The following is a 57,671-nucleotide window of genomic DNA, read 5'->3' as shown; positions in this document are numbered from 1 at the left end:
GGCAATCGTTGGAAGGAGGTTTTGGTAAATGACGGACCTGACCGATCTTCCGATTCTATCGATTATTCTCGTAACCCCGCTTATCGGGCTTCTGGTTGTTCTTCTGCTGCCGAAGCATCGTAACAGGTGGCTGCAGGTGGCAGCTATCGTTGCCACGCTGATTCCGCTTCTCTTGTCCCTATGGCTGTATGCCGATTACGACAAGCATCAGGGCGGCAACACCTTTGAGGAAACGGCTACCTGGGTAGAGGTCCCTTTAAACAAAGAGACGCAAGCCTCGAATGGGGTAACGAACTATACGCTGTCGTTCCAGTATGATGTTGGTATCGACGGTTTGTCCTTGCCTCTTGTTATTCTTACGACGCTGATTACGGCGATGGCGGCTTTTGCTTCCGTTCATGTGAAAAAGCGATGGAAGGCGTTCTACGCCTGGTTTCTGCTCCTGGAGACAGGCGTGCTTGGGGTATTTATGGCGCGGGATTTATTCCTGTTCTTTATTTTCTTCGAAATAACGCTTATCGCGATGTACTTCCTGATCGGGATCTGGGGTTACTTCAACCGGGAGCGGGCCGCTAATCAGTTCGTTATCTATAACGGCCTTGGATCGGCTATCATGCTTATTGCTTTTATTCTTCTCGTTAATACAGCCGGCTTCCATATCGATCAGGATACGTCATCCTTTATTTACAGCGGCAGCTATGCGGATATCCTCCGCAATCTATCCGATCCCTCCGCATGGGTGAACCTTGCTCCGGATCAGACGGGCGGGCTGAACCCGTTTCATATGTCGGAAACGATGCACACGGTTATTTTCCTCCTGCTGGTGGTGGCGTTTGGGATCAAGCTTCCGATTCTGCCGTTCCACACCTGGATGCTGAAGGTCCACAATGAGGCGCATCCGGCAATCGTCATGATTCACTCCGGCGTACTGCTCAAGATGGGCGCATACGGTCTAATCCGGTTCGGTATCGTATTATTCCCCGAGCAGGCGAAGGATTGGGCGGTTGTATTGGCATCACTTGGTCTGGCCAATCTCTTGTACGGGGCGCTTATTGCTTTCCGGCAGACGGATCTCAAGCTGGTGCTCGCTTATTCCTCGATCAGCCATATGGGGATTGTTCTGCTGGGGCTTGCGGCTTTTAACGGGATTGGCTTGCAGGGGGCTGTATTCCAGCTTGTCTCGCATGGTCTGATCTCGGCGCTCCTCTTCCTGATTGTCGGGAGCTTATATGAGAGGACGAAGACCACAACCTTATCCGAGCTTGGCGGGCTGGCGCGATCGATGCCGTTTATCTCGGGTATTCTGCTAGCCGCAGGTCTTGCATCCTTAGGTCTGCCGGGTCTATCGGGCTTTGTAGGCGAGTTCCTGTCGCTGCTTGGTTTGTTCGACAGCCAGCCATGGATTGCCGGCTTCTCGGTTATCGGCGTTATTCTGACCGCCGTATATATCCTGAGGGCTGTACTCAAAACAACTTTTGGCCCTATTGAAGAACGGTATCTCGGAGTTAAGGACGCCAGGCTGGTTGAAGCCCTGCCGATGATTGTGCTGCTGGCGTTTATCCTGCTGCTGGGCTGTTACCCGTCCGTGCTGACGGATACGTTCCAGTACAGCGTTGAAGGCCTGTTCAAGCCGTTATTTTCGTTAAGGATGGGGGGATAAGCGATGACCGAATTTGTACCGCTGACATGGCATGATACGCTTTATCTCGCCCCGGAGCTTATCCTTGCCGCCATGTTCCTGATCCTTATCGTAACGGACTTGATTCTTCCAGGGCGGACGAACCGCGCGATTATCGGCTGGTTGTCTTTAGCGGGTTTGCTGCTGTCGCTTGCAGCCGTCATCTGGCGGATGATTGATATGAATCCGTCCGGCGTATCGGCGGCGGAGGCGGCGGAAGCCGGTAAGGCTATCTCGCTCCTTGGCGCCAGCTATCGGGTGGATGATTACGGTAATTTGTTGAAAATAATATTTTTGATCGGTACGTCATTGGTCGTATTGCTGGGACTTGGCTCCACGCAAAAGGATGACGCGGTAACGGACAAAGCCGAATTCTATTATTTGCTGCTTCCGGCAGCGGCTGGAGCTATGATTATGGCCTCCTCCGGCAACCTCGTGACCTTGTATATCGGACTTGAGCTGCTCAGTATTACGACTTATGTGCTGGTCGGCTTACGGAAGCGCTCGTCACTATCGGCCGAGGCGGCCTTCAAATACGTGGTTACGGGCGGAATCGCATCAGCGTTTGTCCTGTTCGGGATGTCTTATCTGTACGGCGTGACCGGATCGGTAAGCCTGGCGGATTTCCCGACAGCGCTGCCGCAGGCGTTCACGGATTATAAGGCTTTGGTTTATGTAGGGTTCTTCTTCCTGATCGCGGGCTTCGGAATCAAAATCGCAGCTGCGCCGTTCCATATCTGGGCAGCGGATGTTTATCAAGGAGCGCCAACGCCCGTTTCCGCTTTCCTTGCGGTTATTGCGAAGGGAGCAGCACTGGCCGCGGTATTCCGCTTCTTGTACAGCAGCGCGTTTTTCCTCACCGGCGGTCCGGGGAAGCAAGCGGGTGATGATGTCTTCTTCGCCCTGTTGGTCATTGCCGCTGCCGCGATGATAGCCGGTACGGTCTCGGCTCTGCGGCAAAAGCAGGTGAAACGGCTGCTTGCCTTATCCGGCGTAGCGAATGCCGGGTATCTGCTCGTTCCGATTGCGATCTCGGTGACGATCATCCATAGCAACAATTTCTCGGAATTTGTATTCTATCTGGTTGCTTACCTGCTCATGAACGTAGGGGCATTTGCCGTTGTAACGGTCATTGCGAGGGCCGCGGGACATGAAGAGCTGAAGGGCTTCTCCGGTCTCTATTACCGGGCGCCGTGGACAGCGGCAGCTATGCTGATCTTTATATTATCGTTCTCGGGATTGCCGGTTACGGCCGGATTTTTCGGCAAGCTGTTTATCCTGCTCGGAGCGGCAAGCGTAAAAGCTTACTGGCTGGTGGCCATTATGGTAGTCAGCACCGTTATTTCCTACTACTTCTACTTCGGTATTATCCGGCAGATGTTTATGCGGTCGAATGGCGAGGAAGAGGATCGCATTCATGTGCCGGCTGTAACGGGGACTGTCATCTGGATCTGCGCGGCCGCAACGGTTGCCCTTGGCGTATTGCCGGGTCCGCTTATGAAATGGATTGACGCGGTGTTTACGATTCAGGCGGATTTGTTCGTGAGGTAGATGGGGAGAGCCCGGCGGCAGGGTGCCGCTGGGCTTTTTTTGTTGAGAAGGGGAGCGAACTGGATTCGGCGTAGATATGAAAAACATAGGGTGGCTGGCGATGATTCCTCTTGTAGAAAGCGGGAAAGGGAAAGGACGGGACGATAAGACCCTGCCAGGGTCTTATCAAGCTGGTTTGGGGCTGGAATAGGCAGGATAAGACCCTAGCAGGGTCTTATTGCCTTGGAAGTGGATTAATCTAGCTCCATAAGCAGCTTGTTCGCATGGAATAAGACCCTGCGGATCCTTTATCGGGTTAGCTGGCTGGCTGCCGGATTGGAGTGCATAAAACCCTGGCAGGGTCTTATGCACTATGAGGAGAAAGCACGAATGAGTCTAAGTAGGGTGATTTGAGGTGGTATGCGGCGGAAATGCGGGTGAGGCGTAAGTTAAGGTCCCTAAAGGGCTTTAATAGACAAGGCGTAGCTAGTTTGTGTGCGGTTAAGGTCCCTGAGGGACCTTAAGTAGAGTGGCCCTGGTGGGAATGCGGAGGAAATGCGGGTGGAGGCGTAAGTTAAGGTCCTTAAGGGGCCTTAATAGACAAGGCGTAGCTAGTTTGTGTGCGGTTAAGGTCCCTGAGGGACCTTAAGTAGAGTGGCCCTGGTGGGAATGCGGAGGAAATGCGGGTGGAGGCGTAAGTTAAGGTCCTTAAGGGGCCTTAATAGACAAGGCGTAGCTAGTTTGTGTGCGGTTAAGGTCCCTGAGGGCCCTTAAGTAGAGTGGCCGAGGTGGGAATGCGGCGGAAATACGGGTAGAGGCGGAAGTTAAGGTGCCTAAAGGGCTTTAATAGACAAGGCGTAGCTAGTTTGTGTGCGGTTAAGGTTCCTGAGGGACCTTAAGTAGAGTGGCCGTGGTGGGGATGCGGCGGAAATGCGGGTGGAGGCGTGAGTTAAGGTGCCTAAAGGGCTTTGATAGACAAGGCGTAGCTAGTTTGTGTGCGGTTAAGTCCCTGAGGGCCCTTAAGTAGAGTGGCCGAGGTGGGGATGCGGAATATGGGGAATGACGGAAGTGCAGGGGAGATACGAAACTTCGAGGGAGCAAAATGATGGTTATACCAGTCTCTTTACAGGTAATTATCTTTTGCTAGAGACAGGAGATCGGGGTCTGGAAATCGAATGGTAATAAGAGATAAATAGAGACTATTATACAGTCATAGAGAAACGTGTGGCAAGAGCATACGTATAATTTGAGACGGAGACAAATATACCGATAAAGGCAGAAACAGATGAGAAGAGATGCTCTCGGCAGCGTATTGAAAAGAACCCTCCCCGCGCTTCTCCTCGCGGGGATTCTCGCCTGCGGGGCGGCTATGCCCGCCGCCCCTGCAGGCTTAGCCCCGGCTGGGGCCGCTGCGGCGGGCAAAGCCGCCGCCGGCGCCCCCGCCGGGGCAAAAGAGGAGCCGCAAGGCTGGCTCCTCAAATGGCGCGAACCCGCGCAGGCGCATGAGCTGCGCGGGACGCGTGTGCTCCGCCGCCAGAGCAGCGAGGCGGCGGAGGTCTGGCTCGTCCAGCCTGCGGACAGCGGGGCGGACGCCAGTGCTTGGGCCGCCCGGCTGCAACGCGAGCCGGGCGTGGAATACGTGCACCCGAATGAGCGGGTGCATATCCTCGCAGCGGAGCAGACCGCGGCGGATGATCCTGAAATCGGCAAGCAGACCTACCTGAAGCAGATTGGCGCGCTGGAAGCTTGGAAGACCGTGCGGACGCAGACCGATCTGACCATTGCGATTGTGGATACGGGGATTGATCTTGATCACCCGGATTTGAAGCGGAATCTGGTTCCCGGCACCAACTTTGTGCAGCCGAACAAACCGCCGGATGACGATAACGGACACGGAACCGCGGTGGCTGGCGTTATTGCGGCTGCGGGCAATAACGGTTTAGGGGTAAGCGGCATTCTATGGGAAGCCAAGCTGATGCCAATTAAAGCGCTTGACTCGCAGGGAGACGGCACGGAACGCGATTTAGGGGAGGCCATCCTGTATGCGGTCCGTAACGGTGCCCGGATTGTTGTCATGTCGGTTGGCCTTAACCGTTACTCGCCTTATATGCTGGACATCGTTAATTACGCCGAAAGCAAAGGCGTGCTCCTTGTTGCGGCCGCAGGCAACGACGGTCTGACCCACGGGGATAAAGCGGAAGTCAAATATCCCGCCGCTTATCCGACTGTGCTTGGCGTCAGCGGAGCGAAGCCGGACAACACGCCGGATCCGCGTTCGAACCCCGGACCGGAAATCGATCTTGCGGCATCCTGGAATGTATATACGACCGCAATGGGAGGACGCTATAAAAGAGAAGAAGGGACGTCCATGGCGGCCCCGCAGGTTGCGGCTGCGGCTGCGCTGGTCTGGGCCCGTTATCCTTCGCTTGAGCCTTACCAGGTGAGGGAGCTTCTCCGCCAGTCCGCCAAGGATATCGGTGCGCCCGGCTTGGATGACAAATCCGGATACGGTCTGCTGCAGGTGGATAAAGCCGTTACGATGACGGCGAAGTCCGACCGCTTCGAGCCTAACGGCACCCGTGCGAGCGCCAAGCCGCTGCCGGCAGGCAAACAGGTTACGGCGCTGCTCTCCGGCGGAAGCGATCTGGATTGGTATACGTTGGATGCTCCCTATGACGGCACCATAACGCTGAATTTTGAAGGTCTGCCCCCCGAAGGCAGCGCAACGCCGGCTGTCCGTCTATCGCATTATGCCGGCGACACGCTGAAGGCTTCGGCAGAGACCAAGCTCGGGAGCCGCGTAGTTGATTTTGCTGTGAAAAAGGGCAAGCAAGCATTTCTGATTCAATATATGAACACGGACATGGACCTGAAGCTGCCTTATCTGTTGACGGCAACCTTCAGCATGGCCCCGGACAGCTACGAGCCTAATGACAAACCGTACGAGGCGTTTACGCTTCAGCCGCGCAGCCAGAGCATCACCGGCTCGTTTCATCAGCTTGCCGACAGAGACTGGTATGCGGTGACGTTTACGCAAGGCGGTACGCTTAGTCTGCGGGTAACGACCAATACGGTACGGATTGATCCTGAGCTTGCGGTTCAGCAGGCGGGGCAGGCGCTCATGTCTTACGACGAGGAGCGGGAAGGCGAGGCCGAACAGTCTCCCGTTCTAACCGTTTCACCGGGCAAATACTATATCCGGGTGCACAATGCGATAGCTTCCGAAGCAAGTCCCACCGTCGGAACCTACACGCTAAAGATGGACTACGTTCCCAAATACGTGGATCCCAATGAGCCCAACGATAAATATTACGAAGCGCTAATGACAACCTCCGGCACGGAATACGTCGGGGTAATAGGCAGCGCAAGCGATGTTGACTGGTTCCAAATCCGACTTGCGTCAACAAGTGTCGTAGACCTGAATTTGTTTAACGTTCCGGCAGGCAAAATGATGAAGCTGGAAGCATACGATAAGAAGCAGAAGCTGGTCTTTACTCAACTGACCGGACGAAGCGGATCGCTTCAAGCCGCAAATAAGGTTCTGCAGCCTGGCGTGTACTACATAAAACTTACGGCAAACGGCGCTTTTGACAAGCAGTATTACCGTTTTAAAGTGAAGTTCGATCCGCTCGTGGCAGGCTTCCGCGATATCGGCAGCCATTGGTCGAGGGACGCAGTCGTGGAGATGAGCCAGCTTGGCATCGTGAGCGGCACCGGTCCTTATACCTTTGAACCGAACCGTCCGATTACCCGCGCGGAAGCGGTAGCGATGGCAATCAAAGCGTATAAGCCGGTCGTATACGGCATGCCTTCCGATGTCCGCTTCAAGGATCTGGATTACGATCATTGGGCTTACGAAGCGATTGCCAAGGCGGTTCAGAAGGGATGGATAAAAGGATTCCCGGATGGGACCTTCCGTCCGGAACAACCGGTAACAAGAGCCGAGATGGCGATGATTATCGGTTATGCGGATCAGGTAAGGCCCGTAGCGCCGCTTGGCAATCCGTTCAAGGATGTCGGGCGTAACCATTGGGCTGCTCCGATGTTGAACGCACTGAAGCTGAAGGGGGTTATCAGCGGTACGGAGGACAATGTATACGAGCCGGGCAAAAAAGCAAGCAGGGCGGAGTTTACAACGATTTTATACCGGGTATATAGACATTAACCATGGATCAGACATATTGATGTAGAAGGGAAATTAAAACCAGATGGGTATCGATCAAATGGTGAACGATGCGCAAAATGCAACCGGGACCATCGCGTTATTTTCAATCGTCGTTAATTTATTCAGTATAGTATTCGTCTGGTATATCCTGCAGGAGATCAAGCTGGATGTATTCTTTAAATTCCCGCGCAGTCCGAAGGCAAGGATGTTTCAGGTTGTCATGGCGGTTGTTATCGGTCATGGCTTCGCCGGTTTTATACTCGATTATTGGAACTGGACGAAGCTCCTGCGGTATTTTGTCGAATAACAACGTTCAAAAAAGACAACAATGGATACTACAGGACGGTATGAAAATGACACGAGACTACGAACAACTATATATAAAGTCCGGATTCGAATTGAAAATGCTGCCCGCACGGCAACGGAGGGCAGTGCTTTCGACTCGGCATTAGCGGTTTTTTTAGTGCTTTTTGACGATCTTTCTGGTAATAATTTACCGCTTGTCGATTTGTGTAAATGAATGATAAGATGAAGGTTGGATAAAGCATGGATTTGTCATTTTCTTATACTAAAAATGGAACTAATGTTTGGAGAAATTCAGTTCGCGGAGGGAACTATAAGATGACCAAAATTATCGTCCGCGGAGGCCAGCGTCTATCGGGAACGGTCCGTGTCAGCGGTGCAAAAAATGCAGTACTTCCCATTTTGGCGGCCTCGTTATTAGCGGCGGAAGGAGACAGCGTCATCTGTGACGTTCCCCTCCTCGACGATGTAATGACCATTCAGAAAGTATTAGCTTCGTTAGGCGCAAAAATTACTTACAACAATGAGACGATGCAAATTTCTGCGGGGACGATTTCCACCTTTGAGGCTCCATACGAGTTTGTACGCAAAATGCGCGCATCCTTCCTCGTTATGGGTCCGCTTCTCGCCAGAATCGGCAAGGTCCGTATTTCGCTTCCGGGCGGCTGCGCGATTGGTACAAGACCGATTGACCAGCACCTGAAGGGCTTCGAGGCAATGGGAGCGGAGATTACGCTTGGACACGGCTTCATTGAAGCAAGTACTAAGACGCGTCTAAAAGGTGCGAAGATCTATCTGGATGTAGCCAGCGTCGGGGCAACGGAAAATATTATGATGGCCGCCGCTTTGGCGGAAGGCACAACAACGATCGAGAATGCGGCGAAAGAGCCGGAGATCGTTGATCTTGCTAACTACTTGAATGCCATGGGTGCCAAGGTTCGCGGTGCCGGTACCGGCGAGATCCGGATCGAAGGCGTTAAGTGTATGCATGGCGTAACGCATAACGTTATTCCCGACCGTGTGGAAGCAGGCACGTATATGATTGCTGCAGCAATCACGGGCGGAGACGTATTTGTGGAAAATGCGATTGGCGACCATTTGACGCCGGTCATTTCGAAGCTCCAGGAGATGGGCGTGGAAGTTATGGAATCGGATAACGGCATTCGTGTCCGTGCCCCTAAAGCGCTCAAATCGGTGGATGTGAAAACATTGCCGCATCCGGGCTTCCCGACTGACATGCAGTCGCAGATGATGGCGCTCTTGCTTGCATCGGAAGGAACCTCGGTTGTGACGGAGACGGTATTCGAGAACCGCTTCATGCATGTGGAAGAGTTCAAGAAGATGAGCGCGCAGATTAAGGTCGAAGGCCGTTCGGCATTCGTAACCGGCAATGTACCGCTTGTTGGCGCCAAAGTGTGCGCAACCGATCTACGCGCAGGCGCTGCGCTGATCTGTGCGGGTCTTCGCGCAGACGGCGAGACGGAAGTATCCGGCATTTACCACGTAGACCGCGGTTATGTCGATATTACCGGCAAGCTTGCCGCTCTGGGTGCGGATATTAGACGGGTTGAACCGGAAGCCGCGGTAGCCGCAGCGCCAGCCGTAGAGCTTGAGCCGGTCGGCACCTATAAGCGCGAAGCTGCAGTCTTGAAAGTACAGCCTACTTGGGCGTAACGGATAAAATAGTAAAAAAGCTGGTTCCTGACAAAGGAAGCAGCTTTTTTTGTGTGCAATTCTAAATGTTATTGTATGTTCACGTTGACGTGATTTTGAAGCCCATAGTCCCATGCCCATAGGCTTGTTCATGCTCTGTTCATTTTCCCGTGATATATTCGTCGGTAGATATGACCGATGGAGGGTGGAGTACAGTCAATGAAGAAGTGGACATTATGGCTTGGTATAATCATTATTCTTGCTGCCGCCGGCGGGGGCGCGTATTACTACTATTACATGCGCGACGATAAGGCAACAACCGAGACGCCTCTTGCCGTACAGGCTAGAGCGATCAAAGGCGATATTAAGACCTCGATAAGCGGTACGGGCTCGGTAGAGGCCAACTCGAGAGAGACGGTAACCGCAGGCAAAAGCGGCACGATTGCAACTCTTTCCTTCAAAGAAGGGGACAAAGTGAAGAAAGGGCAGGTGCTTGCCACTTTCGAGGACAACGATAATTATGATGATCAGATCGAGTCGATCAACAAAAATATCACCAAAACAAAAGATCAGATCGCTGACAAGCAAGAGGAATATAAACAGGCGATCGGCACCGAAAATGAAGAGCAATCGACGAAATCGATCAAGGATGAGATTGATGATCTAGAGTCCACCATTGATGATTATAACGATCAGCTTGCAAAAATCTATGAGGATCAAGCGAAAGAAGTGAAGCAGGTTATCGCTCCAATTGATGGTGAAGTCACAACCAGCGATATAAGCGTTGGCGATGAGGTTCAGGCGAATACAACCATCGCCGAGATTGTTGACTATACGCATCTTGAGTTTGTTACGAGCATTGATGAGCTGGATATTCCTAACGTTAAGCTGAAGCAAACGGCTCAAATTACGCTTAGCGCAATTACGGACCATTCCCTTGAAGCAACGGTATCCGAAATTGCGAAGGAAGGTACATCTTCCAACGGTTCCGCATCCTACAGCGTAAGCTTGCTGCTCAATGATATTGACGGCGTTATGGTGGGCATGTCCGGCCAGGCGGATATCGTAACGGAACAAAGCGCGGATGCCGTGCTTGTGCCGGTTAATGCGGTTGTTGAATTCGGCGGAAAATCCTATGTCCGCGTGCCTGGCACCGGAAGCGGAACAGGTACGGGAACAGGCGCAGCGGGTTCGGGTACGGCGCCGAGCGGATCAACAAGCGGACAGCAAGGCCAGCGCAATCAAGGTACGCAGGGCGCGACAGGCAATGAAGCGGCGGCTGCCGGCGGCTGGCAGGGCAGAGGCGGAACTGGCGGCAACGGCGAAGGCGGCGGCAGATTCCAAGGTGCCGGCGGAGGAACAACGACGGCGGGAGGCGGCCAAGGTACGGGACGCAATATCGCGGCTGCAGACGGAGGCAGTCAGAGTGGAACGGGAACAACTCCGGGAGGAGCGGCTTCAGGCGGAGGTACAACTCCAGGGGGAGCAGCGCAAGGCACAACGCCAGGCGGTACGATCCCTGGAGGAACTGGCCAGGGCAATGCATCGGGCGGTAATTTCCCTGGAGGCAACGGCGCATCGGGAGGCCAAGGCGGAAGAAACGGCATGGCTAACCAGATGAGAGAGAGCATTACGCTTGGCGGCCAACTGAAGGAAGTGACGGTAGGGATCAGCAACGAGACTTACGTGGAGATCAAATCCGGTCTAGCAGAAGGCGATACCGTTCTGATTCCGGTAGCAACAGGTACGCAAGGCATGGGCTCTTCCTCTACACAGCAGCAAACCCAGCAGTTCGGCGGTTTCGGCGGAGGCGGTTTTGGCGGTAACTTCCCAACTGGCGGCTTTGGCGGCGGAGGCGGAGGCGGAAATGTAAGAACCTCGACACGGGCAGCAACTGGCGGCGGCGGTGGTGCACGATGACCGGGCAATCCGCGCTAATTGAAATGAATGATATCGTCAAATATTACAAAATGGCCGGAGAAAAAATGACGGTCCTGCATAATGTCTCGCTGACGGTCAACCATGGCGATTTTCTGGCCATTGTTGGCCCGTCCGGCTCGGGTAAGTCCACGTTGATGAATATCATCGGCTGTTTGGACGTACCGAATGAAGGCAGCTACAAGCTTGACGGCATGGAGGTTCGCGGACAAAACGACAACAGGCTGACGGAGATGCGCAATAAGAAGATCGGTTTTATCTTTCAAGGGTATCATCTGCTGCCCAGGCTGACGGCGCTCGAGAATTGCGAGCTTCCGCTTATCTACCGGGGATTGTCAGCGAAGGAAAGACGCAGCCGGGCGATGGAAGCGCTGGAGCGCGTTGGACTTGGAGAAAGGGTCGGCCATCGCCAGAATGAATTGTCCGGCGGCCAGCAGCAGCGCGTAGCGATTGCGCGGGCGCTAGCTACCAATCCGCCGCTCCTGCTGGCGGATGAGCCGACAGGCGCGCTTGATTCCAAGACAGGTATGGAAGTGCTCGGCATGATGGAGGAGCTTAACCGTGCCGGACAGACGATTGTACTGATCACGCATGATATGGAAGTTGCCCAGCGTGCCAGACGTACGGTTATTATCCGAGATGGGGTGTTGACGGAGCAGAAAAGGAGGGACAGCCATGAAGATTTCGCAGGGCCTCATAATGGCGGTCAAAAGCGTCTTATCGAACAAGCTTAGAACCATCCTTTCGATGCTCGGCATTCTAATTGGGGTTGCGACCGTTATTGCGCTTGTTGCAATGGGCAAGGCATCATCCAACGAAGTGGCAAGCCAGGTCTCGACGCTTGGAAGCCCGGATTCGCTTTCCGTTACGATTACAGGACGGGGTACGGTAACTTCTTTGTCCGTCGATGAGGCGCTGAAGCTTGGCGATTTGAATAACGTAAGCGGGGTTGCTCCCATTACAAGCACAACCGGCTATGCCAAATACGGTCGGACTCAAGTTTCCGTAAGCGTAGAGGGCATTACGCCTGAATATGAGGAAGTTAAAGACTTCAGCGTGCAGGACGGCCGGTACATTGCGGCTCCAGACATCAATAACAAGACGAAGGTAGCGTTAATCGGTACGCAGACCGCTCAAGACCTGTTCGAGGATGAGAGAGTGGATCCGGAGGATGCAGTCGGACGGAAGATTACGATTAACGGTTATATTTTCACCATTGTCGGCTTGTTGGAATCGAAGGGCGACTCGCTGACGGGCTCCAATGACGAGAAGATTCTTATCCCGATCTCGACAGCCCAGAAGATTTTTCAGGTTAATGGCGTAACCACGATTAATATGAAGGTAACGGACACCAAGCAAATGACTTCGGTTGTGAGCGAGGTGGAAGCGAACCTGTACGAGAAGTTCCGCGGCAACGAGAACGCCTACCGGGTACTTAATCAGGAAGAAGCGATGAAGACGCTGAATTCCGTTAACGAAACGATGAACCGTCAGCTGATCTATGTGGCAGCCATCTCGCTTGTTGTTGGCGGAATCGGGATTATGAATATTATGCTAGTCTCTGTAACGGAGCGTACCCGAGAAATTGGTATACGGAAATCGCTAGGCGCGAAGAAAAGGGATATCTTATTCCAGTTTCTTGTAGAAGCCGTCGTGATAAGCGGCCTCGGCGGACTACTCGGTATCCTTATCGGCAATATAGCCTCTTATATCATAGGCCAGGTCATGAAAACGCCAACCGAAGTACCGATGAATACGATGCTTCTGTCCTTTGGCTTCTCGGCCTTTGTTGGTGTCGTATTTGGATACCTGCCCGCCAACAAAGCAGCAAGTCTACGTCCGGTAGATGCGCTGCGCCATGACTAAAACAATAGAATATACGTCGTGCTTGAACTAGAACCGCGGGTTCTATCCTATTAATCAGGCTCATAGAATAAATCCATCAAGGCCGGCTTTAAGAGAGTTCACTCTCTTAAAGCGGCTTATAGGCGGAGAGGAGATCTATGAGATACGTAATAGGCAGACCGAAACGGGCGATCAGGCGTCCCGGCAGCAGGTGGTTAGCCGCTGTATGCTGGACAGCCTTCGGAATTGGAATAGTGATGAGTATTTCTGTACTGCTGGCGACTTCCGCATACCGGAGCGCCGAATCAAGCAGTGCCGGATCTGATCGGTTCCAGGGGGAGAGCAGCGGCGTAACGTCTAGCAATAAGGCGTCTGCCGACGGGTTCGGGCAGGCGCCTTTGCCGTCTCCATCCGGAAAGCCGAACTCGGCGGCAAGCAGCAAGGAAACGTATATTACGGTCTATTTAACAAAGGAGCAACGTACGGAGCGGGTTACGCTGGAGACCTATGTCAGAGGCGTAGTTGCGGGGGAAATGCCCGCCGATTTTGGTCTTGAGGCGTTAAAGGCCCAGGCTATCGCCGCACGTACTTATATAGTGAGAAGGATTGAGCTTGATGATCATAGCGGCATGCCGGCAACCGGTGCGGCGTCCCGGGCCGATGTCACCGATACGATTGATCATCAAATCTATATTTCGATCGATAAGCTAAAGGAGCTTTGGCCAAAGGGTGAACAGGAGTCGAGAATGGCGAAGCTGAACAAAGCCGTAAGCGAGACTCGCGGGGAAGTGATTACCTATGAAGGCGAACCGATTCAGGCGGTATTTTTCTCCACGAGCAACGGGTATACGGAAAACTCGGAGCAATACTTTCAGGAGGAGCTTCCCTATCTTCGAAGCGTAGCAAGCCCTTGGGACAAACAGCTTTCGCCCCGCTATCAGGAGACGGTGAAGCTGCAACTCTCTGATTTTAATGCAAGACTAGGGCTGGCCAGCAAGAAAAAGCCGGTTATACGGGTGCTGGATAAAACAGAGGGAAACCGAATTGCCGATATTCTGATAGACGGCAAGACGTACACCGGACGGGAAGTGCGGGAGAAGCTTGGACTTGCTTCCTCAGAATTTACATGGAAGCTGGATGGGGACGAGATTGATATAACGACCTTTGGCTACGGTCATGGAGTGGGCATGAGCCAATGGGGAGCCAACGGCATGGCGGAAGAAGGGAAAAGCGCCGAGCAAATCGTAACCTACTATTATACGGGCACAAAAGTCGAACAAGCTTCGAAGCTTGCAGCGAAATTTCGTTAAAAGTTTCATTTCTCAAAAAATAGTAACCCCTCACGTATAAAGCTAGATGTTCTGGCAACAATGGCTAGTGAGGTGATATCAAATGAATGAAAATCAAAACAAACCTAAGCAAGAATCTCCTAAAAACGTACTAGGAGAAGTATCTGCCGCTAAGTCTAGCAATGGCTTTAAAAAACTGCTGTCGAAGAAATGGGTAACCCCGGCAGCGTTTATGGCAGCCGCGGCAATCATCGTAGCCTTAATGTGGATCTACCAGGGTTCGGACAACACCAAAGAAACTTCAGCTACGACTTCCGAAAACACGGAGACCGTTGCAGGCAGCGATGCTGCAAAGCCGGATGACCAAGCGCTCCAAGCGGAAAGAAAAGGCGAGAAATTGGAATGGCCGGTAGTAAACAAAGACAATCTGGATGAAGTGCTCCCTTACTATGATGTAAACGCAACGAGCGACGAGAAAGCGAAAGCCGTTATCCAAATCGGCGATAACACGCTTGCTCCTCACACCGGCGTAGACTTTGCGGATCCAAGCGATCAACCGTTTGACGTACTCGCTGCTCTCTCCGGTAAAGTAACCCGCGTTGAGAAGCATCCTACAAACGGTAACGTTGTAGAGATCAGCCACGGCGACGGTCTCGTAACGGTATATCAAAGCCTTAGCGACATCCAAGTAGCCGTAGGCGACGATGTGAAGCAAGGAACGAAAATCGCAGTAGCGGGCCGCAATGATCTCGAGAAGGATCTCGGCGTTCACCTTCACTTCAGCGTGCAGGAGAACGGCAAGTCGGTTAACCCGGCTTCCGTCGTTGGGCAATCGCTTGCTCAAGAAAAAAAATAGGACGAAAGTCTCACAGGCAGGGGTGGAAACCCCTGCCTGTTTCGTTTTTTTATGAAATTTTTAGGCCAAACACGCCACTAAGGCTTGACCATAAAGAATATATACCCGTACCCCTCATATACTGTACCAAACTATCTCGAGTAGGGAGGCGGGAACGTGCATGATTACATCAAAGAACGAACCATTAAAATAGGTCGCTGCATCGTTGAAACCAAACATACGGTGCGTACGATCGCTAAAGAGTTCGGCGTTTCCAAAAGTACGGTTCATAAGGATTTGACCGAGCGTTTGCCGGAAATCAACCCCGACCTGGCGGACCAGGTGAAGCACATTCTCGAGTACCACAAGTCGATCCGTCATCTGAGGGGAGGGGAAGCTACAAAGATCAAATACAAGAAGACCAGCACGAAGAAACGGGAAGTTATCGCAGCTGGCAAAAGTTAAACATTTTTCGAGTTTTTGTGCACATAAATAAGAGGAATTTTGTGGTTTTTGGCGAATAATGTACATCAGTATGTCCTATGTCGTGGGAACTATTTATGGACGGGATGATTACATTATTGGTTGGAGGACTATAGCCTTATGCTTAGCAAGGATATCGGTATTGATTTGGGTACAGCAAATGTATCCATTCACGTAAAAGGGAAGGGCGTTGTTCTCGACGAACCTTCGGTAGTCGCGATTGAAAGCGATTCGAAACGGGTGCTCGCCGTTGGCGAAGAAGCGCACCGCATGGTTGGGCGTACTCCCGGCAACATCGTTGCCATCCGTCCGCTTCGCGACGGCGTTATTGCCGATTTCGAAATTACGGAAATTATGCTTAAGGCTTTTATTGACCGTGTTGAAGGCCGCAAATGGTTCAGCCGTCCGCGTATTCTGATCTGCGCTCCTACCAATATTACGTCGGTAGAGCAGAAAGCGATCCGCGAAGCGGCTGAACGGAGCGGCGCGAAGGAAGTATTTCTGGAGGAAGAGCCAAAAGCTGCCGCTATCGGGGCTGGAATGGACATATTCCAGCCTAGCGGCAACATGGTCGTAGACATTGGCGGCGGTACTACCGACGTGGCGGTTCTGTCGATGGGCGATGTCGTGACCTCATCCTCGATCAAAGTCGCGGGGGACAAGTTCGACGCAGCGATTATGAAGTATATCAAGGATAAGTACCGTCTTCTGATCGGTGAGCGGACAAGCGAAGATATCAAGATCAAGATCGGTACGGTGTACGAGGATGGACGGCATGACGAGATCGATATTCGCGGACGCGATATGGTGTCCGGTCTGCCGCTGACGATTACCATTCGTTCAGCCGAAGTGCGCGAAGCATTGTGGGATCCGGTGATGTCTATTGTTGCTGCGGCAAAAATGGTGCTGGAGCGCACACCGCCCGAATTGTCGTCCGATATTATCGACCGCGGCGTCATTCTGACCGGCGGCGGCGCGCTGCTGGACGGGCTGGATGCTCTGCTTGCGGACGAGCTTAAGGTTCCTGTTCTTATCGCGGAGGACCCGATGCATTGCGTCGTGAAGGGGACAGGCATCCTTCTTGATAACTTGGACAAGCTCGGCAAAAAAAGCCGGGCCTAAATCTGTGCAATTTGTGCAGGTAGGGCGCTGTGGGGAGCGCGCCGAAGCATAAATGAGTCGAAGGTCGCAGAGAGGATCTATAACGGCGGCCCTGTACGAAGCCGATATTATATATGAAGAGATACGATTTTTTTAAGAGCACGGCTTCGTAAGCGGACCGGCCGGGGAGGCGCCACATGTTAAGAGGTCTTTATACGGCTGCGGCGGGTATGACCGCGCAGCAGCGCAGACATGATACGATAACGAATAATATTACCAATATTAATACGCCTGGTTATAAGCAGACCTATGCGGTAACCCGTTCTTTTCCGGAGATGCTGCTGTCGCTGACGGGAGTAGACCAGAAAGACGAGAAGCAGATTGGCAAGGTCAGCACCGGTGTGTTTGCTGAAGAAAGCCTTGCGATTCATCTGCAGGGCGACCTGATGCAGACGGGCAAATCATCGGATTTTGCCCTTGTCTCCAATATCGATGTGCCGGGAATGGCTTTTGATGCATCAGGCAAGTACGTGTCGCCGGACGGCGATGTGACGTTCCAGCCTCAAGCCTTTTTTACGCTGCAGGACAAGAACGGCGAGATCCGCTATACGCGCGGAGGCTCCTTTACCTTGACGTCGGATGGCTTCTTGGTAGCCGGTGACGGATCGAATGTGCTCGGGGCGGACGGCAACCCGATTCAGTTTCCTCAGGGAGTCAGCCTTGACGGCCTGACCTTGACGGCGGACCAACGTTTTGTTGATGCAAAGACCGGTGCGGATTCAGGAAGACAGCTTTTGCTTACCCGGATCGATAATCCTAACGAGCTGGCCCGCGAAGGGGACGGGAAATTCCGTCTGGCCGGCGATGCCCAGGATGCCCGCCCTGTTGTCGCAGGTGAACGCGTTGAGGTGCGTCAGGGTTACGTAGAGCGCTCCAATGTTGACGCCGCGCAATCCTCGGTAGATTTGATGGCCGCGCTGCGCGCTTATGAAGCGAATCAGAAGGTTATCCAATTCTACGATGAAAGCTTGGATAAAGCGGTGAATCAAGTGGGCCGGGTATAGGGCTTCAAGGAGGCATATATAAATGAACAGCTCGATGATTAATGCCAGCGTATCGATGAATGCTCTTCAGCAAAAATTGGACATGCTGGCGGATAATATTGCGAATGTGAATACGGTAGGCTATAAACGTAAGGAAGCTACCTTCGAAGATTTGCTCAATAATACAAGGAAGCAGCCGGACGCGTTCAATCAGCCCGGAAGATTGACTTCCCTGAATTTCAATCAAGGCTGGGGCTCGAGGCTTGCGATGATTCAGCCGAATCTGCAGCAGGGGACGATCAAAACGACGGAAAAGGATACCGACCTTGCGATTGAAGGCGACGCGTTGTTCGAGGTTGCCGTTAACGCAAACGGGGACCGCGCTTATACCCGCAATGGCGCGCTGCAGTTGACGGTTGCGGCAAACGGTGATACGATTTTGGCAACGCCGGAAGGATATCCGGTTGTTGCGAATACGCCGGCAGGCGAGGGACCTCTTGTCGTGCCAAGCGGTTATCAGCTTCGGGTTAATGCGGACGGTACGGCGGAAGGCGTGGCTACTGACGGAAGCACGATTGAGCTTGGCTCCATCAAGCTTGTTCAAGCAACCCGTCCCGCAGCCTTAACGCTGGTTGCCGACAATTTGTATGAAATAGCCGATGGCATTAACGTTGCAGACGTGCTGCAGAACGTAACGCCAAACGGCGAGAATGGCATAGCGCTTCGTCAAGGCGCCCTAGAGCAATCGAATGTTAACCTGGGTGACGAGATGACGGAGCTTATTAATGTGCAGCGAGCTTACCAGATGGCCGCAAGAGCTTTAACGTCCAGCGACACCATGATGGGGTTAGCCAACAGCCTGCGCAAATAGATAGGGTGAGAGTATGACGGATGAACGGGCGGTTCTGACGCGGAGCGCGCCGAAAAATCAGGAGAAGTCGCCAGTCGAGGAAAGAAGCAAAGCGGTGGGCGGCGACCATTCCGAGAAAAAGCAGCGTTCCACAGGTGCGCGAATCGCATTTTGGATTTTGCGCAAAAGTATGGTGCCGGTCATCATGGTCATTATGCTCATCACCGGTCTGTATGTCGGGTATGCGGTTGTAGGCAAGCAGCCGGGCAGCGATGTATTCCATTGGGAGACCTGGCAGCATATGTATGATTTAGTTTTCTCCGATTCGTAGAACATGAATATTTATTAATGAAGGGCTGTTTCCGGAAGTCATTATGTTATGGTGACTGGGGAGCAGCTTTTTTTGGTTTCCCGCGGACGGTTGGTGCTGTTTTCATTTTCATATGGTAGTTGTATAATGATTGGGAACCTTGTATAGAAGAAACGGATAAAGGTAGAGGGGCGTGCGCGTTTGAATCTGCCGAATTTTTTAACGTCGCTGCGTTTTGCAATGATCCCCGTCTATGTCGCGATATTTGCGCAGGGACACATGATTTACGCCTTTCTGGTTGTCGTGGCAGCAGGCCTCACGGATATACTCGACGGGTATATTGCCCGGCGCACAGGGCAGGTAACGACAGCCGGTCAGATGCTCGATCCGCTCGCAGACAAGCTGATGTTCATTTCCGTCATTTTATCGCTACTCCTTGCCGGCCACATTTCGTGGGCAGCGGCTGCAGCGATCTTTTTGCGCGATTTTGGAATGATAGCCGGAGGCATGATTTTTCACTTTAAAGGGAAAAAGACCGTGCCGGCGAATTGGATGGGCAAACTGACAACGGTGCTGTTTTATATCGGCATCATGTTTGTATTTCTTGAAGCGCCGTTTGCCGATTCGTACTTGTGGGCAGTCATTGCCTTCTCGTTTCTGACGGCAATTGTGTACATTATTTTGTTCCAGGCGCTGAACAAGCCGGGCTCCGGACAGAACAAGACCATTGGGCCGGGGCAATAGGCAAGGCAGTAGGCGCACAAAGAGGCTTGGCCCGTGGATTATCGATATCCGCCAGCCAAGCCCCCTTATCTCAACCTTCACAACCTGCAGTTTGATGAAGGATACTATTAGTTTTCGTAAAGTAAACGTATTTTATACCTGTTAACCCGTGAAAGGAGCGAATATTCATGCTCGATATTAACCAAATCCAAGAAATTATTCCGCATCGCCCGCCATTTCTGCTCGTGGACCGCATTACAGAGGTAGAGCCGGGCGTCCGCGCCGTAGGCATCAAAAACGTAACGATGAACGAACCTCACTTTGTAGGGCACTTCCCCGGATATCCGGTTATGCCGGGTGTACTAATCGTTGAGGCGCTCGCGCAAGTAGGTTCCGTTGCCATGCTGATGGTTGAAGCGAACCGCGGCAAGCTCGGCTTCTTCGCCGGCATCGACGGCTTCCGTTTCCGCGGTCAGGTAAAACCGGGCGACACGCTTGAGCTGGAAGTGGAAATTACCCGTCTTAAAGGGCCTATCGGCAAAGGGAAAGCGACAGCAAAAGTTGACGGACAAGTGGTTGCGGAAGGCGAGCTTATGTTTGCATTGTCGGAACGCTAGGTACCACAATAGAATTTATAAGTTCCGGGATAGTGGAAACTGAAATTCTATTTGGCGATAAAACTTACCTCTAAACGCGGCCCTTCATCGTCGAAAGACTTCGATAGAGGTTTTTTTATAGAGAACCATAATCTTTTTATAAAAAAGGAGTGAAGCTGTTTAATGAATCAAAATGAAAAAGCAGTTGAACGTTACCAGGCTTGGCTGAATGATACGCTTATCGACGAGGCTACAAAGGAAGAGCTTCGCAGCATTGAAGGACAAGAGAAGGAAATTACGGACCGTTTCTACCGCGATCTTGAGTTTGGGACAGGCGGTCTTCGCGGCGTCATGGGCGCAGGCACAAACCGTCTGAATGCTTATACCGTAGGCAAAGCTACGCAAGGTCTCGCGAACTGGGTGCTTTCCCGAGTGGAGGGACAACCATCCGCTGTAATCGCTCACGACTCGCGTAACAACTCGCCCGAATTTGCGCTTGACTCCGCTCTGGTGCTTGCCGCAAATGGCGTAAAAACCTATCTGTTCCCTTCGCTGCGCCCAACGCCTCAGCTGTCTTATGCGGTACGCGCGCTTGGCTGCTCGACGGGTATCGTCATTACGGCGAGCCACAACCCGCCGGAATATAACGGTTATAAAGCTTACGGCGCTGACGGCTGCCAGCTGATCCCTGAAGACGCAGAGCAAGTTATTGCTTCTATCGGCCAGGTGACCGGTTTTGATCAAGTGAAAAGAATGAGCCGCGAGGACGCGGAAGCACAAGGCCTTCTTGTATGGCTTGATGCGGAAGCAGACGAGCAATACACGGATACCGTTGTTGCGCAAAGCTTGAATAAAGAGCTGCTGCAAAGCGGCCTTGGCGAGAAATTTAAAGTAGTCTTTACGCCGCTTCATGGTTCCGGCAACCTGCCTGTCCGCGAAGTGCTGCGCAAAGCGGGCTTCAGCAATGTTCACATCGTAGCCGAGCAGGAGGCGCCTGACGGTTACTTCAGCACGGTCAAATCGCCGAATCCGGAAGAGCGCGAAGCTTTTACGCTTGCGATGAAGCTTGCTCAAGAGATTAATGCCGACATTATTATGGGTACGGACCCGGATGCCGACCGCATGGGTGCGGTTGTTAAAAACAACAATGGCGAATATGTCGTCCTGACCGGCAATCAGTCGGGCGCCTTGATGATCGAATATGTGCTCAGTCAATTGAAGGAGCGCGGCCAGCTGCCGGCTAACGGCGTCGTTATCAAAACGATCGTTACCAGCGAGATGGGGGCCGATATCGCTCGTTCCTATGGCGCAGCCGTAGAGAATACATTGACTGGCTTCAAATATATTGGCGAGAAAATGACGGCTTACGAGCAAACAGGCGAGCATGCTTTCCTGTTCGGTTATGAAGAAAGCTACGGTTATTTGACTGGCGATTATGCCCGCGACAAAGATGCGGTTGTGGCTTCGTTATTGATTTGCGAAGCGGCGGCATACTATAGCAGTCAAGGAAAAACGTTGTATGACGTTCTTCTTGAGCTGTATGCGAAGCATGGCTTCTACCTCGAAGGCCTTGAGTCGCGTACGCTGAAGGGTCTTGACGGCGTGCAGCAGATTGCCGGCATTATGAATGACTGGCGCAACAATCCGCCTGCCGAGATCAACGGCGTGAAGGTGGAGAAAGTGCTTGATTACCTTGGCGGACTTGACGGGCTTCGTCCGGAGAACGTACTGAAATACATGCTCGCCGACGGATCGTGGTTCTGCCTGCGTCCATCCGGTACGGAGCCTAAGATTAAAGTGTATTTCGCCGTTCGCGGGGAGTCCACGGAGCATGCAGCCGAGCTGCTTGGAAATCTCCGCGGCGCCGTAATGGAACGCGTAGACAGCAAAGCTTAATCCGCCGTGGCGGGTTATTGTCAGATAGAGATCACATTCGCAAGAGATTGAACGGAGGATTATTGTGCTTCAACGTTGGCAGCAATGGAACCGCAAAGCGATACTCTGGCTGTGGGTTATTGCAATTATTGGCGCAATCGCCGCAATGCCGATCGGTATGAATCGAATGAATATGGAAGCATCCTCGAAATCCGTGGAATATGTATTCGATTATCGCGATCTGGTTGAAATCTCGGAATACCAGACGCGGCCGCAGCAGTTTATCGACGAGCAGCTGGACAAAATGAAAGGCGCCGGCATTACGACGATGTCTCTGTACGAAAGCTCCCTGAAGGAGCTTTCCCAGGCCGGGCGCCTGAAATATTACAGCTCGAAGGATATCGCTCTGCTTCAAAGCAAGCTGGAGCCGGTAGGGCAGAACTTTACTTACATTCTGTTCAGCGGTCCGGAAGAGGAAGAGAAAGTTGGACCAATCGTCCGTCAGGCGATGGATCATGCCGGTGCAACGTACCGTCCTTGGTCCTTTGACGGCCGCAACGGACTTGTCGTTGAATTGCCGCTGCAGTCCGTGCTGCTGCAGCCGATGGATTTCGACCCGATTACGCTTCAGACCCTGCACGACAAAGGTTTTCATATCCTGGCCCGTTTCTCGGACCGCGTGCTGCCTTACGATGAGGCCGCAACGGATACGCAGCTGGCCCGTCTGAAGGAAGTTGGCGTAACGCGCGTATTGTTTGACGGTGCTACGGTGAAGGGCTACAAGGATCAAGTCGAGCTTCACAGCCTTAATTCGTTCGCTGATTTGCTCAACAAATACGGTATGGGTATCGCAACGATCGAGAACTTGAAAAAACCTCAAGCCGGCATAAATAAATTAGCATATATTACAAATTATAATATCGTACGCTTGTATTCCCTGTCGGCTGAGGATGCTATCGGCAAATCGCCGGAGGTGCTCACCGACCGCTTCCTGCTTGCTGCGAAGGACCGCAACATCCGGATGTTCTTCCTGAATGCCGGCGTGCAGACAAGCCTGGAGAAGTCGGCCGTCGTAAGCGGTCTGGATAATCTCTATATCACGATGAAGGGCAAAGACGGCCTGGTTCAGCGTTTGACCGATGCCGGCTTCTCTCCGAATCTGGCACAGCCGTTTGACGTGAAGCATCCGTCTTATATCAAGCCGCTTAAGATGGTTGTAGCTGCAGGCGCCGTTGCTCTGATCGCCCTGCTCGTTAACGTATTCATCCCAGGTACGCTGATTCCGCTTTATTTGATCGGTCTAGTTGGGGCTGCAGGTCTGTTCCAGATTAACAGTCCGCTTGCCGAGCAGGCGCTGGCGCTTGGAGCCGGCATCAGTGCTCCTACCCTTGCGCTTGTCTGGGTTATGAATCGCGTCTATTCCCGTACCGAGGGCAGCCTCCGCACGGTGGGCGGGGCCGCCTGGAATGGACGAGCCGGCGCTCCTGGCGAAGGCAAATGGATATTCGAAGGCTTGACGGTAGGTCGTCGCCTTGGCCTTGCGGTGATCTGGTTTATCGTAACCGCGCTGATCTCGCTGATGGCGGTGCCATTTGTCTTTGGTCTTCTGAACAATATTACGTACAGCATGGTGCTGCAGCAGTTCCGCGGCGTCAGCCTTCTTCATTTGGCGCCTATCGGCTTAACGGCGATTTACGTGCTGCTCTATACCGGCAATTCTCCGGTACGCCGTATCCGCAAATTTGCTAATATGCCGATTACCGTGTTTATGGTTGTGGCCTTTGTGGTAATTGCCGTAGTAGGTATGTACTATCTGTCGCGGACAGGCAACGAAGGCTCGGCTTCTTCGCTGGAGCTGACGTTCCGTAACTGGCTGGAGCAGACGTTCGGCGTTCGCCCGCGAAGCAAGGAGTTCCTCTTGGCGCATCCGCTGCTCTTGGCGGGTCTGTTCCTTGCGCTTCGTTACCGCGCAGCGTGGGTGTTCATTATTGTAGGCTCGATCGGACAGCTGTCGATGGTCGATACGTTCGCTCACATTCATACGCCGCTGTACATTTCGATTATCCGCGTATTCCTCGGTCTTGGCCTTGGCGCGATTATCGGCCTGATCGTGATTGGCGTGTGGCAAGTGGTGGAAGGGGTTTGGCGTAAATGGTCACCGGGACTGATAAAAAAAATTACCGAATAGTGATCTCCGGCTACTACGGTTTTCGCAACAGCGGCGACGAAGCGGTACTCCGCTCGATCCTGCTCGCGTTAGCCGAGCAGGGCGAGGCTAACGGTGTTCAAATTCAGCCGGTCGTGCTGTCGGCCGACCCGGCTTGGACGAGCCGCATGTACGGCGTGGAAGCCGTCCGGAGGATGCATCCGAAGGACGTGCTGAATGCGCTCCGTGCAAGCGACGGGCTGATCAGCGGCGGCGGAAGCCTGCTGCAGGATGCTACGGGAGCGAAGACGATTCCGTATTACACAGGAATCATCAAGCTTGCCCAGTGGCTTGGCAAGCCGACGTTTATTTATTCGCAAGGGATCGGGCCGGTGAACCGGCGCTGGATGGATCCGCTCATCCGCTCGAGTATGCGGAAGAGCGCGTACGTGTCGGTGCGGGACGCCGAATCCGCTGAGCTATTGAAGCGGATTGGCGTTGCGGCTGGCCGGATCGAGGTTGTACCCGATCCGGTAATGGGGCTGCCGCTGCCGGCTGGCGCGGCAGCGGGGCGGGCTGCAGCCGCCGCAGGCGAAGCCGCGGCTGTGCCCGTGCTGGGCGTGTCCTTGCGGCATTGGCGCAAGGACGGCGAGGATCTTGGCCGCGCGGCAGACGCGCTGGCCGAGCTTGCCAGCCGCCGCCCGGTGCGGCTGAGGTTCTTACCGTTCCATACCCCTGACGATGCGGAAGCATCGAAGCTGGTTATGGAACGGCTCGGCGGCAGGCTGGCCGGCGGAAGCTCGGCTGAGCTTGCCGCCCCTGGCGACGACCCCCAGCAAATGCTGCTGGAGGTAAGCCGCTGCGATGCGCTGTTTGGCATGCGCCTTCACGCGCTCATCTACGCGGCGAACCAAATGGTTCCGATGCTTGGCTTATCGTACGATCCGAAGATCGATCAGTTCCTTCACCGTCTCGGTCTAACGCCGGTCGGCACGACTGAACAGCTTGATCCAATCGCTTTCGCGGACAGCGCCCAGCGGCTGCTGGACGACGCAAACGGCTGGAAAGAGAAGCATCGCGAAGCGATCGAACGATTAAGACAACAATCGCAGCAGCCAGCGCAACAAATTGCGCAGTTATTGCGTCATACCATATCGAGGTGATTTTCACTTGTCGAAACAAGTCCCAACGGTGCCGATTTACGGAATTCCATTCTCCAAGATGAGCATGGACGAGACGGTCAAATATCTAACAGAAGCAATTGAACACAAGCGCCAGACGCATGTCATTACGGCTAATCCGATTATGGTAATGTCGGCTGTCGAAAGCCAGGATTACTACAAGATGATGAGAAAAGCCGAGCTTATCGTACCGGACGGTGCGGGAGTCGTATGGGCGGCCAATTATGTGGGGACCCCGGTGACAGAACGCGTAACGGGCTTTGACCTGTTGCATCGTCTTATGCAAGAGGGCGAAAAACGGAAATGGACAGCTTATTTGCTTGGCACATCGACGGAAATTATTGAAGCGGCGGCCGAAAAGCTGCAGCTGCAATATCCGCAGGTTCGCATCGTAGGCTGCCGCAACGGCTACTTTGGCCCCGAACAGGACGCAGAAGTAATCGAAGCGGTTCGGCAGGCAGCACCGGATTTACTGTTTGTGGCACGAGGCGCGGACACGCAGGAGCCTTGGATTGCCAAATATAAGAAGCAGCTTGGCGTTCCATTTATTATGGGAGTTGGAGGAAGCTTCGATATTATTGCAGGCAAGCTGAAAAGAGCGCCAGTGCTGTTCCAGAAGCTGCGTTTGGAGTGGTTTTACCGGTTATTACAGGAGCCGAAAAGGCTGCCAAGAATGATGGTATTGCCGAAATTCGTCGTGAAAGTGGTTCGCGATAAAGAAAACGTCAAGAAACCACGCCCTACTACGTAATAACCTCCCAAAACCGTTGAAAATACGTGAAAACGGGATTTGGAGTTTCTTCTTCTGTCGGAGTATAATTCACTTCGGTAGAAAGAAAAAGGGGAGCTGCACAATATGCCAGCAGGCTTACTGTACACACTAGGATTTATCATATCTCTAATAATAGCTCTAGTTATGACACCGCTAGTTAAAAAATTCGCTTTCAAGGTTGGAGCGATCGATAAACCGAATCACCGCAAAGTACATACGCGGATTATGCCCCGTATGGGTGGTCTCGGGATCTATCTTGCTTTTGCAGTCGGATTTCTCATTCTGATGCCGTTCATTCCGGACGGATTGCTGAACCACGAGGGAGAAAATCTGATCCGCGCCGTTCTGGTTGGCGGTACGATGATTATCCTCATTGGCGCGTTTGACGACCGCTTCGAGCTGTCGGCCAAGGTGAAGCTGGTTGCGCAAATCGCTGCGGCTTGCGTAGTGGTATTCGGCTTCGGAGTGAAGATCGATCTGCTGAACGTACCGTTTGGCGCAACGATGCAGCCGATTGAAGCCTGGATCTCCATTCCGATCACGATTTTCTGGATCGTGGGCGTGACGAACGCGATCAATCTGATCGATGGTCTGGACGGGCTGGCAGGCGGCGTATCCGCTATTGCGATCGGTACCATCCTCGTGATGGCGATCATCATGGGCAATGTGCCGATTATCTTGCTGAGCGTTCTGCTCTTGGGTGGTATTGTTGGATTCCTGTACTTCAACTTCCATCCGGCCAAAATCTTTATGGGTGACTCCGGCTCATTGTTCTTAGGCTTCTGCCTGGCGATGCTGTCGATGACAAGCTTCAAGCAGATTACGATCGTATCGTTCGTGACTCCGCTGCTTATCATCGGTGTACCGTTGTCCGACACGTTCTTCGCAATCATCCGTCGTCTTGTGAACAAGCGCCCGATCTTTGCCCCGGACAAAGGACATCTGCATCATTGTCTGCAAGAGCTTGGCTTCAGCCATCGCAAGACCGTTCTTATCATCTGGAGCGTGGCTGCGGTGTTCGGCGGATTTGCGGTTCTGCAATCAACCGTCGTGCAATCAACCTCCGCGAACTGGATTACGTTTATCGTGATCTGTCTGGTGATCTTCAGCCTTCAGATTGGCGCGGAGCTCATCGGGATCGTAGACAAGTCGCGTCGTCCGCTTATTAACTTCTTGAACCGCATGCTTCGCTCGAAGGTCGATGCAAGAAGCTCGAAATAATTAAGCTATTTTTTCATACACGCAAGATCAAAGGGTTGTCCAATCGGGACAGCCCTTTTTTTCATGCCTTCATTAAAATTTCTTTATAATTCCAATCTGCCGAATGAACTAACATTTTAGGGCTAGCGGACCGATAACAAAGGTACAGAACTATTCTTCAGCCGAAGAGTGTGAGGGAGGAAGTAAATCGGAACATACAGCTTTATTAACAATCGACCTCTAATTGCAATGTCAACCAGTTGGAACCGTCGATCGTTCAATTATTCATTACGCTAACAGCCATTACATAAAGGAGGAACATCGTTTTGAAAAAGCTATTATCCCTTGTGCTGTCACTGGCGCTTCTAATTACGCTGCTGCCGCCGTTTAGTACACCGCACAAAGCATCCGCCGCGGGGACGTATTTCCTATTTCCGAATGAGCAGTATACTTCAGGAAGCGCAAGGATTACCACCGACCAGCGTGTAACCCTGAAAGGTACAATCAACAATGTAGTAGGTAACTCGATCAGCTACAGCGTTTACAACGTTTCAGTTAGCGGTGGCAAAGAGACGGTTGTCAATTCGATTGAGAATCAGACCGCCAATATCGCTTTAAGCGGAAACAATATCACGGTTAATAACGTGGAATTGTATCCGGGACTCAATAAGCTGACTTTTAAAGGCATCTACGGTACTTCTACCGTCAGCGAATCGATCTACATCGAATATCGTAACAGCCCGATGCTTTACGACTTGACGGCGACCATTCGCGGTACGAGCTATCCGATCTTGGAGGATCAGACTACGGTTCTGCAATCAGCATTGTCCGACGGCAAAACAAGCGAGGATATCTCCATCAGCGGTAAAGCTCCGAACGCAACAAAGGTTTCGGTTTCCGTAAACGGCAAGAGCTACGAATATAACGTATCCGATGCGGGTGATTACAAGTTTGTTGCCTCTCCGTTAAATATCAAGACAGGCAAGAACATTGTTACGATCCGCGTGTACAATAACAGCCAGGTTGTAGAGACGACAAGAGAGATTGCTTTCTACAATGGTTCTTCGACCTTCTATGATATGTCGGTTTCGGATGGAACAACCTCAATTGATTTGGACAAAACATCGGATTTATCAGTTGGTGCTAACAAGAACTTAACACTTTCGGGAAAAGCGATTATTCCCGTAAAATATGCAAACAACGCCTATACTCCGGATGTATCGGACTTTGCCAATCTGGCCAGCCGCTTTTTGTTTTTGCCGCAGTGGTCAGGCGGGCAGAACTATCAGCCGATTGCGACAGACATTAAAGCTGTAAGCCCGGATCAGAATTCCATTACGCAAACTACGAAATATATAACGGTCTCATTCAGCTTTGCTATTGGCAATACGTCTTCAACAGGGTTTTCATACGAAACTCCTTATCGGTTTAAAATGCAAGGTTATAACGTGGTGGACGATGAAACCCAACAGTCCCCGACCTATACACTGACGCTTCATAACAGTAATCTTCCATACATCTATGACGTAAACTACCTGACTGGTTATACCGCAGGCATGAAAGGCGATATAACTAAACTGCAAGTGCTTGAAGGCACGGACATTGAAAATGCGAATATTTACTCGCTTCCAATGGGTGTTGAAGTGTTGGTTGGCAACTACACTGCGCTAGGTAGTAATTATAACAATATCGTAACGTTAGTCGACAGCGCGGGTCAGCCGTTGCAGTCATCGGCTGGCATCAATTTTAGCCAAGATACGGTGAATCAAATCGTTTACCGGAATGTCAACGGTGTTTCCGTACCATTCCTGCGTTTATTTATGGAAGTATCGAAGCTGCCTACTGCAGGTACCCAGTTGCTGAATTTTAAAGTAGCCGGCAACACCGCTCTTAAATCAGCAACTATCAAGCTGCTATACGGTCCATTCGTGAAATACGACAGCTTGTACAATGGCATGCAAATTAAATACGACACTACCATGAAGGTTAACGAAGGCATTGACTATATTTTCGATCAGCTTGGCAGTTTCGCAGGTCAGTTCATGAATATCGCCAATGAGGACGAGATCGTTTATGCCGGCGATTCTAAACCGCAAACCGTTTTCTTCTATATTAACAACGTGGAAGTTCCGCTTGAGCAGAATGGTTCTGCTACTAAGACGAAATTTAAACTTGCTGTTAAAAAAGACGCAAACGGCGTAGATACAATAAAAGCAACAGCCTTTGGCGTCTTGAACAAAACAGGTGAAAACACCTTTAAAATCGTTTACAAGACATCCAAGAACAACTATGAAAACACAGTCAAAATCAATATCGTTCCAACTAATCTGCCATCTATTCCTGCAGCAAATACGGATGGTGTATATCCGTACAGCGTGAACCTGCAAGAACCGCTTGCAAACGATCCGAACTTTACGAATGTATCGAACATCTTCTCGACGAAAGAAGCGCGCATGAACGTATATGGCACATTCGACTTTGTTGATCTTGGTGATGATACGGTAGAGATCGCGAATAAAATGGCAGAACTAACAGATCCCGATGGAAATCCGCTTACTAATGACAGCGTGCTGACTAACTACATTCTGAAAGTAAGCTCTCCTAACTTTGCAAAAGATGTTGTGTGGGATTTAACTAAGGAATTCACGCCAACTTCTAATGGCAAACCGGTTGGCACAGCTATTAACCCGAATGCAACAGTAGCCGGTATTAAAGTGTATTACGATGTGACTAACCAGTACTTCTACTTCATTATGGAAGACCAAGAAATTCCTGAAGACGGCAGTGCGCAGGTTTATACGTTTACCGTGTTTAACAGCGGCGAGGCAGGTCCACGTGCGACTTACCGTCTCGAGGTTGACCCTGTTGCTATTCCGTATACCGTGCTTGCGCCTGTAACGGAAGAGCGTAATCTGAATTCGAACTTTGTTGACGTCATTATTGCTTCGCCAGGCGCGGACTCTATGACGATTAACAAGCTTGCTGCCAAGAAGGTTACTTACCTGGACTACAGCCAAGACCCGGTTACTCCAGTGCCTATCGAAGCTTATAAGGTTCGAGTAACAGGCTTGAAAGCCAATAAAGTAACAGCTATTCCAATTGTTATTACCCGTGGCAAGGATAAAATCACGGATTCCTTAACTGTCAATTATGAACCGGCGAACATTCCTGGTGCACAATATACGGAAACGATGGCGAGCTCCCATAAAGTGTTTGACGGCAGCCTGGCATTGACCTTCCCGAAAAATACTAAGCTTGTTCGTCCTTCTTACAACTCGACTAGCAACAATTCCAGCCAGATTTACAGCGGCAACCAGCTTCTGTTCGGTATCGCCAATCCTACGGATGGCGTAATCAACCGTTATGAATTCAGAAGCCAGCCTGCAGATTATTGGTCGGAAAACGCAGTTGGCTCGTATTACTTGAGCGAATTCTTCTCTGATCGGTTCATTAAAGTAAGTTCGCTCTTCTGGATCGACGGAGGTCTGGCGGATGATGATGCTACAAAAGCGTACGACCCAGTTACAACCGGTCAAGATCCTTATCCATACGCTATGGTTCAAGGGGATCCAACTCAGCAATTCTTCAAACGCTTCAGCAGCGGAAGAGAGATTATTCCGTCACAGCCTGGGACAATGACTTTGTCCTATGATCCTAATATCTCGCAAGGCGCCGGAACCGTTGTAACGGTATTCCGTTATGATCCGTACGAGAATGTTTGGGAGAACATGGGCGGAACGGTTGACGAGAAGAAGCACACTATTAAGGTGCCGTTCCAAAAGTTTGGCTATTATGTAGTAGGCAAGCTGACTTATGGTTTCAACGATATTAATGATCATACTTATGCTCGTAATGCCATGGAGGCTATATTTGCTAAAGGCGTTATGAATGCGGAAGACCCTACAGGTATCTTTGGTGCAGACCAATACGTATCCCGTGGTGAATTCGCGCGTATGATCGTTAAAGCACTGAGCATTCCTTTGAATTATGAGGGACCAAAGCATTTTATCGATGTACCGGTAGACCCGATTCTAAATATCGATGCACTCTATGATTACCGTTATATTGAGACAGCCGCTAGAGCGGGTATCGTTCGAGGCACTCAGCCCGTCACCTTTGAACCGGATACGAAGTTGACGCGCCAAGACGCATCGGTTATTCTAGCAAAAGCGCTTAATCTGAAGCTGGAGACAGACGCGGCAAAGGCTAAGGCCGCATTAGATAAAGCGTTTAAGGATTCCGCTAATGCTGATTACTATGCGGTACCATCGATTCTTGCGATTCAGAAAAAGGGCTTTATCCAAGGCTCGATGATTAATCCTAACGATAAGAAAGCTGGCTACGTATTTGAGCCTAGAGCGAGATTGCTGCGCAGCGACGCATCGATCCTGATCGCCAAAGTTATGGCAAGCAACAAAACATTGCCAGCAATTTACGCCAATTAATGAGGTAGAGCAGCTCGGCTCTTGGCCGAACTGCTCTATTATTAATTTTTATTAATTACCACTAATTTCTAATGCAATATTTTCTAAAGTAAGTTTATCCATGGAAAATGTTTTGCAATGACGAGATTGATAGGCCAAGCTATACTAAACACATACCTAGAGAAGGGTAGCAATACATAAACAACCGAATCGAAAAAAAACTCAGAACTTTTTTGAACTGAGCGCAACTTTTTGAGCTACTATGCGTTTAATTACATGACATTGCAAAAACGAGGCATGTAGTACCTTGGGACTACTATTATTCCTGTAAGTGGAATGATTTCTCAACTTCCTCTTTACGCTGTGAGTAGCCCATTGTATAATGTTAAAGTGGTAGGTCTTCTCTAGTAATATATTTATATGGTTTTTTCGTAGGTTTACGAGTTTCTGCGACATGTTCTTACATAGGGTTGAAGCATGGAAGCAGACATCATTTATATTAAATTTTTAAATTTATGCTCTTAACTCGGGGAAGGGGGTGAATCGGCTATGAGAAAAACGAGCAATTCATTTTCTAAACAAAACTCTCAACAACCGAAGGTATTTAGAGGAGGAGAAAAAAAGGTTATGAAAAAAAGTTTACTTTCGCTGGCACTCGCTGGCTCCATGCTTTCCGCTTTGGCAGTTCCTGCATTTGCAGCTACTCCATCTGACGTAGTTGGCAAACCAGTACAATCCGCAGTTGAGCAACTGACTGCATTGGGTATCGTTCAAGGTTATGCTGACGGTACATTCAAACCGGACAACACGATCACTCGTGCTGAGCTGGCTAAAATCGTTATCGTTGCAACTGGCAACGAAAGCTCCGCAAACCTGATGGCTAACACAGCTCCTGCGTTCAAAGACGTTAAAAAAGGCGCTTGGTACACAGGTTACATCAACGCTGCTGCAGCTAAAGGTTTCATCCAAGGTTACAACGGCAACTTCCGTCCTAACGACACTATCAAGTTTGAAGAAGTTGTAGCGATCCTGGTTCGTGCTCTTGGATACCAAGACAAATACCTTTCCGGCTCGTGGCCTTACAACGTGTTGCTTCAAGCTGACGAAGTTGGTCTGTTCGAAGGCGTTGATGCAGCAAACGGTACAAACGCTACTCGTGGCGTAGTTGCTGAACTGACATCCAACACTTTGGATAAACAACTGGTATCTTACAATGCAGACGGCGATCTGGGCTACCTGCTTGTTGATACTGACGGCGACGGCAAAGGCGACGCTGCTAAATTGTTCATCAGCAAACTCGGCGCTTTCGAACCAGCTAACGTATTGACAGCTGGCGCACTGAACTCCAGCGGCCAAATCAGCCTTGGTGGTAAAAGCGTTGCAACTGCAAAAGAATTCTTCGTTACTGGCGGCAAAAAACTGTCTGAACTGTTGGGTCATACAGTTAGCGTCCTGAAAAACAAAAACGGCGAAGTTATTGCAGTAACTGATGCTCAAGAATCCGCTAAAATCGTTAATGCTTCTACTGACGTAGATACAATCACGCTTGGTAGCACAACTCCAGCGGTTCCTGCTGATCTTACATTTAAAGTTAACAACGGAGCTGCTTCTTACACGGCTACTGCTGATGTAAAAGTATTTGTAAACTCTGTTGAGCAAGCTTTGCCTTATACATTCACTAATGACCAAGATGTTCAATTGCTCTTGAACAGCAAAGGCAACGTTCAAGCGATTCTCGTGAGCACTTGGAAATCGAACAATGTATTTAAAGAAGTAGTATCTTACTCCACATACAGCAGAATCATCGGTAAAGACGGCTACTCCGTTAAAGTGGATGCTAACACAGCAATCACACTGGACGGCAAAGCGGCTGCACTGGCTGATCTGAAAGAAAACGACGTAGTTAACTTCGTTGTTAACGGCGACGGTCTTGCACTGCAAGTAGTTGCTACTCGCAACGTTGTAACTGGTAAGCTTCAAGCTGTTGGCCGTGATAACGACAACAACCCAACTTACACAGTAAACGGCACTACTTACTCGCAAGTAGGCGCTCAAATCAGCGCTCTGACAGCATCGAACATCGGTACTGAATATGCGTTCAACCTGAACAAAGACGGCAAAGTAGTATTCTACTCTTCTACTGCAGCTGTTGCAGCTTCTAACTTTGCTGTAATCCTTGATGTAGATAACACTACTAAATACTCCATCATCGATAACGGTATGGTTTCCGATAAAGTCTACAATAAAGTAGTTTACTACTCGTTGAAAGACAACACTAAAGTAACTGCATACACTAAAGACGGTGACTATGCTAAAAATACTTTGGTACCACTGAAAACTGACAGCGACGGTCGTTTGACACTGGTAAGCGCAGCTGATAAAGCGGCTGACAATACTTTGACAGTTGACACTGTTACTTCCTTGACTGGTGCTGCTGTAACTGCAGTTGATTCGTCCAAAGTAACTGCTGGTACAACATACCGTCTGGACAGCAGCACTGTTTACCTGAAATTCGGCGTAAACACTGGTACACCTTCTGATTCGACAGTAGCCGCTGGTACAGCTGCTGACGTAACTAAAGGCGCATCGATTGCTGTTCGTTCTAACGACACTGGCGTAGCTCAATACGTAATCGTTCTGGGCAGCGGCTCTGTAGACCAATTGGCTCAAGCTCAAGGTCTGTTCATCAGCAAATCGTACACTGCAACAACTACTAACGCTGCAGACAATGTTTACACTATTAACCTGAAAGTTAATGGTGAAACTAAATCGTTCAACGTAGATGCTACTACTTATGGTGCAACTTACGCTGCAAACGATCTGGTAACATTGACTGACGCTGCTACAGGTGCAGGCGCAGGCGACGGTAAATACGATGCTAAAGCAATCGTAAATACTCCAGCTACTGGCGTAGCTATCACTGACATCAGCGGCAAGAAATTCACTGTTGCTGGTCATGCTAATCCGTTTGTAGCTACTGCTGCTACTCAAGTTTACATTAAGAAAACTGACGGTACTATCGAAGTTTCGAACTTCACTGACGTACTGGTTGCAGCTGACAACTATGGCACTGCTCCTGGTAAATACGAAGTTACTGTAACTGGTACTGGCACTTCTTACAACGGCAACGACGAAGCTGGCGTGATCCTGATCACTGCTCACTAATTGCTTCTTCGGAACTATCTAGAAAGCTGAGAGCTTGCTCTCAGCTTTCTTTTTATTTTCTTAGAATCGTTCATACATAGTTCATATAAACACGTTATAGTTACTTGTATAGGCGGATTCAGAGTGAAGAGGGCGAAACATTTTTGAAAGTGCCGAAACTTATAGGATTCCATTCTCGTCTATTTAAGTAAATCTAATTATACGGAGTGAATGTGACAATGCGGAAAAGCTTTAAACGATCGACAATGCTCGTATCTCTCTTCGTCGCTTTTGTGATGCTGCTAAGTGCCATTCCGGTATCTTTCGCGGCTGCGACAACGGCATCATCGGTTAATAAGAAGGTGTACATATCAGGCAATTCCTATGTGCAGCTTACGGATGCCAGCTTGATCCCAAGTGTTAATGGCGCTACCGCCAGCTTTACATTTGAATTTTATAACGGAAGCAGCAATCCTATTAATCTTGTTGATTATTGGGCACGATTGAAAACAAAAAGCGGCACAAAATATACTCTTACGCTGCTAGATAAGGCAAATAAGAAGACGGTTAGTCCAAAGTCTAGTACAACTCTTACTTTCTATAGTGCAGTAGGCTCGAAAGTAACGATGGATCAGCTCATTCTTAACTTTGTGAAGTTTGACTTCTCCGTCTCTGGTTATGAGAAAACGATTGGCCAATTTACATTCCCGGCTGGTTATACAAATGACGTGAAAGCCGGCGGTTATCGTGCGGTTAAAGTTGGCGGCTCCAGCGTAAATATGCGTGTTAATAAAACAACGGTAGGCAAGACTGTGGATAATTACTCGGTCAATCTTACTTATGTAGCACGCAATACAAGCCAATTTGGAGTGAATCTCCCGGAGTATAACTACTATATTAAAACTTCGGTAGGCCTTTATAAATTGACATTGAAAGATACGGCAGATCAAAATCTGCTTTTGGCTCCATCGGTACTTAATACAATTGAATTGACAGGATCTATCCCTAATACCGTTTCGACATCAGGATGGAAATTCATCGTTACCCAGAAGATAACGGCTGCTGATAATACGCAAGTTGAACTGCCTGTAGTTTCTTTTGTAACACCAGTATCCGTTGGCAATACAAGCACTGGCACAGCAAAACAAACATTCACAGATGCTAATGGCACTTATAACGTTGAATTACAATCTGTACAACGCATGCCTTGGAATAATGAAGATAACGTAGTAGCTAAGCTTGCAGTGAAGAACAGCGGTACAACATACCTGCCATTGCCTGATCTTACAGGTACCATGCTGCTTGATGATTCGATTACACTGACTAGCCAGACGGTTAAAAATGCCGGAGACATCAGTATCGCACCAGGCGCTACTACTACGATGACATTTATCGGCAAACTGCAAACCGGATACAACTGGAAGAAGTTTAAGCTGCAATTAAACGAGAAATCCGGTAATGACACGGTCGATGTAGCCGAGGTTACAAAGTCTGATGTTACACCAATCTACTCGGTATCATCCGGTAGCGTTTATACTCAAAAATCGATAGGTTCGGAAATGAGCGTCAAAGTTACGGATGTTCGTACGTACAGCGGAGATACAAATGATCTCTATGCGGTGTATCTAGATGTAACGAACAATCAATCCAGAAGTAAAACTATGCCGCAGTGGTCAGGATATTTCAAATCGGCAAACGGTAATTATTACGACGTTACTTTTGTGAAAACAGCTGCAACGATCTCTCCAGGCTACAAAGAGCAGGTTATTGCTTATACGCAGCTACCTTCAAATGTAAGCCGCGAAGGCCTGCAACTGTTAATGGGTGAGGCTATCGACACAAACGGATTGCTGAAAGGTGCAACAGGAAATCCTACCGGTTATATCCGTGGCGTATTGTTTGGTCTACCAGCTGAAACGGCAACCAATAGCAACAAAGGAATCAAGATTGGTCCATATACAGTAGATCTCACTCAATTCACTATCTTTGTTCAAAATGAACTCAATGTTGTTATCAATCTGGCTAGCACAGTTAGCCGTGATTACAACTATGATGGATTCACGCAATCCAAGCTGCAATATGAACTGGTGTATGAGCCAACTGGCGATGTATTGTGGACGCAAAATGTAAGCCTAGAAGGCAAAGCAGATAACAGCCTCCAATGGAAAGTCGGCAATAACATGAATGAGATTACTCAAACGCAAAAAGAAAATAAATACTGGAGCAGCTATACATTAAATGTGTATGAAGTACTAAATGGCAACAAGAAGAAGCTGTTCTCCAAAGACGTGAAATTTGCGCCATCTTATAACTGGTTAGATGAAACGAACAACTAATCTAGTTTATGAGGAAATTTTAAAGTAAGAAATAACTGGTTAATCCCATTCAAATCTAGTATCTTAATAGAAGATACTAGATTTGTTTGCGTAATTTTGCGTAATTGCGTTAAGAAAGGAGTTTGTCGAAATTGAAGAAGTATGCACTACGGATTGTACTCGCTGTTGTTCTTGTAGGAGCAGGCATTATTGCTGGGGTGAACTGGCCGACAACCCTTGAGGCGGAATCCAATGCAGCTGTGCCAGGTTCTGCCGATGATCCGGTCGTAACCAAGAGCTATGTGGATGAGCAGATTGCCAAAGCTGGTTCCGGTTCTAACGGCGGCGGAACAACGCAGCCGGAAACAGGCGGCACAAGCGCAAAGCTTGAAGTTGTATCTGTCCCTAACGGTAAAATCCTCATTGCAAATGAAGGTACTGAGGTTGTCGTGCGTTCAGGTAAAGCCATTGTATATAGTACGGACGCGAATGGTATTGCAGATTTGACGGATGGCAAAGATTTAACGAACGGCAAATCGATCACGGCTAACCATCACATTTTATTCCCGCGCGCAGGACGCGGTATTACTACTGATCCGTCTTATAAAGGCTCGTTGACTGTATTAGTACGTGGCAGCTACGTTATTCAATAAGCTTGGATGTTATAGAACATTTTACCCGCACAGTAAATATGTTATACGCTTCAAACCGCACGGAAGGACACACAATAAAGCCACGTTCCTAATTCAAATGGAGGTGTTCTTATTATGAGTCGTTCCAACAAAGTGGTTGTACCGGATTGCAAAGCTGCACTGAACCAAATGAAGTATGAGATTGCTGCTGAGCTTGGCTTGTTTGCTTCCCATGGCGTAAGCACAGGGGCAGATACGGAGTTTGCAGGAGAGCTTGGCTCGGTAGGTGGCGGTACTCATATTCAATGGCGGGAAGTAACAAGCCGCGATGTCGGCTCGATCGGTGGAAGTATTACGCAACGTCTTGTTGCCCAAGCCGAAAAAGTGTTAAACGGCTACGTTTAAATTCTAAGCATTAATAAGTTTCTTCTTATATATATGGCTTAGAATTGTCCGGATTGAAACGCGTTTTGTCGCCTATGTCCGGCGAAGCCGTTTCATCTTATGCCGTGATCTTATATTGTATCAAAAATTGGTATCCGTTGACACCAAGCGACATTTTCGGTATTATACTGTTTTAGAGAGTTGTCTAACAACCTTTTCCTACGGGAAAAGGTTCATTTTTTGTGTAGGATGTCTGCACTTATTTCATACTAGCTGTAGGAGGTTGATACGGATGTCTGTAAAAGGTCGTCACTTGTTTACATCGGAATCGGTTACAGAAGGCCACCCGGATAAGATTTGTGACCAAATCTCGGATGCTGTTCTGGACGCGTTTCTGGAAGCGGACCCTTACGCTCGCGTAGCTTGCGAAGTTTCGGTTGCAACTGGTCTTGTACTTGTTATTGGAGAAATCAGCTCCCGTGCTGATTATGTCGATATTTCCGCTATTGCTCGCCGTACAATTAAAGAAATTGGTTATACGCGTGCAAAATACGGTTTTGACTCCAGCACTTGTGCGGTGTTGACATCGCTTAATGAACAATCCGCGGATATCGCGCAAGGCGTTAACGCTGCGCTTGAGAGCCGCGACGGGAAAGACGTTCAGAAGGAAAACGAAGATATCGGTGCCGGTGACCAAGGCCTGATGTTTGGTTTTGCTACGAACGAAACTCCTGAACTGATGCCTTTGCCAATCGCATTGTCGCATCGCATTGCTCGCCGCTTGTCTGAAGTTCGTAAGAACGATACGCTGGGTTACCTGCGTCCGGACGGCAAAACGCAAGTTACAATCGAGTACGTGGACGGTAAACCGGTTCGCGTAGACACAATCGTCGTATCGACTCAACATGCTGAAGAAATCTCGCTGGAGCAAATCCAAAAGGATATCCTTGAGCATGTTATTAAGCCAGTTGTTCCTGTTGAATGGCTGGATGAGCAAACGAAATACTTCATTAACCCTACAGGCCGTTTCGTAATCGGCGGTCCTCAAGGCGATGCTGGTCTGACTGGCCGCAAAATCATCGTTGATACTTACGGCGGTTATGCACGTCATGGCGGCGGCGCATTCTCCGGTAAGGATCCAACGAAGGTTGACCGTTCCGCAGCTTATGCAGCTCGCTATGTAGCTAAGAACATCGTTGCGGCAGGTCTGGCTGACAAATGCGAAATCCAATTGGCTTATGCCATTGGCGTAGCACAACCAGTATCGATCAACGTTGACACTTACGGCACTGGCAAAGTATCCGAAGAGCTTCTGGTAGACGTGATCAAAAAGAACTTTGATCTTCGCCCAGCAGGCATTATCAAAATGCTTGACCTTCGCCGTCCAATCTACGCTCAAACAGCTGCTTATGGTCACTTCGGCCGTACAGATGTGGATCTCCCTTGGGAGCGCGTGGACAAAGCAGAAAACCTTAAAGCAGACGCACTTGCTGCGAAATAATTGCTTTTATAACAAAGCCTTGAATCTTCGGATTCGGGGCTTTTTTGTTGTTCTTTTTCCTGGAAAGTGCAACCTTTTCGCCTCGCTTATCGACTAATACCTAGTTAGCCTAAATTTTTCAAGTTGATTTGCCGACAAATAGGGTACAAGTGTATTTAGCTGGGGAGTGATTGCGGGAAATGTTAGTACGAAGCCGATTAAGTTTCATGATAGCTGTCTTATTAGTTCTCCAACTCGTTCTTTCGGGTTGGTCAGGGGACACTCACGTGGCACAAGCTGCATCAAGCGGACCTATCGTTGTAGGCATGAGTCCAGCGGATAATGCAATTGGAGTCACGCCTACAAGCGATTTGACGCTGACGTTTGATGAAGCCGTAACAAAAGGTGCCGATTCAGCCGTTATTACCATTTATAACTACAATACAAGCGATATTGTCGAGAGCATTCCGATGTCTTCCTACAAAATCAGACTCGATGCGACAGGCCGAACAGCAACCATTAATCCGGATGCAAATTTAAATGTAAATACGGATTATTACGTATTGATTGATTACGGCGCTTTTGCGAATGTATCTAACGGTGCTTATTATGCCGGCATTTCCAGTGCGACGACGTGGAACTTCAGAACGGCAGCTGTTGTCGACACAACGGGGCCTTCGATCATTGCGAAGTCGCCGGATTCCGGCGCAACGAAAGTAGCTGTGGATAGTAAAATGATCCTTCAGTTTAGCGAGCCTGTCTATGCGGCTAGCGGCAGCGTGACGTTAAGCAGCGTAACGGATACAAAAAATATTCCGGTAACCTCAAGCATGGTGCAAGGCAGCGGAACAAGCACCATCACGATTACGCCAAATGCTCCGATGGATTCCAACACCGACTATTCGGTTACGATCCCGAGGACCGCTTTTCAGGATGCTGCAGGTAATGTGATGGAGACGGGAGGAGCTTCGTATGTAAGCTGGAGCTTCCGTACGGATATTGCCCCTCTTAATATCCTCACGGCTATACCGGCAAATTACGCGACGTCCGTATCCGTCTTAACGGATAAGCTGACCATGACGTTCGACCACAACATTGCGGCCGGAACCGAAAAATATATTGAAATCAGAGACGTGAAAAACAACACGACTTTTGCCAGAATCAAAACAAGCTCATCGCAAGTGGCGATTACGGGAATGACAGCAACCGTTACGTTGCCGGCAAGTCCTAGGTTTAACGCTAACACCTCTTATTATGTGTTAGTGGATGCGGGAGCTTTTATCGAGACGGACTCGGGCTTGAATTATCCGTTCCCGGGAATTGCTAATGCTGCCGCGTGGAATTTTACAACCGGGTATGGCAATGATACAACCAAGCCGGCTCTAAAGAGCCTTCAGCCAACAGCTGGCGGTATTCTGACCGCTACAACAGGAAAGCTTGTATTAACGTTTACGGAGCCTGTCTTTCAGGACAGCGGTACGATCGAGATTCGTACGGTAACAAGCGGCACTTTGTTCCGCTCCATTCCGGTTACTTCGGGCCGGGTATCCGGCGGCGGTACAGACACGATTACTATTGACGCAACAAGCGCTTACGGCGGCGAGGCCGCAAAAGCTTTTGTGAATAATACGGCATACTACATAACTGTCGGAAGCCGTGCTTTTAAAGACGGTGTAGGACTGTATTATGACGGGTTAACGAGTTCCTCCAGCTGGAGATTCACGGTTACGCAAGATAATGTGAAGCCGACTCTGGTCGCTACTTCACCGGCTAATAGTTCAACCTCCGCTGATCCCAAGGGAGCTTTGTCGGCCACGTTTAGCGAAGCCGTACAGCCGGGCAGCGGACAGATCTGGATTCAATGCATGAGCAGCACCAGCAGCCAATGCGCTGCACCTTCGGTAGGAACTTCGGTTTCCGTGGATCCGCTGAACAACAAGAAGCTCATTATTATGCCAAACCAGGCTCTTCAGGCAGGAACGGCTTATTATGTCGTTATTGACCCGGATGCGGTAACCGATCTTGCGGGCAATACGTTTAACGGTATTCAGAACGAATATCAATGGGCATTCAAGACGCTTGGCGGGGATACGACTCCACCTGCGATTTCGAAGCTGGAAGCCAACGGATCAACGATTGTGATGACATATAACGAAGATCTGATGGAGAATTCGATTCCTACGGCAGGAAGCTTCTATATCACGGTTGACGGCGCATACCGCTCCGTTATCGGCGTTTCGGTCTCCGGACCAAAGGTTACGTTGACGTTGTCCAGCAACATCGTAGACGGACAGCAAGTGAAGCTGTCGTACTCCAAGCCTTCGGTTGCAACGTTGGGTATTCGGGATCTTTCCGGCAACCAGGCGCTTAGTCTAGCTTCCCAGACGGTGACAACCGCTGTGGATACAACTCAGCCTCAACTGACGGGAGGGACCGCTGCAGGCGGGATCGTAACCCTGATATTCTCGAAAAATCTGGCCTCGGTCAGCAGCTATGCTTATTCACAATTCAGCGTCTATGTTGGGGGTAATTATTACACGCCAACATCTGTGTATAGCACGGCAAATAAAGTTATCCTAGCTGTGAATGCTTCAATCGATTCAAGCTCGAGTGTTAGAGTATCCTACAGCGCCGGATCTTACCCGCTGCAGGATGCCGCAGGCAACAAGGTAAGCAATTTCAGCAATTATTCATTATCAAGCACGGTAGATACATCGCTGCCGACTGTTCAAACCATTGACGCTTATGGCTCTTCTATCATCATTACTTATAATAAAACGCTGGATTCGGCCAGAAGACCGTCAACCAGCCAGTACAGCGTACTTGTTAACAACTCGCTGCGCAGCGTAACGCAAGTATCCGTCTCTGGCTCACAGGTTCTCCTTACGGTAAGTCCGGATATTCCATCCGGTTCATCCGTAAAAGTGTCTTATTCCAAGTTATACACAGCCGTAGCTGATTTGTCCGGCAATGAAGCGGCAGCATTTACGAATGCGACTGCTTCGGTAGGAAACGGTTCGTCATCGGATAACGGGTTATACGGGGCGGTAGTCAAAGGAACCAAATTGACCTTATCCTTCTGGAAAACGCTCAACTCTTCCTATGCGCCTTCCTCCGCCTACTTCTCGGTGAAGGTTAATAATTCGGCAGACCCGGCTACTAACGTGACCATTAGCGGCAATAGCGTTGTACTGACCCTTGCCAAAGCACCGAGTGTTGGAGATGCGGTTACCGTTACTTATTACGCGACTTCTACTAACAGCTTGCGTACGTCTGACGGCACTGTTATCAACAGCTTTACTAATGTGACGGTAGCCAATCAGACGACGCTTATTGATTCGCTGCCCGGCGGTTATGAAGAAGCAAGCGGTGGAGGTATTGGATTAACGACATCGATGGCAACGCAGACATCGGATATTTCGCCTGCTGGCTATACGACTACCCGTTATACCATCCAAGCCGATAAGCTGTCTACCGCTTATACGGCAGCAAAAAGCGCGGGAATCAGCAATGCGCGCGTTGTTTTTGAAGTGCCAAGCTCCGAGAGAGCGGCGGTTGTAGCCGTTCCGTTAACCGTATTGGAGACGGCTTACCGCTCAAGCAACGGATCGTCTTTTGTCGTACAGTACGGAACAAGCTCTTATGAGATTCCGCTAAGCGCACTTGCCTTCAAGAGTATGGCTTCTCTGATTGGATCCAGCTCGACAACAGGCAACCTTTTGATCAAAATTGAAAAAGGTTCTAACTCGAATACCAGCGGTCTGACTTCGGCTATCAGCAAAGCAGGGGCATCCCTCTTGTCGACGCCAATCACGTTCGAGACCTCGGTAGTTAACGGAACGACCGAAAAGAATCTTTCGGAGTTTGGCGGTTATGTCAAACGTAGCTTCGAGTCTCTGACCTCCGTGAATGCTACTAATAGTGCAGTGGTATGGCTGGATCCGCAAACCGGCAAGTTGTCGTACGTACCAACGGCATTCTCCACGGAAAACGGTACGAATATAGTATCGTTCAAGCGGAAGGGTAATAGCTCTTACGCTTTGGTCAGCGGTTCATCGAAGTTTACCGATATCGGCTCGCATTGGGCGGGTTCAACGATCAAGATGATGTCGAATAAATTCATTATCGAAGGTCGTTCGGGATCCACAACGAAGTTTGATCCGCAAAGCTCCATTACCCGCGCGGAATTCGCAGCGTATATTGTTCGCGGCCTCGGTTTGTCCGGAAGCCGGAGCGATGCTTCGAAGTACAAGGATGTAACAGGAGGAACCGTTACAGCCGCTTATATCGGCGCTGCTTCCAAAGCAGGCATCGTAACGGGCAATACGGACGGTACGTTTAAGCCTAACAGCCCGATTACCCGTCAGGAGATGGCGGTAATGATGTCTCGTGCGACAAAGGCTGCTGCGGTGACGATCTCGCTGCCACAGTCGGACGCGACCTACCTGTCGAAATTCAGCGACCGGACGAAAGTAGCGTCTTGGGCGAAGAGCGACTTGGCTAAAGCCGTATATATGGGCGTTATCACCGGCCAAACCGAAACCACCTTTGGTCCAACCAAAAACGCTACTCGCGCCGAAGCGATCGTTATGATCAAACGCTTGCTCGACTATGTGGATTTGCTCGACTAATTTAATTTCTCAAGCCCCGTCGCTGCGACGGGGCTTTTTTATGTGCAGAAGTAGCAGTGGACGCTCGAAATGGGTGGTGGCGTAGAAGTTAAGGTCCCCAAGGGGCCTTAAGCGTGGAAAAAGAGTAGCTAGAAAGTAGGTTAAGGTCCCTAAGGGACCTTAAGAAGGCGAAAGTGGCAGTCTAGGCGGTTGAAGTGGGCGGTGGCGTAGAAGTTAAGGTCCCCAAGCGGCCTTAAGCGTGGAAAAAGAGTAGCTAGAAAGTAGGTTAAGGTCCCTAAGGGGCCTTAAGCGTAGAAAAGTAGTAACGGTCCCTCAGGTACCTTAAGATTCAAATGCTGCGGGTCATCAGTGGGCGGCACTAGGCCCACGCGATGACCTGCTTCTTTCGTCCGCCCTCCCAAGTGCTGAGGGAGGAGGCGGGTAGAGGGGTGGAGAGGAAAGGTCATTCTGGAGAAAAGCATATGCTTACGGAGTAGCTTTCTTTCAGAAAGCTTTCAAGCGTTCGCCTTTGCAGACGAAATCTAACGATAGCATCGTTATAATTCAAGGAATTCGTCTGCAACAGCGATCGGAAGAATGGCCTTTTCTCGCAGCCCTGCCCCACCATTCCACCAGACCACAGCCCTATCATCACCCAGCACTTCCCTCCCATTTTTATTAAGAAATTTTTATACTCGGAACTTTTCTCCCCTTCTAATAGTCTATAATAGATAGATTAATAGATTAGGAGAGTTGCTATAACGATGAGTAAGGTACATAACAGCAAAGTCCGGCAGACGGGAAGTCTAGGCAAAAAGATCGCGGTTGTCGTAATCGGTGGCACATTGCTGGCTCAGCCAGTCTCGTCAGCTATTTCTTTTGACTTAAATCCGTTCCAAGCAGGTACAGCGGCTGCTGCTACGGCAGAGCCATCCCTCAAGCTTCTCCAGCAGTCGTATATTACGGCTGGCGCGCAACGAATGGACTATCTCTGGACGACAACACGCAGCGGCAAAGCTGCTAAAGCAAATATTCATGTTATTCAAGTCGATCTGACCAATCCTTATGTTAACTTGAACACGATGAGCGGCAAGAACGATACCGTTGGCAAGCTGAATACGGTTATGAATATGACGAAAGAGAACGGCGCGGTTGCAGGCATCAACGCCGACGTGTTCATCACAACAACGGAAGGCTCGCCAATGGGCGCGCAGGTTACAAGCGGAACGCTTATGACAAGCCCGATGCAAATTAAGGGCATGTACGCTTTTGCCGTGACCAAGGACCGCAAGCCGGTCATCGACAGCTATACCTTCGACGGTAAAGTAACGTCCGCAGACGGCTCCAGCTTTACGCTGGCAGGGCTGAACCAGTCTGCTTACATTCCGGAGGGCGGTTCCTCGAACTACAGCCACCTTAATGCTCTCTTTATTTATAACAGCGCCTGGGGCGGTGCAGAGCGCCCTAAGAACTCGTCTACAACTCCAACGGAAGCACTTGTCGTAAACGGGGTTGTTCAGCAAATCTCTGACGGCAAGCCGTTAACCGGGACAATCCCGGCAGACGGTTATATTCTGCGCGGTCACGGGACTGCGGCACAATTTATTCTCGAGCATTTGCAGGTTGGCCAGTCCGTAACATCCGATTACTCGCTCGTATCCGCTACATCCGGGCAAAAGGTAGATCCTACTTCCTTTGAAATGCTGGTAGGCGGACACACGATTCTCGTAAACAACGGTGCGGCTGCGACTTTCTCCCGCGATATTACTGGCGTAAGCGGCTCTTCCTACGTATCCCGTACGGCGGTTGGTTATTCCAAAGACGGTACAAAGGTTTATCTGATTACAAGCGAGGACTACGGTGACAGCACGGGCCTTAATCTGAAAGAATTGCAGCAGGTTATGGTGAAGCTTGGCGTGTACAAAGGGATTAACCTCGACGGCGGCGGTTCAACAACAATGATTGAGCGTCCGCTTGGCGAGACTTCGCTTCGTCTGGCCCATTCAACGCAATACGATACAACGCAGCGCAGCATTTCCAATTCGATTGGCGTATTCACAACGGCACCGCAAGGCAATCTGAAAGGGATTGCGATTAGCGGTTCAAACGTTCTTTTTGTCGGACAAAAGACAACCTTCTCGGTAAAAGGCTATGATACCTACTACAATCCCACTACGGTAGACGGAACGAATGCAAGCTGGAGCAGCGCAACGGGTGTTGGCTCGTTCAGCGGCAATACGTTTACGGCTTCCAAGCCGGGTTCAACTAACATCACTGTAAAATCCGGCTCCGTAACGGCAACCTATCCGGTTGAGGTTATCGGCAAAGACCAGATCGCGGAACTGAAGCTCGATACGGCGGCAGGAGTCTTGTCGAAGGGGGCAACGGTATCCATTCCGGTTAAAGTTACCCTGAAGAACGGTAAAACCTACAAGCTGACCGGCGACTCGCTGCAATGGGAGTTCACTGGTTTTACCGCAACGACAAGCGGTGATACGCTTACGGTTAACTCCGTAAATTCGGGCACGACAACAGGCTACGCGATTGGCCGCTACGACGGATATGCGACCATGCTTCCATTTACGCAGGGCGGTTCCGAGAAGACGCTAGAGACATTCGAAAATGTAGCCTACGGGATTAATCCGCAAGTTACGCCTGCTGCTACAACAACGGGCAGCGTGAAGCTGGTGACGGACCTGCCGGGCCAAACGTCCGGCAAAGCGCTGCAAATTTCCTATGACTTTAGTGCCGGAACCGGTACAAAAGCGGTATACGCGCAGTTTAACGGCACCTCCGGGAAATCGATTGACGGCTCGCCGGTATCGATGACGATGGACGTATACGGCGATAAGAGCCTTAACTGGCTGCGTGCCGAATTTGTGGATGCCAACGGTACGGTCCACCTCGTGGATCTGGCGAAGCAGCTGGATTGGTCAGGCTGGAAATCGGTTAAGGCCGACTTGTCTGCCAAAGGAATGGCTTATCCGGTTAAGCTGAAGCGCGTTTACGTGGTTACAACGCCGGACGGTCAGGATGAGCGTGCCGCAACCGGCGCGGTGGGCATTGATAACATTAAGCTGCAATACGCGTCGTCAACGACAACACCGACCAAGGGTCATATCGAAATGACGATTGGCAAAAAGTCGGCCGTATCCAACGGCAAGACGATCGCCATGGAAGTAGCTCCGTTCGAGACGGGCGGTACGACTTATGTACCGATTCGGTTTGTTACCGATGCGATGGGCGTTACCCTGAAATGGGACAATAAGCTCAATCGCGTGACCGTTCTGAACGGTTCGAAAATGCTTGAAATGGTCATTGGCAAAAAGGAAATTAATATCAACGGCGCGCTCTCCCAGACGGAAGTAGCTCCAATGATCAAGAACGGAAGAACTTTAATTCCGATTCGTCTGGTTTCCGAAAAATTGGGTCTAAAGGTCACCTACGACAACAAAACGAAAAAGATTGCCATCGATTAATGGTGGACGAGCGGCAACCAACCTGTGTTATGATAAAGGGGAATAGCCTTTAACAAGGTGAAACGGCCTCGCTTTCCTTGGGGAGCGGGTGTGTTTCATTCCGAGAATTCTAAGCGCTATTTATAAGGTGAAACTTATATATTCTTAGAATTTAAGAAAGGTTGCCGATTGTTTTGGACCAGCACATAGTCGATATTAATAGAGTGATTACGAATGCGATCTCCGTCATGGAGGACAGCAAACTGCAAATTTACGAAATATGCGAATCAGCGCGCCAGGAGTTGGAATCCCTTGGTCAAGAGCTTGAGATTGTTCTCGCGGAAACGCTAACGACAATCGAAAGAGTAGACCAACTGGAGCAGGACTACCGGCGCGCTCGCATTCGGCTGACTGAAGTTAGCAAAGACTTTGTTCGATATAAAGAAGAGGACATCAAAACCGCCTACGAGAAGGCGACTCAAATTCAGCTCGATCTGATGGTCTACCGGGAGAAGGAAGCGTATCTGAAAACTCGCCGGGACGATCTGCAGAAGCGGGTCCGCAATGTCGAGAAGTCAATCGAGCGGGCGGAGACGATTGCCTCTCAAATTAATGTGGTGCTCCAGTATTTGTCCGGTGACCTTAACCAGGTATCACGCATATTGGAGTCGGCGAAGACGAGACAGATGATAGGTCTAAAGATCATCGTGGCGCAAGAGGAAGAACGGAAGCGAATTTCTCGCGAAATTCATGACGGACCGGCTCAATCGCTTGCCAATATCGTGCTTCGGACAGAAATTGTGGAAAGAATGCTACTAAAGAAGGAATTTCAAATGGTGCAGGACGAATTATTAGATCTGAAAGGTCAGGTTCGTTCCGGACTGGAGGAAATAAGAAAAATTATTTTCAACCTGCGTCCGATGGCCTTGGATGATTTGGGTCTTGTACCTGCACTTCGCAAGTTCGCTCATGACTTTGAAGATAAGACAAAGATTCGGACAATCTTTGAGCTTAGCGGTAAAGAAGTCAGGATGCCGTCAGCCATGGAGGCTGGTGTTTTCCGTCTCGTTCAGGAAGCGTTCACCAATGCTCAGAAGCATGCAAGAGCATCCTTTGTTACGCTGGAGGTTGCTTTTACGACAGAGACGGTCACGATTGCGATCGTGGATAACGGTATTGGATTCCACAGCGAGCAGGCGGAAGCCCATGCGCAGAACAACTCTTCTTTCGGCTTGATTGGCATGCGCGAGCGTGTAGATCTTCTTGAAGGGAGGATGGAAATCGACTCAAAATTAGGACAAGGGACGAAGATTATAATCAACATCCCAATTACCGTAGAGAGTAGAAAGGAGTAAGATGACGATGAACCAGGCTGCGCCGGGAAGTAAGCGCAAGATAAAAGTATTGCTAGCGGATGATCACCAACTTTTCCGCGAAGGGCTTAAACGGATTTTGAACATGGAAGACGATCTCGAGGTCATTGGGGAATGCGGAGACGGCATACAAGTGCTCGAGTTTTGCAACCATACGATTCCGGAAATCGTGTTAATGGATATTAACATGCCAATCGAGAACGGCGTTGTAACGACCGAGAGGCTGAAGACGATTTTCCCTGATGTAAAAGTCATTATTCTGTCTATCCATGATGACGAAAGCTACGTATTCGAGACGCTCCGCAAAGGGGCTACCGGCTACTTGCTGAAGGACATGGAAGCGGAGTCGCTTATTAACGCGATCCGTTCCGTAGTGAACGGTCATGCTTATATCCATCCGAAGGTGACAGGCAAGCTGATCAATCAGCTGCGCCGCATGACTTACCTTGATGAGATGGGCGTGATTTCGGGCGCTGCGGCTGGCATGGAGCCAGGCGTGAAGTTCGTAGCGGGCGAAGACAATCCGCTTACCCGCCGCGAGGCGGAAGTGCTGCGTCTTATGGCTGAAGGCAAGAGCAATAAGATGATTGGCGAGTATTTGTTTATTAGCGAGAAAACCGTTAAAAACCATGTAAGCAGCATCTTGCAAAAGATGGAGGTTGACGACCGCACGCAAGCGGTTATTCAATCCATCAAATATGGCTGGGTAACGCTGTAGCCGGGCTAGCTTAATTCACACGCAAAGTGCGTTGGACTTAAAACCAACGCGCAGAAGGCGAGGGGCTCGATCGAAGGCAGACCAAAGCTGCATGCGAGAGGCAGGAACCCGGTGAAAAGCGGCCCGCCATCAGGCGGCCGAAGTCAGATCAGGTCTGGTTACAGGTGCATAATAGAGTCCCGTGTCGTAGACGCGGGATTTTTTGTGTTTTCTGGGGCAGGAGGAGAAGCTTAAGGTCCCTAGGGACCTTAAGGCTGGAAAAGTGGCGGTATAAGTTGTGGAAATGGGCAGTTGCGGGGGAGTTAAGCTCCCTAGGGGACCTTAAGGGCGAAAAAAGAGTAGCTAGTTTGGTGGTTAAGGTCCCTGAGGGACCTTAAGGTTGGCGAAGTAGCAGTATGGGGAACGGAAATGGGCAGTGGCGAGGGAGTTAAGGTCCCTAGGGGACCTTAAGGGCGAAAAAAAGAGTAGCTAGTTTGGTGGTTAAGGTCCCTAAGGGACCTTAAGGCTGGCGAAGTGGCGGTATGAGTTGTGGAAATGGGCAGTGGCGGGGGAGTTAAGGTCCCTAGGGGAGCTTAAGGACGAAAAAAGAGTAGCTAGTCAGGTGGTTAAGGGCCCTGAGGGACCTTAACGTTGGCGAAGTAGCAGTATGGGGCGCGGAAATGGGCATTGGCGTCCGAGTTAAGGTCCCTAGGGGAGCTTAAGGAAAAAAAAAGAGTAGCTAGTTAGGTGATTAAGGTCCCTGAGAGACCTTAACGTTGGCGAAGTGGCCGCTAGATGTGCCGATGTTGTGAGGTCAGAGAATAGAAACGAACTCTGGAGCTGCCCGTAGAGGCAGAAACGAGCAACTTCTTTTCTACTAACTCACGCAAACGCATGCGAGCTGCCTTATTTCCTACTTGGAGGAGTTCCTTCACCTCTTTTGGCGAGATAGGCTTCTGCGTAATGGACATATAGCGAAGGATCTCTTTTTGCTGCAGGGATAAATTTCTGTCGGGCGCAAGACTGAATAGCTTGCCGAACAACTGCTGGAGGAATTGCTGGCATTGGCGAGGCTTGCTCTTGACGTCGTCATAGGAGAAGCGGATCACCATCCAGCCGTCCAAGATGAGATGGTTCTGGCGCATAAGATTATCGGCGAACTGTCTTCGGTCAGCATCCCGAAAGTGTGGACCGTAGCCGTCAATTTCGATGCAGATTTTGTAGGGCTCGCGCAAATAGGCATAGTCGAGAAAACGTTGACCGTCTTTGTAATCATCAACCTCGTATTCCGCGTGCAAATGATCAAGCTGACCAATAGCCGGCCACCAAACCTGCTTGAGAAATAAGTCTTCGGCATGTCGTTCCTCGGATATTCTGCGTTTACGTTCACTCCCACCGGAGAGAAGCTGAGTTTGTAACCATTGCTCAAACGGAGCCTCGAGTACCTTAACCAGAAAAATCACTCCTTTGCAAAATAAAAAGCACACGGCTCTCTCCCTTTGGAAACGGGATCAGAGCGGTGTGCTTCACACGCATGATTGTATTTGTATGTATTTTACAATAGCCGCGTCGGCGTGTCGATCACACATTTTGTCCCCCTTGTCCTAATGTCCGTAACCACTGGGCTCATAACGGCATATATTGTCACAAAGAGGAGGTGGCCGACCTGATTACGATTTTTCTTCTTGTGATAGGCTGTTATGCTTTGGCCGCCGCGTCGGTGCATGTGGCTTATAGGCTCAGGCGGGGCAAAGTCCGCGAAAGCAAGCATTATGTTCTTATTGCTCATGATCAGCATATGAAGATGGAAATGTTTCTTCGCCAGTTTTCTTCCTATTCGCGCAGAATGGGGACGGATGTTCAGCTTACGGTTGTTGATAATGATTCGGCCGACCAGACCGCTCAGATTGTAGATCGTCTCAGGCGGGAGAACGGGAATATTACGGTTTTTGCGGATGAAGGTTTGAAGGATCGAAAGCGCTCACAATCGGACGAAGATTCAGCAGGTCTTATATGGATGCTTAGAAACGAGGGGATTGTAAGTAAGCCGGACCAGGCTATCCTTGTTGATTTGCAGAATCCATCGGATTTGTCGAAAATGCCGTTTTGAGCTATAATGGAAGTTAATTGGAAGCACGGAGTGAAGCACACCCCGATGATGCAATGGCATCATTGAGGTGTGCTTTTTTGCGTGCGCGGGGAGGGGAACGGTTGAAAGCCTTTGTGTATGTCGTTCGTGTTGGCGGTGCATGGTCTGCTCAGATGACGATCGCTCCAGAAGTGGATCAGTTGTTCTGGATGGAGGAGGGGTTAGCGGAAGCTGCTAGATTAGCAGATGGTCGATATGGAGGGATGAGAAATAAGGATAAAGGACGGAATGAAGCGGTCGAAATGAGATTAAAAGGGGAGAGAGCGGAAGAAGGATGGTTGTGGCAGGAGGCATTGCCTTTAGGGGATGCGATTCGGTGCGTGGAGCTTTGGGAGCGTGAAGCTGGGAGCCGTGCCTCGCGGGATAGTAGCGGTGTCGGTAGTGCACAGAGGCGGGGAATTGCAGGGAGTTTAGGGAGTACTGCCAACAGTGACGGCGGGCCGCTGGCTTCGCTCGCGGCCTGCGTGGCGCAGGCGCGCCGCGAAGCTGGCGCGCCAATGAACGGGCCGGGCCCGCAGGCTGCTGGCGATGCCAGCCTGCTGGCCCGGCGGTGGGCGCGAGCCGCCGCTGCCGCGGGCGGCTCCAGCCCCGGCACCGCGCGCGCTGCTGCTCGCGCGCGGGAGGCCCTGGCGGCCGCTGCGCAGCAGGCCGCCGCGGCCATGCAGGGCCGTGCGCTGCTTCGCAGCGAAGCGCACGCCCTGCTCGAGGGCGCCGCCGCCGATATGGGCGGCGCACTGCAGTTGGCGCAGCTGCTAGGCTGGCTGCGCCTTGCGGGCGCTGTCGCCGCCGAGCACGGCCGGCGGCGGCGCGAGTGCCGCTGCAGGCGATGCGGCAGCGGCGAAGCGCACATGCACCGCACGCAATGCGCAGCGTGCGGGCGCATGTGCGCCTATTGCTCGGCATGCCTCACCATGGGGCGCAGCCGCGAATGCGAGCTGCTGGTGCTTGGCATGCCTGCGCTTCCATTAGAGTCCGGCTCAATCTCGGCCGACCTGAGCAAGTGGCAGCTAAGCCCCGCGCAAGCTGCCGCCACAGCGTCGGCGCTTCAGTTCATCGAAGCGCCAACTACGCCATACCAGCCGGAGAAGAACAAAGAGTTCCTCCTCTGGGCCGTCACCGGAGCCGGCAAGACGGAGATGATATTCCCTCTAGTTGAGTCGGTCATCTTTCGCGGCGGGCGGGCGCTGATCGCCACTCCGCGGCGCGATGTTGTCATTGAGCTTGATCCCCGTATCCGCAGGGCGTTCCCGCAAGCACGGGTCGTTACTTTATACGGCGGCAGCGAGCAGCGCTGGGAAGCGGGAGACATTACGCTGGCAACTACGCATCAGTTGATGCGGTTCCATCAAGCTTTTGATCTCGTCATTATCGACGAGCTTGATGCGTTTCCCTATCACGGCGATCCGATCTTGCATTACGCAGCGGAAAAAAGCCGTGCGCCGCACGCCCCAAAGCTGCTGCTTTCGGCAACGCCGCCAACCGAGCTGCAGCGGCGGGTTAAATCCGGCCAACTGTCCCATGCCAGGGTACCCGTCCGTTATCATCGTCATCCGCTGCCCGTTCCGGTCCTGCTTCGCACGCCAACTGTCGCAAAGCTCCTTCAGACGAGAAAAATACCGAGAGCACTGCTAGCGGCACTTAATCATTCCCTGGACCGTGACGCTCAACTCTTTATATTCGTTCAGCGGATCTCCCAGGTCGAGCCGATGGCCAAGCTGCTGAGCGTGCTGCTTAAGTTGTCTGCCGTCGAAGGGACCTCGTCTCAGGATCCGGATCGGGCCGACAAGGTAAGCCGATTCCGCAAAAGCGAAATCCGCGTATTAGTCACCACGACCATCCTGGAGCGGGGAGTAACCATTCCGCGCAGCGATGTTTATATTCTGGACGCAGACGGGCGGTTGTTTGACGAGGCCTCGCTGGTACAGATGGCGGGAAGGGCCGGACGCTCGGGAGATGATCCGAATGGTTTTGTTTATTTTTGCGGCAGGGAGCGTACCGGCGCTCAAGCTGCAGCCGTCAGTCAAATCCGCGCAATGAACCGGATTGCCCGCAAACGGGGATACCTGCTCCCGGAAGGGCAGGTTAGCTCAGGGTGGTGGAGCAGCCTCTTCAAGCGTTCCAACAAAACTTCTTTTGACCGGCCATCATCATACGAATGACTAGCCATCCTTGTACGAATCCAGCGTCAAGCAGTAGCCCGTATTCCTTTTTCTCATAGCTCGTTGCCATACACCTGTCCACTAGCTGCTCTTTCATCAAATTTCTAGAACACCGGCAAAGGAGGCACACATATCCATGCGGCAATTCCTCAAACATCTATTCCAACGCCCCACCTCCGAGCTGCGCGATACTTTACATTTTTTGAATCCCGGTTCGGGAGAATGCCCTTTTTGCGGAAAAGGATTAAAGCAGGCATCTCCAAGCTCATCAACGCTTCAATCCGATAGCAGGAGAACATATTTATCCTATCTTCCAACCTCTTTTACCCGTTCAGTCTGCTCCTCCTGCCTTGCGGTTATCCCGTGGCTTACTCCAATCAAATGCCGCATTTGCGGCAGGGGTATATCTTGTCCAGACTGCATTCGCCGCACGGATGCCATGTTTATCGCGAACCGAAGCGCCGTCCAGTACAGCAGCGAGATGAGAGAGTGGCTGGCTCAATATAAGTACCGCGGCAATGAGAGGCTGGAGCCGCTCCTTGCCCAAATGATGCTCCCGGCATTTGAAGCCATCACGAAGGAGGCTGAAAAACAAAGCTTCTCTACTCAGCCATCCTCAAGCCCCATATGGGATGCCGTTACCTTCGTGCCAGTCAGCATGGAGCGGGCAGAAGAGAGGGGCTTTAACCAAGCCGAGCGGTTTGCCTCTATTTTGGCCAAGCATCATCAGCTTCCTCTGTACGACCTGCTTGTCCGGGAACGGCATACCGAAAAGCAAAGCTTTAAGTCCCGTTTGGAGCGAATGAAGGATACCAAGCGATTGTTCCATGCCAGAACGGATACGATGGCTCTTTTACAGAGCAATGTCCATAAGTCCCCTATGAACGCCCAATCTATCCGAATTCTACTTGTTGATGACATCTACACAACCGGCAGTACGATTGGGGCTTGCGCGGCAGCGCTGCACCAGCATTCGGAGGTTCCGCTCGACATTTATGCCCTCACATGGGCCAGATCCTAGCAGCCGAAAGATCTTTTGCAAGATTACTAGTGAAAAAACTCCCAATATCCGTTAAAATAACCGTAACAACCTTTGATTGCTGGAATGGGGAATCGATGATGAATGTAGATAATTGTCCTCGGTGCGGTAAGATTTTTGCGAAAAACTTTCGCGATGTCTGCCCTGCATGCATACGGGAGATTGATAAAGAATACGAATTATGCTCCACTTACTTGCGCGAGCAAAAAGGCGCGGTCATAACGGAACTGCACGACGCAACGGGCGTTTCGATCAAACAAATTACGAAGTTTATTAAAGAGGGCCGTATTTCACTCTTGAACGCCCCTAATCTTATGTACCCTTGCGAAGTATGTGGTACACTGATCCGTGAGAATAACATTTGCAGCAACTGCCGCGCGCGTCTGCTCAAGGACACCCAGCACATGCACGAGGATGAGGCAAGGAATGCCGCTCTTCGAGCGGAAGAGAGAGTTTCGTACAAAGGTATCGATAAGTATAATAAGCGGCAAAATTAATATTTAGTCCCATAACTTGGCCTATTCATTTTCCAACTAGCTGAACCGATAATACTTTTAAAGGTTATCGGTTTTTTCTATTGTGGAACCAAAGAGGTGATTATTCATGAAGATAAATGAAACGAATCGGATCGGCGCATACAACCCCTACCAGAAGCAGATGGAGCAACGCATAGATGGTGCAAACAAGAAGAAACAGAAGGATATCGTAGAGATCTCCGCGGAGGCGAAGGAAATGCTCTCTACCAGTCAAACGAACAGTCCTGAACGGCAGCAACGCCTCGAAGAATTGAAGCAATCCATTTCGGCGGGAACCTACAAGGTGGATGCCGGTAAAATCGCAGACAAGCTGCTTCCATACCTGAAGGGATGATCCGTAAATGAACGAACATATCAGGCAGATTTTAATCACCCTGCAGGAGCTGCTCGATGCGCATAAGGAACTTATCCGGCATGCCAACGAGAAAACGGAAGCCATCCGCTTGGAAAATGTGGAAGCGGTATCGCTAGTTACGAGCCGCGAGAAAAAAAGCGTGCAGCGTATCGTTGACCTGGAACAGACTCGCCTGCTTCTGGTTGGACGGTTTACGGTTGAACAAGGCCTTCGCAACATGCGCTCCCTGAAGATGGAGAAGCTGATTCAGATGGTCTACCATGCGGAGCAGAAGCTGGAGCTTCAGCAGATGTGGCGGGAGCTGTCCGCCGCGATCAAAGAGCTGCAGGACGTCAATACGTTTAACCAGCAGCTGATCCGGATGAATCTGGACTATCTGCAATTTACGCAGGACCTGCTGCTTGGTGCTCCGGAGGACGAGGTTACCTACCACCGCGCCGTACAAGGAATGAATGTGCAGCGTGCTAGTCGCTATAATCTCAAGACTTAAGAGAGAGGACAGATACGATGACATCAACATTTCATGGTCTGGAGACCGCGAAGCGAAGTATCTTCACGACGCAAACGGCGCTGAATACGACCGGTCATAATATTTCCAACGCCAATACATCCGGTTATTCCCGCCAGCGGGTTAACTTTACGGCAGCCCGTCCGATTGAGGCTTACGGCTATTCCCACTCCACGGCAGCCGGTCAACTGGGTACGGGTGTTGAAGCAAGCTCGATCACGCGGGTGAGAGACAAGTTCCTCGACAGCCAGTTTTACAGCGAGTATAAATGGCTTGGGAATTATACGGTTCAGTCGGATACGCTCGAGAAGCTGGAGACCATTGTCAATGAGCCAAGCGATACCGGCTTGCAGACCGTGATCTCAAACTTCTGGAACAGCTGGTCGGACCTCAGCAAGACGCCTGAGAGCGCGGATGGCCGCGCCGTACTGGTTGAACAGACGAAAGCGATGATGGACGCTTTTAACTATACAAGCAAACAGCTTGCCGATTTGAAGTCCGACTTGACGGAAAATGCGCAAATAAACCTCGACAATCTCAAATCGATCTCCAGCACCATTGCCAACCTGAACGGACAAATTCAGCGCATTGAAGGCATTGGCGATGACGCGAATGACCTGCGTGACCAACGCGATGCTCTGGTAGACGAACTGTCCGGACTGGCGAATATCAAGGTGTCTGATTTATCTGACGGTTATACGATTACAATGGGCAACGTATCTCTGGTCGCGGGTAAGTCCGCCGAAGGGTCGCAAGGATTAACGCTGGACGATATGACGGCTGCAATCGAGAACGGCGATCTGAATAACGGGGCTATTTACGGTACGATGCAGTCGCGCGATAAATATGTTCAAGGTTATATGGATCAGCTGAACCAAATGGCGAACACCAT

General features: G+C 50.6%; 41 protein-coding genes (2 of these 41 cut by a window edge). 40 read left to right on the top strand and 1 reads right to left on the bottom strand.

The features are described from left to right. The 33 genes from nuoL to PJDR2_RS29045 form a co-directional block, all read left to right on the top strand. Positions 1-28, top strand: the end of a protein-coding gene (gene nuoL, locus PJDR2_RS29205; protein WP_015847347.1) for an NADH-quinone oxidoreductase subunit L. 1,850 nt of this gene lie to the left of the window's left edge; only the last 28 of its 1,878 coding nucleotides appear in the window; the start codon falls outside the window, past its left edge; it ends in the stop codon at positions 26-28. Next, the gene (locus PJDR2_RS29200) at positions 29-1,660 is read left to right on the top strand and encodes a complex I subunit 4 family protein (protein ID WP_015847346.1); all 1,632 of its coding nucleotides are present in this window, start codon (positions 29-31) and stop codon (positions 1,658-1,660) included. A gap of 3 nt (positions 1,661-1,663) precedes the next feature. Then, positions 1,664-3,229: an NADH-quinone oxidoreductase subunit N gene (locus PJDR2_RS29195; RefSeq protein WP_015847345.1), complete on the top strand. Its 1,566-nt coding sequence runs from the start codon at positions 1,664-1,666 to the stop codon at positions 3,227-3,229. 1,264 nt (positions 3,230-4,493) lie between these two features. Continuing rightward, the gene (locus PJDR2_RS29190; protein WP_015847344.1) at positions 4,494-7,373 is read left to right on the top strand and encodes a S8 family serine peptidase; all 2,880 of its coding nucleotides are present in this window, start codon (positions 4,494-4,496) and stop codon (positions 7,371-7,373) included. Between the two features lie 43 nt (positions 7,374-7,416). After that, a complete protein-coding gene (locus PJDR2_RS29185) occupies positions 7,417-7,680 on the top strand; it encodes a DUF1146 family protein (RefSeq protein WP_015847343.1) in 264 nt (87 codons plus the stop codon). A gap of 314 nt (positions 7,681-7,994) precedes the next feature. Next, on the top strand, positions 7,995-9,350 hold the full coding sequence (murA, locus tag PJDR2_RS29180) for a UDP-N-acetylglucosamine 1-carboxyvinyltransferase (RefSeq protein WP_015847342.1): 1,356 nt from the start codon (positions 7,995-7,997) through the stop codon (positions 9,348-9,350). A gap of 198 nt (positions 9,351-9,548) precedes the next feature. After that, positions 9,549-11,249 (top strand): efflux RND transporter periplasmic adaptor subunit, encoded by a 1,701-nt coding sequence (locus PJDR2_RS32190; RefSeq protein WP_015847341.1) that lies wholly within the window; start codon positions 9,549-9,551, stop codon positions 11,247-11,249. Next, complete coding sequence (locus tag PJDR2_RS29170; RefSeq protein ID WP_015847340.1) at positions 11,246-12,001, top strand: ABC transporter ATP-binding protein; 756 nt, start codon at positions 11,246-11,248, stop codon at positions 11,999-12,001. Before PJDR2_RS32190 ends, PJDR2_RS29170 begins: the two co-directional genes overlap by 4 nt. Next, on the top strand, positions 11,943-13,133 hold the full coding sequence (locus tag PJDR2_RS29165; RefSeq protein WP_015847339.1) for an ABC transporter permease: 1,191 nt from the start codon (positions 11,943-11,945) through the stop codon (positions 13,131-13,133). Before PJDR2_RS29170 ends, PJDR2_RS29165 begins: the two co-directional genes overlap by 59 nt. A 137-nt stretch (positions 13,134-13,270) precedes the next feature. Continuing rightward, on the top strand, positions 13,271-14,422 hold the full coding sequence (spoIID, locus tag PJDR2_RS29160; protein WP_015847338.1) for a stage II sporulation protein D: 1,152 nt from the start codon (positions 13,271-13,273) through the stop codon (positions 14,420-14,422). Between the two features lie 82 nt (positions 14,423-14,504). After that, on the top strand, positions 14,505-15,257 hold the full coding sequence (locus PJDR2_RS29155; protein ID WP_015847337.1) for a M23 family metallopeptidase: 753 nt from the start codon (positions 14,505-14,507) through the stop codon (positions 15,255-15,257). A gap of 156 nt (positions 15,258-15,413) precedes the next feature. Further along, the gene (spoIIID, locus tag PJDR2_RS29150) at positions 15,414-15,701 is read left to right on the top strand and encodes a sporulation transcriptional regulator SpoIIID (RefSeq protein WP_015847336.1); all 288 of its coding nucleotides are present in this window, start codon (positions 15,414-15,416) and stop codon (positions 15,699-15,701) included. 138 nt (positions 15,702-15,839) lie between these two features. Further along, a complete protein-coding gene (gene mreB, locus PJDR2_RS29145; protein WP_015847335.1) occupies positions 15,840-16,841 on the top strand; it encodes a rod shape-determining protein MreB in 1,002 nt (333 codons plus the stop codon). A gap of 176 nt (positions 16,842-17,017) precedes the next feature. Further along, positions 17,018-17,884, top strand: coding sequence for a flagellar hook-basal body protein (locus tag PJDR2_RS29140; RefSeq protein ID WP_015847334.1), 867 nt, complete (start codon positions 17,018-17,020; stop codon positions 17,882-17,884). Positions 17,885-17,906: 22 nt separating this feature from the next. Further along, positions 17,907-18,734, top strand: coding sequence for a flagellar hook-basal body protein (locus PJDR2_RS29135; protein ID WP_015847333.1), 828 nt, complete (start codon positions 17,907-17,909; stop codon positions 18,732-18,734). 13 nt (positions 18,735-18,747) lie between these two features. Beyond that, entirely contained in the window at positions 18,748-19,044 is a 297-nt protein-coding gene (locus tag PJDR2_RS29130; RefSeq protein WP_015847332.1) for a DNA-directed RNA polymerase subunit beta, read from the top strand. Positions 19,045-19,224: 180 nt separating this feature from the next. After that, positions 19,225-19,767, top strand: coding sequence for a CDP-alcohol phosphatidyltransferase family protein (locus PJDR2_RS29125; RefSeq protein WP_015847331.1), 543 nt, complete (start codon positions 19,225-19,227; stop codon positions 19,765-19,767). Between the two features lie 167 nt (positions 19,768-19,934). Continuing rightward, positions 19,935-20,363, top strand: coding sequence for a 3-hydroxyacyl-ACP dehydratase FabZ (gene fabZ, locus PJDR2_RS29120; protein ID WP_015847330.1), 429 nt, complete (start codon positions 19,935-19,937; stop codon positions 20,361-20,363). A 162-nt stretch (positions 20,364-20,525) separates the two neighbouring features. Further along, positions 20,526-22,238, top strand: a complete 1,713-nt coding sequence (locus PJDR2_RS29115; RefSeq protein WP_015847329.1) for a phospho-sugar mutase — start codon at positions 20,526-20,528, stop codon at positions 22,236-22,238. A 64-nt stretch (positions 22,239-22,302) separates the two neighbouring features. Next, positions 22,303-24,405, top strand: coding sequence for a DUF5693 family protein (locus PJDR2_RS29110; protein ID WP_015847328.1), 2,103 nt, complete (start codon positions 22,303-22,305; stop codon positions 24,403-24,405). After that, the gene (gene csaB / locus PJDR2_RS29105) at positions 24,369-25,526 is read left to right on the top strand and encodes a polysaccharide pyruvyl transferase CsaB (RefSeq protein ID WP_015847327.1); all 1,158 of its coding nucleotides are present in this window, start codon (positions 24,369-24,371) and stop codon (positions 25,524-25,526) included. Before PJDR2_RS29110 ends, csaB begins: the two co-directional genes overlap by 37 nt. A 58-nt stretch (positions 25,527-25,584) precedes the next feature. Continuing rightward, positions 25,585-26,295, top strand: coding sequence for a WecB/TagA/CpsF family glycosyltransferase (locus PJDR2_RS29100; RefSeq protein ID WP_083778281.1), 711 nt, complete (start codon positions 25,585-25,587; stop codon positions 26,293-26,295). A 105-nt stretch (positions 26,296-26,400) separates the two neighbouring features. After that, positions 26,401-27,537 carry a glycosyltransferase family 4 protein gene (locus PJDR2_RS29095; RefSeq protein ID WP_015847325.1) on the top strand — a complete coding sequence of 379 codons (1,137 nt, stop codon included), beginning with the start codon at positions 26,401-26,403 and terminating at the stop codon, positions 27,535-27,537. A 305-nt stretch (positions 27,538-27,842) separates the two neighbouring features. Continuing rightward, complete coding sequence (locus tag PJDR2_RS29090) at positions 27,843-31,961, top strand: S-layer homology domain-containing protein (protein ID WP_015847324.1); 4,119 nt, start codon at positions 27,843-27,845, stop codon at positions 31,959-31,961. A gap of 528 nt (positions 31,962-32,489) precedes the next feature. Further along, entirely contained in the window at positions 32,490-35,105 is a 2,616-nt protein-coding gene (locus PJDR2_RS29085; RefSeq protein WP_041613688.1) for an S-layer homology domain-containing protein, read from the top strand. Positions 35,106-35,323: 218 nt separating this feature from the next. After that, positions 35,324-37,420, top strand: a complete 2,097-nt coding sequence (locus tag PJDR2_RS29080; RefSeq protein WP_015847322.1) for a hypothetical protein — start codon at positions 35,324-35,326, stop codon at positions 37,418-37,420. 131 nt (positions 37,421-37,551) lie between these two features. Continuing rightward, positions 37,552-38,052 carry a hypothetical protein gene (locus tag PJDR2_RS29075; RefSeq protein ID WP_015847321.1) on the top strand — a complete coding sequence of 167 codons (501 nt, stop codon included), beginning with the start codon at positions 37,552-37,554 and terminating at the stop codon, positions 38,050-38,052. 114 nt (positions 38,053-38,166) lie between these two features. Then, positions 38,167-38,436: an alpha/beta-type small acid-soluble spore protein gene (locus PJDR2_RS29070; RefSeq protein WP_015847320.1), complete on the top strand. Its 270-nt coding sequence runs from the start codon at positions 38,167-38,169 to the stop codon at positions 38,434-38,436. Positions 38,437-38,707: 271 nt separating this feature from the next. Further along, on the top strand, positions 38,708-39,916 hold the full coding sequence (gene metK, locus PJDR2_RS29065) for a methionine adenosyltransferase (RefSeq protein ID WP_015847319.1): 1,209 nt from the start codon (positions 38,708-38,710) through the stop codon (positions 39,914-39,916). A 266-nt stretch (positions 39,917-40,182) separates the two neighbouring features. After that, a complete protein-coding gene (locus PJDR2_RS29060; RefSeq protein ID WP_041613686.1) occupies positions 40,183-44,526 on the top strand; it encodes an Ig-like domain-containing protein in 4,344 nt (1,447 codons plus the stop codon). A 743-nt stretch (positions 44,527-45,269) separates the two neighbouring features. Next, positions 45,270-47,984 carry a stalk domain-containing protein gene (locus PJDR2_RS29055; protein ID WP_015847316.1) on the top strand — a complete coding sequence of 905 codons (2,715 nt, stop codon included), beginning with the start codon at positions 45,270-45,272 and terminating at the stop codon, positions 47,982-47,984. Positions 47,985-48,157: 173 nt separating this feature from the next. Continuing rightward, positions 48,158-49,318, top strand: a complete 1,161-nt coding sequence (locus PJDR2_RS29050) for a sensor histidine kinase (RefSeq protein ID WP_015847315.1) — start codon at positions 48,158-48,160, stop codon at positions 49,316-49,318. 7 nt (positions 49,319-49,325) lie between these two features. Continuing rightward, positions 49,326-50,054: a response regulator gene (locus tag PJDR2_RS29045; protein ID WP_015847314.1), complete on the top strand. Its 729-nt coding sequence runs from the start codon at positions 49,326-49,328 to the stop codon at positions 50,052-50,054. A gap of 770 nt (positions 50,055-50,824) precedes the next feature. Here PJDR2_RS29045 and PJDR2_RS29040 read toward each other — a convergent pair. Then, complete coding sequence (locus PJDR2_RS29040) at positions 50,825-51,520, bottom strand: hypothetical protein (RefSeq protein WP_015847313.1); 696 nt, start codon at positions 51,518-51,520, stop codon at positions 50,825-50,827. Positions 51,521-51,690: 170 nt separating this feature from the next. Between PJDR2_RS29040 and PJDR2_RS29035 the strand changes: the two genes are divergently transcribed. From PJDR2_RS29035 to flgK, 7 genes are all read left to right on the top strand, one after another. Beyond that, on the top strand, positions 51,691-52,143 hold the full coding sequence (locus tag PJDR2_RS29035; protein WP_015847312.1) for a hypothetical protein: 453 nt from the start codon (positions 51,691-51,693) through the stop codon (positions 52,141-52,143). A 77-nt stretch (positions 52,144-52,220) separates the two neighbouring features. After that, entirely contained in the window at positions 52,221-54,341 is a 2,121-nt protein-coding gene (locus PJDR2_RS29030) for a DEAD/DEAH box helicase (protein ID WP_265525088.1), read from the top strand. A gap of 439 nt (positions 54,342-54,780) precedes the next feature. Next, positions 54,781-55,362, top strand: a complete 582-nt coding sequence (locus PJDR2_RS29025) for a ComF family protein (protein WP_049790090.1) — start codon at positions 54,781-54,783, stop codon at positions 55,360-55,362. A gap of 98 nt (positions 55,363-55,460) precedes the next feature. Beyond that, entirely contained in the window at positions 55,461-55,877 is a 417-nt protein-coding gene (locus PJDR2_RS29020) for a TIGR03826 family flagellar region protein (protein ID WP_041614752.1), read from the top strand. A gap of 106 nt (positions 55,878-55,983) precedes the next feature. Next, on the top strand, positions 55,984-56,250 hold the full coding sequence (gene flgM, locus PJDR2_RS29015; RefSeq protein ID WP_015847308.1) for a flagellar biosynthesis anti-sigma factor FlgM: 267 nt from the start codon (positions 55,984-55,986) through the stop codon (positions 56,248-56,250). Between the two features lie 7 nt (positions 56,251-56,257). Next, entirely contained in the window at positions 56,258-56,761 is a 504-nt protein-coding gene (locus PJDR2_RS29010; protein ID WP_015847307.1) for a flagellar protein FlgN, read from the top strand. Between the two features lie 17 nt (positions 56,762-56,778). Beyond that, on the top strand, positions 56,779-57,671 hold the 5' portion of the coding sequence (flgK, locus tag PJDR2_RS29005) for a flagellar hook-associated protein FlgK (RefSeq protein WP_015847306.1). The gene runs 664 nt beyond the window's last position; 893 of the gene's 1,557 nt are visible here — the first part of the coding sequence; it begins with the start codon at positions 56,779-56,781; its stop codon lies beyond the right edge, outside the window.

The organism is Paenibacillus sp. JDR-2 (assembly GCF_000023585.1).
GTDB lineage: Bacteria > Bacillota > Bacilli > Paenibacillales > Paenibacillaceae > Pristimantibacillus.
The sequence above is the reverse complement of the archived record's forward strand: the minus strand, read 5'-3'. Positions and strand labels throughout refer to the sequence as shown.

Bases quoted from the DNA above. Each gene is read 5' to 3' on its own strand.
- murA (WP_015847342.1), top strand. From the start codon at position 7,995: ATGACCAAAATTATCGTCCGCGGAGGCCAGCGTCTATCGGGAACGGTC.
- PJDR2_RS29020 (WP_041614752.1), top strand. From the start codon at position 55,461: ATGAATGTAGATAATTGTCCTCGGTGCGGTAAGATTTTTGCGAAAAAC.
- mreB (WP_015847335.1), top strand. From the start codon at position 15,840: ATGCTTAGCAAGGATATCGGTATTGATTTGGGTACAGCAAATGTATCC.
- PJDR2_RS32190 (WP_015847341.1), top strand. From the start codon at position 9,549: ATGAAGAAGTGGACATTATGGCTTGGTATAATCATTATTCTTGCTGCC.
- PJDR2_RS29010 (WP_015847307.1), top strand. From the start codon at position 56,258: ATGAACGAACATATCAGGCAGATTTTAATCACCCTGCAGGAGCTGCTC.
- flgM (WP_015847308.1), top strand. From the start codon at position 55,984: ATGAAGATAAATGAAACGAATCGGATCGGCGCATACAACCCCTACCAG.
- PJDR2_RS29130 (WP_015847332.1), top strand. From the start codon at position 18,748: ATGACGGATGAACGGGCGGTTCTGACGCGGAGCGCGCCGAAAAATCAG.
- PJDR2_RS29190 (WP_015847344.1), top strand. From the start codon at position 4,494: ATGAGAAGAGATGCTCTCGGCAGCGTATTGAAAAGAACCCTCCCCGCG.
- PJDR2_RS29055 (WP_015847316.1), top strand. From the start codon at position 45,270: ATGAGTAAGGTACATAACAGCAAAGTCCGGCAGACGGGAAGTCTAGGC.
- csaB (WP_015847327.1), top strand. From the start codon at position 24,369: ATGGTCACCGGGACTGATAAAAAAAATTACCGAATAGTGATCTCCGGC.
- PJDR2_RS29080 (WP_015847322.1), top strand. From the start codon at position 35,324: ATGCGGAAAAGCTTTAAACGATCGACAATGCTCGTATCTCTCTTCGTC.
- metK (WP_015847319.1), top strand. From the start codon at position 38,708: ATGTCTGTAAAAGGTCGTCACTTGTTTACATCGGAATCGGTTACAGAA.
- PJDR2_RS29070 (WP_015847320.1), top strand. From the start codon at position 38,167: ATGAGTCGTTCCAACAAAGTGGTTGTACCGGATTGCAAAGCTGCACTG.
- PJDR2_RS29100 (WP_083778281.1), top strand. From the start codon at position 25,585: ATGAGCATGGACGAGACGGTCAAATATCTAACAGAAGCAATTGAACAC.
- PJDR2_RS29170 (WP_015847340.1), top strand. From the start codon at position 11,246: ATGACCGGGCAATCCGCGCTAATTGAAATGAATGATATCGTCAAATAT.
- PJDR2_RS29195 (WP_015847345.1), top strand. From the start codon at position 1,664: ATGACCGAATTTGTACCGCTGACATGGCATGATACGCTTTATCTCGCC.
- PJDR2_RS29115 (WP_015847329.1), top strand. From the start codon at position 20,526: ATGAATCAAAATGAAAAAGCAGTTGAACGTTACCAGGCTTGGCTGAAT.
- PJDR2_RS29185 (WP_015847343.1), top strand. From the start codon at position 7,417: ATGGGTATCGATCAAATGGTGAACGATGCGCAAAATGCAACCGGGACC.
- PJDR2_RS29165 (WP_015847339.1), top strand. From the start codon at position 11,943: ATGAAGATTTCGCAGGGCCTCATAATGGCGGTCAAAAGCGTCTTATCG.
- PJDR2_RS29025 (WP_049790090.1), top strand. From the start codon at position 54,781: ATGTTTATCGCGAACCGAAGCGCCGTCCAGTACAGCAGCGAGATGAGA.
- PJDR2_RS29200 (WP_015847346.1), top strand. From the start codon at position 29: ATGACGGACCTGACCGATCTTCCGATTCTATCGATTATTCTCGTAACC.
- spoIID (WP_015847338.1), top strand. From the start codon at position 13,271: ATGAGATACGTAATAGGCAGACCGAAACGGGCGATCAGGCGTCCCGGC.
- fabZ (WP_015847330.1), top strand. From the start codon at position 19,935: ATGCTCGATATTAACCAAATCCAAGAAATTATTCCGCATCGCCCGCCA.
- PJDR2_RS29140 (WP_015847334.1), top strand. From the start codon at position 17,018: ATGTTAAGAGGTCTTTATACGGCTGCGGCGGGTATGACCGCGCAGCAG.
- PJDR2_RS29135 (WP_015847333.1), top strand. From the start codon at position 17,907: ATGAACAGCTCGATGATTAATGCCAGCGTATCGATGAATGCTCTTCAG.
- PJDR2_RS29095 (WP_015847325.1), top strand. From the start codon at position 26,401: ATGCCAGCAGGCTTACTGTACACACTAGGATTTATCATATCTCTAATA.
- PJDR2_RS29155 (WP_015847337.1), top strand. From the start codon at position 14,505: ATGAATGAAAATCAAAACAAACCTAAGCAAGAATCTCCTAAAAACGTA.
- PJDR2_RS29085 (WP_041613688.1), top strand. From the start codon at position 32,490: ATGAGAAAAACGAGCAATTCATTTTCTAAACAAAACTCTCAACAACCG.
- PJDR2_RS29045 (WP_015847314.1), top strand. From the start codon at position 49,326: ATGAACCAGGCTGCGCCGGGAAGTAAGCGCAAGATAAAAGTATTGCTA.